Consider the following 54569-nt stretch of genomic DNA (forward strand, 5'->3'; position numbering starts at 1 on the left):
GGGTTCTCCTGCCCTGACAGATGCCCCCTCCCCGCAAGGGGGAGGGGGCATCTGTCAGGGCAGGAGAACCCGATGAGCACCATCGACGCGCTGATGCGCTCCGTTCCCGTCATCCCCGTGCTGGTGGTGGAGGATGCCGCCGACGCGGTGCCGATCGCCGAGGCGCTGGTCGGCGGCGGGCTCACCGCCCTCGAAGTCACCCTCCGCACCCCCGCGGCGCTCGACGTGATCCGGGCGATGTCGCGCGTCGAGGGCGCGGTGGTCGGCGCCGGCACGGTGCTGAATGCGCGCGACCTCGATGCCGCCATCGGCGCGGGCGCGAAGTTCATCGTCAGTCCCGGCCTGACCGCCCCACTGACGGAGGCGGCCATCGCTTCCGGCGTGCCCTACCTGCCGGGCGTGGCGACCTCCGCCGACATCATGCGCGGTCTCGACCACGGGCTCGACCGCTTCAAGTTCTTCCCGGCCGAGGCGGCGGGCGGGCTGAAGGCCCTGAAGGCGCTGGCCGCGCCCTTCGGGCAGGTGCGCTTCTGCCCCACCGGCGGCATCACCGAGGCGAGCGCGGGCGAGTGGCTCGCCCATCCGGCCGTGCTCTGCGTCGGCGGAAGCTGGGTGGTGCCCGCGGGCAAGCCCGACCCGGCGGCGATCCGCCGGCTCGCCGAGGCGGCCGCGACGCTGCGCCCGAACCGGTAGGGTTCTCGGCCCGGGCGACGGGATCAGACCGCCCGCAACGGCCCCTCCAGCACGCCGATGACGCGGGCGAGGTCGTTGCCGCGCTTCATCACGAGGCCGCTCGCCGCGATCACCGCGTAGGCGCCCTGGCGGCGGGCGAGCTTGGGATCCTTCTCGATCCGGTAGAGCGGCATCTCGGAGGTGCGGCGATAGATCGAGAACACCGCCTTGTCCCGGCGGAAATCGAGGGCGTAGTCGCGCCACTCGCCCTCGGCGACGCGCCGTCCGTACAGATTGAAGATGGTTCGCAACTCGTCCCGCTGGAAGGCGACTTGTGGGCTCGTCGAGGACGGAAACGGGATGACCTGATTCTCTCGATCGTTCGAGCGGTGGTCGACGCTCTGCCCCTCACTCATCGTCGCTCCCGTGTCGGTGCCGGCGTTGCTGCGGCGAGGGGGAGATGATGGGACTCGGCGGGAGCGCCCGCAAGGTGCTTCGCCGGCCATCGGTCACGGTACGATTCCGGCCCGGGCCGCGAGACCGATGTGCGTCGCCGCACGGTGAGGTGGCAAACATCACCGTCTTGCCGCGATCTCGCCTTGCCATCGCCACCGCGAAACGCTTTCACTGTGACCTGAAACCTCGTCGGTTTGTCCACCGCGGCGGCGCCTGAACCCGAGCTCCCCAGCCCTCGGGCAATGCCGCGGATCCCGGCAAGCCGACACCCGGAGGTTTCGAGACCCAAGGACTTCAGGCGGCCTCCTCGGAGCGCCGCCCTTTTTTCGTGTCGATCCCAAGCGTGGGGCGATGCCGCGGTCACGATGACCATCTTGGCAGCCGCGCCCGCCGGCGCGAGAAGCGGCGGCGATGTCCGAGAACTCTCCTCCCCCGTCGGCCGGCCCGCCCGTCTTCGACGATGCCTTCCGGACCCGCCTCGCGGATCTCTTCGCGTGGCGGCGGGACGTGCGGCGCTTCCGCACCGACCCGGTCGACGAGGCCGTGCTGCGGACCTGCCTGGATCTCGCGGCGCTCGCGCCCTCGGTCGGCAACAGCCAGCCCTGGCGGTTCGTGCGGGTCTCCGATGCCGGACGGCGCGAAGCGGTCGCCGCGAGCTTCGAGCGCTGCAACGCCGCCGCCCGCGCGACCTATCCCGACGAACGGGGCGCGCTCTACGCCCGCCTGAAGCTCGCGGGCCTGCGCGAGGCCCCGGTCCACCTCGCGGTGTTCTGCGATTCCGCGACGGAGGCCGGCCACGGGCTCGGCCGGGCGACCATGCCGGAGATGCTGCGCTATTCCGTGGCGGCCTGCATCCACGCCTTCTGGCTCGCCGCCCGCGCCCACGGCCTCGGCGTCGGCTGGGTGTCGATCGTCGAGCCCGCCGCCGTCACGGACGCCCTCGACGTGCCGGAGGCGTGGGATCTGATCGCCTATCTCTGCGTCGGCCACCCGGTCGAGGAGCATGCCGACCCCGAACTCGTCCGCCACGGCTGGCAGGAGCGGTGCCCGGAGGCGGTCCGCCTGCATGAGCGCTGAGGGCGCTGGAGCATCGTCCCGAAAGGTGGTTGCCGGCTTCCGGAAAAAGACGATGCAAGATCAAGGAGCGAGAGCGTCGGCGCCGTTGCTTAAAATTGATCGGACTTCCTGAGCCGGGGATTCGCCCTCCCGACAACGGGCTGTGCAAGAGGGCGGGCATGAGACCCGCATTTCGCCGCGCGTAAAGCAGAACGGCAAGCTGGAACGGTGGATCGTCTTCGCCAGTTACGCTCCAGCTTGGAAAGGCGATCTTCGATGTTCGGAACAGGCCAGTACAGGGTGCGTCTCGCGGGCGCGCTCGCGGCAGTGCTGTGCGCGGCGGGTGCCGCGCAGGCCCGGGAGGTCGTCCCCTTCGCCGAGGGGATCGGCGCGGGCACGATCGTCGTGCGCACCACCGAGCGCCGGCTCTACCTCGTCAACGGCGACGGCACGGCGATCCGCTACCCCGTCGCGGTCGGCAAGCCGGGCAAGCAGTGGAGCGGCGCGACCCAGATCGACGGCAAGTACTACCAGCCCGACTGGTCGCCCCCGGCCGAGGTGAAGCGCGACAACCCGCGGCTGCCCAACCTCATCCGCGGCGGCTCGCCGAGCAACCCGATGGGCGTGGCGGCGATGACCCTGCGCGGCGGTGAATACGCCATCCACGGCACGAACCGCCCGCGGTCGATCGGCACCTTCGCGTCCTACGGTTGCATCCGCATGTACAATCAGGATATCGCCGACCTGTTCGAGCGTGTCTCCGTCGGCACGCAGGTGTATGTGATGCGCTGAGCGCGCGGCGGATCGCGCCGCAGCCATCCGCCGCGCCGATTACGGGGCCCGCCGGTGACCGCATCGCCCACCATCCTGATCGCCGATCCGGACGAGGAGACCCGGCTGGCCCTCGCGGAAGCGGTGGCACGGCTCGATCCCGGAGCGCGGATCGTCGAGGCGGCCGACGGGGGCGCGCTGAACCGCGCACTCGCCGGCTCCCGCATCGACGTGCTCTTCATCGACGTGCTGCTGCCGCAGACCAACGGCGCCGACATCCGGCGGTGGCGCGAGACCGGCAACCCGCGGGGCCTCGTCGTCCTCGTCACCGACATGCTCGCGCCCCGCTGGCCCGCCACGGCCCGCCGGGTGGGGGCCTACGACGTGATCCTCAAGCCGCTGGGCGATCTCCATATCGGCCGCCTGCTCGCGGCCAACCAAGTCCTGTCGCGCTCCCTCGATTGCCTCGTCGTCGATCCCGGCCAGGCGACGCGTACGCTCGTGCGCAAGCTCCTCGGGCAGAGCCATTTCGCGTTCCGCATCCGCGAGGCCGCGGGCGGTCGGGACGCGGTGCGGCTCGCCGAAGCGGGGCCGGTCGATCTCGCCATCATCGAATTGAGCCTGCCCGATTATCCCGCTCTCGAAGTCGCCTGCCGCATCAACGACCGCCATCCCGCCGCCCGCATCCTGATGACGGGGCCGCGGATCGAGGAGGGCGTCCAGCGCCAGCTCGCCACCTTCGGCGCTTCGGGCTTCCTGCCCAAGCCGTTCCAGTTCTTCGACATCGACAAGGCCGTGCACGAGAGCTTCGGCCTGTGGCATCCCTACCTCATCAACGCGCTGCGGCGCGAAAGCCTGCTCGACGCCGGGCCGACCGTAGGGCAGGTTGTCTAGCGCATCGCCGCGGAAGGCCGTCGCCGACCTGTCGAGAACGCGATACGAGACGAACAGCCTCGCGCCTTCCCGCGCCGGCGCCTGCCCGCTCCGGAGCGCCGACCCGCAGCCATGGACATCGCTTCCCGGCCGAGACCGATGCAGGACCAGACGCCGGGAAACCGGTCCGCGACGCCGCATCCCTACACGCGGGCGCGCCTCAACGACCTCGTCCGGCGCATCGAGGCGGCCCTGCGCAGCGGCGACCGGGCGCTCCAATCCCAGCTCGTGCTGCAATCGGCGGAACTGCTGACCAAGCGCTGGTCCCGCCTTCCGCCCCCGGACAAGCCCGCCTTCGACGGTCTGCTCGTCACCCTGTGCGACCAGATCGACAGGGCGGCGCGCCGGACCTTCGCCGAGCGGCTCGCCCCGTTGCGGCTCGGGCCGCCGCGCACCTCGCAGGCGCTCGCGCGGGATGCCTCGATCGACGTCGCGGCACCGCTCCTGACGGGCTGCTCCAGCCTCGGCGACGACCTCCTGGCAGAGCTCGCGGCCTCGGGCAGCGACGGCCATCGCCGCGCCATCGCCGTGCGCCCGACCGTGACGCCGGCCGTGACGGAGGTGCTTCTGCGCCACGGCGACGGCCGCATCGCCGCCCGGCTGCTCGACAATCCCGGCGCCCGCTTCTCGGAGGCGGGCTTCTCCGACCTGGCGGCGCATTCCGAGCGAACGGAGGCGGTGACGCTGCGCCTCGCCCTCCGGCCGGACCTGCCGCCCCCGGACCGGCCGGCGCTTCTCGATCGGACGCGCCGACGGGCCGCCGAGGCCCTGGTGAGCGATCTCGGCGGCGATCGCGCCGGGGCGGACCGCCTGCTGGCCCAGGCGGAGGAGACGCTGGGCCGCCCGGTCGCGGAGGAGCGCCTCGCGCGGTTTCGCGCCTCGCTCGATGTCATCGGCGGCCGGTTCAGCGGCGCGCGCCGCGGTCCCGGCGCGTCCCAGCTCGAACGCTGGGTGACCCTGAACCGCATCGAGGATGGGCTCGCCGCCATCGCCCATGCCGCCGGCCTGCCGCTCGCCGCGACGGTGGCCGCCTTCGACGCACCCTCGCCGGCGCCTCTCGCGGCGATCCTGCGCGGGCTCGATCATCCGTGGCCCGTCACGAAGGCGCTGATGACGCAGCGCTTCGGCGGCACGGTGCCCGTCGGGGCGGCAGAGGAGGCCTGGGACCTGCATCGGCGCTTGCAACCCGGCACAGCCCGCCGCCTGATCCGCTTCGCGGCGATGCCCCTGCTCTGCGCGGCCTTCCTCCCCGAGGCCGACACGGCCGAGCCGGAGGATCGTCCGTAATACAAATCGACGATGATGATGACTCATCGTCGATTGCCCGCGCGACGGCGCGGCGGCGGGCGTCCGCCGGACGCATGGCACCCGACCAACGGTCGGGTGCCATGCAGCTTGGTATAAGGCGGCGCTGGGCTGCACCGCCGAGAAAGCGCGCGCGGCGGCGTGCCGGATCGCCTATGGACCGGGGATGGGCAACGGATCGGCACTGGATCGCTGCGGCCCGCCGCTCCGGCGACGGGGCTTGAACGCGTGAGCCGCCCCGACTCCGCGCGGGACGCGATGCCCGCACCCGCTCGAGAGGCGCCCGGCTGGGCGGCGCAGCTCGCGCCGTTCTTCTGCCTCTACATCACCTTCGGCACCACACTCGGCTTCCTGATCAGCGGTGCGCCGCTGATCCTGCGGGCCCGGGGCGTCGATCTCGCCGAGGTCGGCTTTCTCCAGCTCATCAACCTGCCGGTCGGGCTCACCTTCCTCTGGGCCGTGCTCGTCGACCGTATCCGCCTGCCGCACCTGCCGCACCGGCTCGGCTGGATCGTGCTGATGCAGGGGGCGGCCATCGCCCTGCTTTTCGTGTTGAGCCGGGGCGAGGCGTGGCCGCTGCCGGTCCTGTTCGGGCTCGCGCTCGCCACCTGCTTCTGCGTCGCCACCATGGACATCGCCCTCGAAGCCCTCGTCGTCGAGACGGTCGGCCCGGAGCGGCGGCCCTACGTCGCCTCCGCCAAGCTCTGCGGCGCCTCGCTCGGCGGCATCGTCGGCGCCGGGTTGCTGATCGCCGAGTACGACCGGCTCGGCTGGCACGGCGCCGTGCTCGCGGTGGCGGTCCTGAACGGGCTCTGCCTCATGCCGATGCTGCGCTATCCCGAGCGGGCCCTGCGACGGGTCTCGGCGGAGGCGCAGCGGAGTGCGCTCGCGCTCGGGCGCCTCCGCTTGCTCGGCGGGCGCGTGCTGGTGCTCGGCCTCTACTTCGCGGCGATGTTCGCGCTCACCGGCTCGAACAACCTCGCCCTGCTCGATCTCGGCGTGCCGCTTTCCGAGGTCGGCCTCGTCACCGGCGGGCTCTCCTCGGGCATCAACCTCGTCATGGCCCTGGTCTCCGGCTATCTCGTGCGGCGCGTCGGCACGCTGCCGCTCGTCACCGTCTCCGCCCTCGGCGTCGCGGCCTCCGGGCTGCTCATGCTCTGGGCGAGCGCGACCGCCGCGCCCGCTCTCGGCCTCGCCGCGGCGATCCTCGGCATCCTGTGCGGCGGCGGGCTCGGGGTGCCGGTCTTCAACATGATCTACCGCTGGGCCCAGGGGCCGCAGCCCGCCACCGACTACGCGCTCCTGTTCGGCGCCGCCTTCTTCGCCGCAATGCCGCTGCGGGTCGGGGCGCCGGCGCTCGCCGGCGCGGTCGGCTGGCCCGCCTACTTCGCCCTCGCGGTGCCGCTCTACGGGCTCGCCGTGCTACTCCTGCGCGGCGCCATCGCCCGGACGCTCATCGCCGACCGCGCGGCCGACCGCGCGGCGTCTTGAGGGCCGCCCCGCGCCGCGGGTGCTGGCGCTTGCCCGCGCCCTCGCCTATGCGCCAGGGAGCCGCCCTCTTCCGGGCCGAAACATCCGTCACAGCCGCGCCATGCTGAAGGCCTTCCTCGCCTATTACCGGCCGCACCGGACGCTGTTCCTAGTGGATTTCGGCTGCGCCGTGCTCTCGGGCCTGCTCGAACTCGGCTTCCCGCTCGCGGTCAAAGCCTTCGTCGACAGGCTGCTGCCGCAGCAGGATTGGGGCCTGATTTGGCTCGCCGCCGCGGGCCTGTTGCTCCTCTACGTCGCCAATGCCGGGCTGATGGTGGTCGTCACCTATTGGGGCCACGTCCTCGGCATCAACATCGAGACGGAGATGCGGGCCCGCGCCTTCGATCACCTGCAGAAACTCTCCTTCCGCTTCTTCGACGGGCAGAAGACCGGCCATCTGGTCGCCCGCGTCACCAAGGATCTGGAGGAGATCGGCGAGGTCGCCCATCACGGCCCCGAGGATCTGTTCATCGCCGTGATGACGCTGTTCGGCGCCTTCGCCCTGATGTTCCTCGTCCACCCGCCGCTGGCGCTGATGACGCTGGCGATCCTGCCGGTGATCGCCTTCGTCACCATCCGCTACGGCGGGCGCATGACCCGCAACTGGCAGGCGCAGTACGGGCGGGTCGGCGCCTTCAACGCCCGCATCGAGGAGAATGTCGGCGGCATCCGCGTGGTGAAGGCCTTCGCCAACGAGGCACACGAACGGGCGCTGTTCGCCTCCGACAACCTGAAATACCGCACGACCAAGCTCGAAGCCTACCGGCTCATGGCCGGCGCCCTCTCGATCAACTATCTGGGCCTGCGCCTCGTGCAGATCGTGGTGCTCTTGGGCGGCGCCGCCTTCGTCGTGCGCGGCGACCTGACGGCCGGCGGCTTCGTCGGCTTCCTGCTCCTCGTCGGCGTGTTCTACCGGCCGCTCGAGAAGATCGGCGCGGTGTTCGAGACCTACCCGAAGGGCATCGCCGGCTTTCGCCGCTACCAGGCGCTGCTCGCCACCGAGCCGGACATCGCCGACCGGCCGGGCGCGATCCCCGCCCCGCCGCTCAAGGGCGAGATCCGCTTCGAGAATGTGCGCTTCGGCTACAGCCCGGACCGGCCGGTGCTCGCTGGCGTCGATCTGACGATCCACGTGGGGGAGACGGTGGCCTTCGTCGGCCCCTCGGGTGCGGGCAAGACCACGCTGCTCTCGCTGATCCCGCGTTTCTACGAAGCGGAAGCCGGGCGCATCACCATCGACGGCCGCGACATCCGCGACCTGACGCTGAGCTCGCTCCGCGGCCAGATCGGCATCGTGCAGCAGGACGTGTTCCTGTTCGCCGGCACGATCCGCGAGAACATCGCCTACGGCCGTCTCGGCGCGAGCGAGGCGGAGATCCTGGACGCCGCCGCCCGCGCCCGACTCGACGGCCTGGTCGCGTCGCTGCCCGAGGGGCTCGACACGGTGATCGGCGAGCGCGGGGTGAAACTCTCGGGCGGCCAGAAGCAGCGGCTCGCCATCGCCCGCGCCTTCCTCAAAAACCCGCCGATCCTGATCCTCGACGAGGCGACCTCGGCGCTGGACACGCAGACCGAGCGAGAGATCCAGGCCTCGCTGTTCGAGCTGGCGGAGGGGCGCACGACGCTGGTGATCGCCCATCGCTTGGCGACGATCCGCCACGCCGACCGCATCGTGGTGGTGGCCGAGAGCGGCATCGCCGAGCAGGGGCGCCACGACGCGCTGCTGGCCGGCGACGGCTACTACCGCCGCCTCCACGCGGCGCAGGTGGAGGAGCCGTTTTCGGATCGGCCGCGCACGGCGGCGGAGTGATACTGTTTCCGGTTGATTGGTTCGGTTCGGACCTACCCCCGTCATCCCGGGGCCGCGCAGCGGAACCCGGGATCCACCCGTGATGCGCGGCTGAAACAGAGCGTCCAGGCCAGTCGTGGATTGCACGCCTCCGGCGCGCCCCTTCGGGTCCGGGTTCGCCTTCGGCGCCCCGGAATGACGGGAAGCAGCACCGAAGGAAGCAACCGGAAACCGTATGAGGCGTGGGACTCCGCTCCCCCTTGCGGGGAGGAGAGATCGGTTCAGCCTCGCTCGGCCTCGGCCAGCAGCCCGTCGACGAAGCCCGGCAGGCCGGTGCGGCGGGTGCGCTTGAGGCGCTCGGCGGTCAGGATCGCCTGGAGTGCGCGAAACGACTCGTCGAGGTCGTCGTTGACGATGACGTAGTCGTACTCGCTCCAGCGCTGCATCTCGTTGCGGGCGTTGGCCAGCCGCCGCTCGATGGTCTCCGGCGCGTCCTCCGCCCGGCGCTCCAGCCGGTTGCGCAGCTCCGAAAAGCTCGGCGGCAGGATGAACACCGTCACCACGTCGTCCTGCAGCCGCTGCCGGACCTGGCGGGTGCCCTGGTAGTCGATGTCGAAGATCATGTCCCGGCCCTGGCCCAGCGTCTTCTCCACCGGGCGGCGGGGCGTGCCGTAGAAATTGCCGTGGACCTCGGCCCATTCGAGCAGGTCGTCGCGGGCGCGCAGATCCTCGAACGCCTCGCGGTCGATGAAGCGGTAGTGGCGCCCGTCGATCTCCGAGGGGCGGCGCGCCCGCGTCGTCACCGAGATCGACAGGTCGAGGCCCCAGCCGCCGTCCTGGGCGATGGCGCGGGTCAGCGTCGTCTTGCCCGCCCCCGAGGGCGAGGACAGGATCAGGATCAGCCCGCGCCGGGCGATGTCCGGCCTGCCTTGCGTGGCGTCCTGCGTCATCGGCCGTTCACTCCGCTGCCCACGTTCGGCGTCCTCACTCGACGTTCTGCACCTGCTCGCGGAATTGCTCCACCACGGCCTTCAAGTCGAGTCCGATCCGCGACAGGGTGATGTCGCCGGCCTTGGCGCAGAGCGTGTTGGCCTCGCGGCCGAGTTCCTGGGCCAGGAAATCGAGCCGCCGGCCGATCGCGCCGCCTTCCGCCAGCAGCTCGCCCGCGGCGGCGAGGTGGGCGCGCAGGCGGTCGAGTTCCTCGCGCACATCCGCCTTGGCGGCGAGCAGCACCGCCTCCTGATGCAGGCGGTCGGGATCGAGCCCCCCGGCGCCGACGAGCGCGGCCACCGAATCCGCGAGCCGGGCCCGCACCGCCTCGGGCCGGCGGGCGGGGCAATCCTCGGCGGCCTCCGTCAGGCGGGCGATGTCGGCGATCTGGCCGGTCACGATCGCGTGCAGCCGCGCGCCCTCCGCCTGCCGGGCGGCGACGAGGTCGGCGACGAGGCCGTCGATCCCGGCGGCGAGGTCGCGCTCGAGCGCCTCCGGGTCGGCGCCGGCCTCGCTCTCCGTCTCCACGACGCCGCGGACGGACAGCAGCCCGTCCAGCGTCGCCGGGCCGACCCCGGCGGGGCGCGGCACGCGGGCGGCGGCAGCGGCGAGGCTCGCCAACAGGCTCTCGTCGATGCGCACCCGCGCCGCCGCCTCGGGCCGCGTCAGCGTCAGGGTGAGCTGGCACTGGCCGCGGGAGAGCGCCTTGGACAGGGCGGCGCGGGCCGCCTCCCCCGCCGCGTCGAAGCCGTTCGGCACCCGCACGCGGATGTCGAGCCCGCGCCCGTTCACGGTGCGGATCTCCCACAGCCACTGCACGGCGCCGGTCGTGCCGGCGGCGCGGGCGAAGCCCGTCATGCTCGCCATGATCTTGCTCGCAAGAGTCTTGGCCAAGGCGCGCCGCTCCCCGCTGATCCGTCCGTGCTCGGCCGCTCCTCGCCGGAACGATGGGAGAGAAGGCCGGTTTGTCGGATACGCGCATTCCGCGAGAGAGCGCAATGCGAGGGCAGCGAAAGCCTCGGGTCCCTCGCCGGCTCGGACCGCCGCGTGCAGTGCAGCAGAAACCGACGCGCTCTATTCTGCACAAAAAGTATGCACGCCATATAACGATGCAATAGCTCAGTGCCGAAGCAGGCACGAATACTGTGCATCAGCTTGACGCTTACTGGTCGTCTTCCTAATTTCAGGATCGATCACAAGGGCACCGAACATTCGAGCGGGGACCCCTCCATGACGAACCCCTTCGACATCAAGAACCGTTTCCGTGCGCGCCTGCGTGCGGCCGACGCGCAGAAGCATCGCGTCCGCGCCAAGCTTCTCGCCGACGGCACGCGGGCGCTGGCTCCGATCACCGAGGCCCTGACGCTGATGGCCGAAGTGCTGGAGGAGGACGACATCGCGCATGGCCGGATCGTCTGCCCCGCGCCGGAGGTGGACCGGGACGATTTCGTCGGCTTCACCGCCACGCTGCAGAACGGCGCCGATCAGGAGCACCGGATCACCGTGAAGTACGGCCCCGTGCTGGGCGGCCGCAACTTCATCGCGGTGACGGGCCTCGGGGCGGAGTACAACGAGCGGCTCCTCACCCTGGCCAGCAACGCGGCACCGAGCCTCGGCCGCTCGGTCGGCAACGACGTGCATGTCGAGGCGGATCGCGGCGGCGATCTCGCGGAGATCCTGCGGGAGATGGTCGAGGATTTCTTCGCCGGCCACAGCGAGGCGCCGATCCGAACCGGAGCCGCCGAGGCGCGCGGTCGTCTGGCGCTGGTGCAGTAGGGTCTCGCGGGACGCCTCGCCAAACCGGCGATGGGTCGGGCCCTTGCCGGCAGCCAGAGGTTGCGCGATGATCGTTCAGATCGCCGACGACAAGGCGTTGATTCGAGCACGGCGGGGAGCGATGCCCTCCATCGACAGCGGGGCGTGCGACGAGGACTGGGATCAGGACCTCGCCGACGATCTGATCGGTTCGAGCCTCCTCGTCGGCCTGACCTATGTCGATTCCGAGGGTGTCCTACTCAGTCGGGAACAAGTCTTCGGAATCGTCGAGACGGTCGATGCCCAGGCGGGCATCGTCATCCGGACCCGCGACGAGGGCGAGCCTTTCACGGTCGCCCCCCTGCTCGAAGCAATCGAGGTCGGCGAGCCGGGTCTCTACCAGTTGGCGGATCAGGACCGGATCGTCGAGAACCCGGACTTCACCGCCCTCTTCACCGTCACCAAGCCACGCCGGAACTGATGCCGTTTCCGATTGAATGGATCGGTTCAGCCCCCGTCATCCCGGGGCCGCGCAGCGGAACCCGGGATCCACCCGAGATGCGAGGGTAGCGGCCGGTCGTGGATTGCACGCCTCCGGCGCGCCCCTTCGGCTCCGGGTTCGCCTTCGGCGCCGCGGAATGACGGGAAGCAGCAACGAAGGAATCAACCGGAAGCCGTATGACGCCCCTCCTCACGGATCGAGGCGGCGCGCGCGGGCGGCCCGCGCCATGGCGATGAGTTCGTTGGCGGTGAAGCTGTGCGGCGGCAGGCGCGTCTCGGGCGCGACCGGGTGCAGCTCGACCGGGTGCCGGTCCAGCGGGGACGGGACGGCGGAAGGCACTCCCGGATTCCAGCTCGGCCAGAGACTGCGAATGCGAGAACTCTTCCTGGTCACCGATACCGCCATGCCGCCTCCGAAGCCGATCGCTTAAGAGGATGATAACCAAGCCGAGCGGCAAGAAACATTCTTGACGCGCATCGATGTGGTGCTTCGCGGAATGTTTTGTCGGCGGCGCGTCGCGGCGGCGAGGTCCCGCGATGCAGAACGCTTCACGCCCATGAAAAAGGGCGGGCGCGATCCTGCAGGATCGCACCCGCCCCCTCTCTCTCCAGGCCGATCCCGGCCCGGACTACTCCGCGGCGTCGAGGCGCGGGCGCTCGATCTCGGCGCGCTCGCGCTTCACCAGTTCGGCGGTAAGGAACGCCACCTCCAGCGCCTGCTCCGCGTTGAGGCGCGGGTCGCAATAGGTGTGGTAGCGGTCCTGCAGGTCGTCGGCCGTCAGCGCGCGGGCGCCGCCGGTGCACTCGGTGACGTCCTTGCCGGTCATCTCCAGATGGATGCCGCCGGCGATCGTCCCCTCGGCGCGGTGCACGCCGAAGAAGCCCTCGATCTCCTGCATCACTCGCTCGAACGGCCGCGTCTTGTAGCGGCCGGCGGCGATGGTGTTGCCGTGCATCGGATCGCAGACCCACACCACGTTGCGGCCCTCGCGCTGCACCGTGCGGATCAGCCCTGGCAGGTGGTCGCCGACCTTGTCCGCGCCGAAGCGGCAGATCAGGCTGAGGCGGCCGGCCTCGTTCTCCGGGTTGAGGAGGTCGATCAGCCGGATCAGTCCCTCGGCCGTGGTCGAGGGACCGCATTTCAGGCCGATCGGGTTCTTGATGCCGCGGGCATACTCCACGTGGGCGTGGTCCGGCTGGCGGGTGCGGTCGCCAATCCAGAGCATGTGGCCGGAGGTGGCGTACCAGTCGCCGCTCGTCGAATCGACGCGGGTCAGCGACTCCTCGTAGCCGAGCAGCAGCGCCTCGTGGCTGGTGTAGAAATCCGTGGTGCGGACCTCCTGGTGCGTCTCCGGGTTGATGCCGATGGCGCGCATGAAGTCGAGCGCGTCCGACATCCGTTCGGCGACGTCCCGGTAGCGCGAGGATTGCGGTGAATCCTTCACGAAGCCGAGCATCCAGCGATGCGCGTTCTCGAGGTTGGCGTAGCCGCCGGTGGCGAAGGCGCGCAACAGGTTCAGCGTCGCCGCCGACTGCCGGTAGGCCTCGAGCTGACGCTTCGGATCGGGCACGCGGGCCTCTTCCGTGAAGGTCAGCCCATTGATGATGTCGCCGCGGTAGCTCGGCAGCGACACGCCCTCCAGCGTCTCCGTCGGCGAGGAGCGCGGCTTGGCGAACTGCCCGGCGATGCGCCCGACCTTCACCACGGGCGAGCCGCCCGCGAAGGTGAGCACCATCGCCATCTGCAGGAAGACGCGGAAGAAGTCGCGGATGTTGTCGGCGGAGTGCTCGTCGAAGCTCTCGGCGCAGTCGCCGCCCTGGAGCAGGAAGGCCTCGCCCGTCGAGACGCGCGCCAGCGCGCTCTTCAGCTTGCGCGCCTCACCGGCAAAAACCAGCGGCGGAAAGCTCGCGAGCTGCGCCTCGACGGCCTGGAGAGCGCCCGCGTCCGGATAGGACGGGACCTGCTGGATCGGCAGGTTGCGCCAGGTTTTCGGGGTCCACCGCTCGGCCATGATACTCTCTCCGCTCACCCCACCGGGTGATGCGCGCGGGCCCTCCCGCCTCGCGCGAAGCCGGGCTTATAGAGCGGTTTTTTCGAAGTTGCGAGTTTGCCGACGCGATGGCTGCGTCTCGGTCCGCGCATCGGCCGTCAGCCGCGCAATCCCCGCCCGGCGAGCAGGCCGACGAGTTCGGCTTGGCGCGAGACGCCGGTCTTCTGGAAGATACGCTTCAGCACCGAGCGGGCGGTGTTGGGGGTGATCCCGAGCTTGGCCGCGGCCGGCGCCGGCGCGTCGCCCGCCGCGATCAGGGCCGCGAGACGGGCCTCCGCCGGGGTCAGGTCGAACAGGCCCTGGACGACGTCGGCACCCGGCACCTCCTGGGCCACGACGGGCGTGGCGATCAGCACGAAGCGGGCGCGGACGAACACGTCGTGGGCCGCGCCGCGGATCGGCACGAGATGGAGAATGACCGGGGGCCGCTCGTCGGCGGCGGCGATCGGGATCGAGTGCACCGCCGCCTCCGTCCCGGGGCCGGACCGCGCGAGCGCCTCGCGCAGCAGCCGGTCGGCGGCCGGATCCACCGCGGCGAGCCGCGAGGGCTGGTCGCTGAGGGTGTGGGGCATCATCGCCACCAGGGACGGGTTGGCGCCGATGACCCGCCCGCCCTGCCCGAGCACGGCGGCGGGCAGGCCGAGGGCTTCGAGCGTTTGCGTCGTGGTGGCGACCCGTTCCATCTCCAGGCGCGCGGAGAGCAGCGCGGCCCGCGCGAGATGCGGGCGCAGCCCGTTGAGCGCGGCCAGGGTCTGCGGACCGAAATCGCCCTCCGCGCGGGCGCGCTCGCAATGGACGATGACGCTGTCGCCGCTCGGCACCATCACCGTCGTCGCGGTGCCGGCGCCGTAGCCGCGCGGGATCAGGAAATCCCGGTAGAGCGGCAGCGTCGCGATCTCCTCCTCCGTCACGACGTCGAGGTCGTTGCAGAAGCCGGGATGGCGCAGCTCCAGCAGGCGCTCCGTGCGGACGTTGCCGGGAAAGCTCAAATGTTCGGTCACCAGCGCGTCGAACTCCGGCGATGTGGTGACGAAGCCGCGGTAGTGCGTCCCGGTCGAGACGATCAGCACCGCTTCGGGCGCACCGGCGAAGCGGGCGAGTTCGATCAGCACCTCGCGCCACAGCTCGGGCACCGCCGCCGCCTCGTAGATCCGGTCGATCAGCGCCGCGCCCTCCGCCGAGAGGACGGCGGCCGGTTCGATCGAAGCCGAGCGGATGACGGAGGGAAGGGAGCGAGAATGAAGCGTCATGAATCCGGGGAGAACAATGAGACGTCCGCGGCGAGGAGCCGGGACGTCGGCGCCTTCGAAAGCCGCCGGATACCGTATCCGGCCGGTGAGGACAGGATTTTCTTCGCATTCCTCCCCCGCAAGTCAGGATCGCATTTGTCCACATCCAGACTCCGGCAGCCTTTTCGCGAAGCGAGACCCCGGAAGCGTGTCGCAATGTCCCCCTTTTACCGCTGCGTCTCAAGTGAAGTGGGATTCAGCTTTCGGAAGAGCGGCCTTGCCGATTGCGGAATCGCGTGAGGCGGCACCGTCGCGCGTCCCGATGGTCATCCGGAGAAAATGCCGGGCCCGGACGATTGCCGCGGTCGCCCGGCGACCGAGATCTCCCCATGCCGGAGCATGTTCGAGCGGGGCGGCCACCGGCTCGCGCGAAGACAATTCGGAAAATCAGACACTTAGAGCGTTTTCCGTGATCCGGGGATCGTGGAAAAGGCACGCGACACAGGAGAGGTTCATGCGGCTCCAGGTTCTCGGTTGCGGAGACGCGTTCGGCTCGGGCGGGCGCTTCCACACCTGCTTCCACATCGATACCTCGGTCGATAACCCGGTCGATGCGTTCGGCGGTGCCTTCCTCATCGATTGCGGCGCCTCCGCGCTGATCGCGATCCGGCGCTTCGGCGTCGATCCGAACCGCATCCGCACGGTGTTCCTCACCCATCTCCACGGCGACCATTTCGGCGGCCTGCCCTGGCTGATCCTCGACGGGCAGCTCGTCAGCGGGCGCACCGATCCGCTCACGGTGGTCGGGCCGCCGGGCACGGCCGATCGCCTCCCGGCGGCGATGGAGGTGCTGTTTCCCGGCTCCAGCACGGTCGAGCGGCGCTTCCGGGTCGAGGTCGTGGAGATGGAGGCCGGATGTCCGGTCGAGACCGACGGCGTGCGCGCGACGGCCTTCACCATGCGCCATCCCTCCGGCGCGCCCGCGCACGCCCTGCGGATCGAGGCGGGGGGCAAGGTCGTCAGCTATACCGGCGACACCGAGTGGGTGGAGGACATCGTCGCGGCGGGGCGCGGGGCGGATCTGATGATCGCCGAGGGCTACACCGTGGAGCGTCCGGTGAAGTTCCACCTCGACTGGGCGACGCTGAGGCGGCGCCTGCCCGAGATCGCCCCGAAACGGCTGATGCTCACGCATATGAGCCCGGAGATGCTCGCCCATCCGCCGGACGGCTACATCGCGGCGGAGGACGGGCTCGTCCTCACGCTTTGACATCGCGGCCCATCTGCCGCCTCTTCCGCGCGCAACGGCAAGGAAGGACGAATCATGCGGATGGTCGTGCTCTATGGACTCCTTGGTCTCGGTCTGATCACGGCGCCGGCTCTGGCGCAGGCGCCCGCAAAACCCGCGGTGCCGCAGGTGAGCGCCGACCCGGAGCGCCTGGCCGCCGCCCGCGAGGTCGTCGCCGCCGCGCAGGGCGACCGGGCCGCGGTGCTCGCGGCGATGAAGGCGCCGATGGCGGGCGTCATGCAGCAGATGGGGCTGACGGACCCGAAAAAGGCCCAGGTCATGGTGGACGAGGTCGTCCTGCCCACCCTCTCCGAGCGTTACGACGACCTGCTCGCGATCCAGGCCCTCAGCTTCGCCGCCGTCCTCTCGAAGGAGGACCTGAAGGCGGTCGCGGCCTTCTACGCCACGCCGGCGGGCCGGAACCTCGTCAAGGCGCAGCCGCAGCTGAGCCAGGCCATGCTGACGGGGATGCAGCAGTGGATGGGCACGCTGATGCCGCAGCTCAAGGAGAAGATCGAGAAGGCCGCCGCCACCCATGGCTGGTCGAACGAGATCAAGCGGCGCTAGAGCCTCGTCCCGAAAGGCGCTTGCCGGCTCGTCTGAAGAGACGATGCGGCACAGGGGGCTGGAGCCCCCTCACCGCTTCGGTTCGAACAGGGCCGCGGCCTCCGGCCCCTGCGGAAACGTCAGGGGCATCCGGATCACGCCGCGGTGGTAGGGGAAGCGGGCGCGCTGGAGCGGGTCCGGCCCGGTGAAGATCAGGCGCGGGCGGAACGAGACCGGGCTGACGCAGATGAGGTAGTTGCGCAGGTTGCGCTCGTCGGGCACGAACATCGCCGTGTCGAGGTAGCGCGCCTCGTGGCGCACCCAGGACGGGATGGACGGCAGCCGCCAGCGCCGGGCCAGATGCTCGCCGACCCCGCCGAGGAAGGCATCGGGCCGGGCGCGACCCAGGAATCCGGGATCCTCGGCGATCATCGCGCCCTGCGCGGCAGTGTCGCCGTCGAGGGCGTAGAAGGCGTCGAGGAAGTTTTGCAGGTGGTGGTCCCAATCGCCGTCCACCCGCGCCCGCTCGACCACCTCGCGCAGGGAAGCCGGTCTCATCGCGGGGCGCCCGGTTGGTTCGGAACCGGGCGCGCCCGCGGCATGTCGCCTACTCCGCGGCCGCCGCGAACACCGTCCCGGCCCGCGGCAGGTCCAGCGTGTCCCAGGTCTCGACCAGGGCCGCGGTCAGCGCGCCAATCCGCTCGTCGTCGTGGAAGGGCGAGGGCGTGATCCGCAGGCGCTCGGTGCCGCGCGGGACGGTGGGGTAGTTGATCGGCTGGATGTAGATGTCGTGGTGCTCCAGCAGATGGTCGGCCGCCGCCTTGCACAGCTCGGCGTCGCCCACCATCAGCGGCACGATGTGGGTCTCGGTGTGCAGCACCGGCAGGCCGGCGGCCTCCAGCGCCGCCTTGGTGCGGGCGGCCTGGCGCTGATGCGCCTCGCGCTCGGTCTTCGAGCGCTTGAGGTAGCGCACCGAGGCGCGCGCCGCCGCGGCGACGGCCGGCGGCAGGGCGGTGGTGAAGATGAAGCCGGCCGCGTGGCTGCGCACCGCGTCGCACAGCGTCGCCGATCCGGTGATGTAGCCGCCGACGCAGCCGAAGCCCTTGGCCAGCGTGCCCTCGATCACGTCGACCCGGTGCATCACGCCGTCGCGCTCGGCGATGCCGGCGCCGCGCTCGCCGTAGAGGCCGACGGCGTGGACCTCGTCCAGATAGGTCATGGCGCCGTAGGCGTCGGCGAGGTCGCAGATCGCCGCGATCGGCGCCACGTCGCCGTCCATCGAGTAGACCGACTCGAAGGCGATCAGCTTGGGCCGGTCGCCGGCCTCGGCGAGCAGCTGCTCGAGATGTTCGAGGTCGTTGTGGCGGAAGACGCGCTTCTCGCAGCCGGAATGGCGCACGCCCTCGATCATCGAATTGTGGTTGAAGGCGTCCGACAGGATCAGGCAGTTCGGGATCAGCTTGGCGATCGTTGAGATGCCGGCCTGGTTCGAGACGTAGCCCGAGGTGAAGACGAGGCCGGCCTCCTTGCCGTGCAGATCGGCGAGCTCGCGCTCCAGATCGACCAGCGGCGAGTTGTTGCCGGCGATGTTGCGGGTGCCGCCGGCGCCGACGCCGCAGCGGGCGGCGGTCTGGGTCAGGGCGCCGACCACCTCCGGGTGCTGGCCCATGCCGAGATAATCGTTGGAGCACCACACGGTGATCTCGCGGCTGCCGCCCTCCGGGCGCCGCCACGACGCCTGCGGGAACCGGCCCGAGATGCGCTCGATATCGGCGAAGACGCGGTAGCGGCGCTCGCTGTGCAGCCGGTCGAGGGCCGCCCGGAAATGTCCGTCGTAATCCGTGCGCGGCCCGGTCGGTCGGGCCGGCGGACGCTCGAACCTGGCCCGGCCATTGCTTGCGCCATGGCTTACGCCGGCATCGTCCACGCCGCCATCACCGCCCACGATCGATTCATCGGACACGGTGCTGTCGGCAGCGTTCACAGGCATCAGGTTCACGGGCATCCGTCCTCGACGCTTTCGGCTGGCCGGGCGTTCTTCTTGGGACGCCTCGGGTAAAGAATTCAGGCGCGCGCGCCGCCCCGAAGAGCGTCGCCGAACCGTTCGCAGCCGGGCGGTGATCTCCCAAGGTTCAGCCCCCGGGGAGCGGCGCGACCTTCCGCGCGTCATCGTCCAACCGGCGGCGCCCGCTTGCTTCCGGGACGAGTCCCTCGCCGGCGCCGCTGTGACCGCAAGATAGGAGGTATTTTCGAACTGGTTCAAGGTGAGTTCGAGACATTCCTGCTTTGCGCCGGCTTTGCGCCGGCTTGAACAGCCTCAGGGATCTTATCCGTATTCGGGTCCGAGCCTGGGACGTCTCTCCTGCGCAGCACCGCCGAGGACGTCGTCCGGCATCGGTTCGGGCTCGAGCGGGCGGGTCTCGTTCATCCCGTTCGTCCTCGAAACGCTGCGCCGGTGACGATGGGTCGCGGCATGATTCGCGCGGCGGGCCGGCCGTCCGGCGCGGTCGTCGGGCGGCGGCCGGAGCGCTGGCGAAGGGCGCGAAACCGCGATACGGCCTTCCCGAGACGGCCGCGCCCGCCTCGGCGGGTCCGGCGGGCAGGATCGTGTCGGAACACGGGCGATGGCGACCAAGGACGACGAGCGGGCGGCACGGCTGAAGGCGGCCCTGCGCGACAACCTCCGCCGCCGCAAGGCGCAGGCGCGGGGCCGGGCCGACGACGCGCCCGATGCCCCATCCGAGCCCGAGCCGGAGGCTCAGCCGCCCCGGAAACGCTAGGCTCGGCGCCCGCCGACCCTCTCGCCCCGCCTCCCCGGGAGCGATGCGCGGGGCGCGGGGTGGAACCGAACGGCCACGCTTCTTCTTTTTGCCGGATACCGCCTATACCTCCAATCGAATGAGGGGCGCCCCCGCGCCCGGCACGCAAGGCGACCTCCGCGACCGGTACGGAGGCGCTTCGAGGACCCCGATGGACCGCATCCACATCACCGGCGGCACGCCGCTCAACGGCACGATCCCGATCTCGGGCGCCAAGAACGCGGCTTTGCCGCTGATGATCGCGAGCCTTCTGACCGGGGAGACGCTGGAGCTCATCAACGTGCCGCGGCTCGCCGACATCGCGGCGCTGACGCGCATCCTCGGCAATCACGGCGTCGATCACATGGTCGTCGGCAAGCGGCCGGGCCAGACCGCCGAGACCGGCCAGACCATCCGGCTGACCGCCTCGAACGTCATCGACACCACCGCGCCCTACGAACTCGTCTCGACCATGCGGGCGAGCTTCTGGGTCATCGCGCCCCTGCTGGCCCGCTTCGGCGAGGCCAAGGTGTCGCTGCCCGGCGGCTGCGCCATCGGCACGCGGCCAGTCAACCTGCTGATCATGGCCATGGAAAAGCTCGGCGCCGAGATCGAGATCGACGGCGGCTACGTCGTCGCGAAGACGAGGAACGGCCTGCGCGGCGCCGAGATCACCTTCCCCAGCGTCACGGTCGGCGGCACCCACGTCGCCCTGATGGCGGCGGCGCTCGCCTACGGCACCAGCGTGATCGACAACGCCGCCCGCGAGCCGGAGGTGGTCGATCTCGCCGAGTGCCTGATCAAGATGGGCGCCCGGATCGAGGGCGCCGGCACCTCCCGCATCGTCGTGGAGGGCGTCGCGCGCCTCGGCGGCGCACGGCACGAGGTGCTGCCCGACCGGATCGAGACCGGCACCTACGCCATGGCGGTGGCGATGACCGGGGGCGACGTCTCCCTCGTCAACACCCGGGCCGACCTGCTCTCGTCGGCGCTCGACACGCTGGCCTCGACCGGCGCCGAGGTCACGGCCCTGCCCGACGGCATCCGGGTGCGCCGCAACGGCGGCGGGATCAGCCCGGCGGACGTGACCACCGACCCGTTCCCCGGCTTCCCGACCGACCTCCAGGCGCAGTTCATGGCGCTGATGACGCTGGCCAAGGGCCAGTCGCGCATCCGCGAGACGATCTTCGAGAACCGCTTCATGCACGTGCAGGAGCTGGCGCGCCTGGGCGCCAGGATCCGCCTCGACGGCGACCTCGCCGTGGTCGAGGGCGTGGAGCGGCTGAAGGGCGCGCCGGTGATGGCCACCGACCTGCGCGCCTCGGTCTCGCTGGTGATCGGCGCGCTCGCCGCGGAGGGCGAGACGCAGATCAACCGCGTCTACCACCTCGACCGCGGCTTCGAGGCGCTGGAGGCCAAGCTCGGTCGCTGCGGCGCGCAGATCGAGCGCGTGCGCGCCTGAGGCGCCGCCAATCCAAAAGAAAGCGGCCTGCACCGGATCGTGCAGGCCGCGCGCCTCTCACAGCCTTGCCTGGGTTCAGCGCCCGACGGCGCCGCGCTTGACGCCGAAGCCGGGAATGTCGCAGGCGCAGGGCGAGTTCACCGGCGCGAAGCCCGTCGGGCAGTTGCCGCGGGCGGTCACGCAGATGCTGCCGCCGCCGCGGCCGTAGCGCGGGGGCGGGGGACCGCGGAAGCGCGGACCGTCATCCTCTTCGTAGCGGCGGCGCCGGCCGTAATCGTCGTCGTCGCGGTAGCGGCGGCCGTAGCCGTCGTCGTAGCGGCGCGGGCTGTCGTAGCCGTCGCGGTAATACTGGGCGCTCGCCGGGCTCGCCACGAACCCGAGGGCCAGGGCGACCCCCAGGGTGCGCCCGATGGCCAGAACTCCACTCTTCATCGTCCTCGTCCCCTCCCGCTGGCTCACGATGGTCATGCTTGGCCTTAGCCCCGCGCTCATGAACGCACGATGAGCCCGAAAGAGCCGCGGCCTCGCGCAGTCGTGCCCGGCCAGGGTAAATCCGGGCGCGTTGCGCGGGCGACGCGCCCGGAAGAGCCCTCCCCGCGGCCCGGCTGCCGGTTGCCGCCGGCGGGTCGCCTCGCTACCTACGCCTCGAAATCCGCTCTCCGCGCGTTCGGTCGGGGAGCCTGGAGCGTAAGCATGGAGCTTCTCAAGCTCGCCGCCCTCGACGCCGAGGATCTCGCCGTCATCTCCGCCCACCTGCAGGACGCGATCCTGCGGGCGGAGGATCTCGCGTGGCTGCCGGGGGAGCACCGCTTCGCCCTCGCGGCGCGCCGCTTCGACTGGTCCGTGCCCCCGGGCGAGCCGCCCCGGCGCCGGCTCGCGGGCCTGCATTTCGAGCGGGTGCTGTCGGTGAAGGCGAAGGGCATCACGCCGGGGGCGAGTTCGGGCGAACCCTTGAGCCTCCTGGCGATCACCTTCGAGGAGACCGAGGCCCCCTCCGGCATCGCCACCCTGGTCTTCTCCGGCGGCGCCGCGATCCGCCTCGAACTCGAATGCATCGAGGTCCGCCTGAAGGATCTCGGTCCCGTCTGGCAGGCCGACGGCCGCCCCGACCACGAGGCGGCGCGCAGCCTCGTCGAGAGCCGCCCGTGACCCCCCTCCCCCGAACCGCCGATAACGCCCGATGATCCGCCTCGACAGCCGCTCCCCGGAATTCGAGGAGGCCTTCAAGCGCCTGCTCGGCCTCAAGCGCGAGATCGCGGAGGACGTGGACGAGACCGTGCGCGGCATCATCGCGGGCGTCGTCTCCGGCGGCGACGCGGCGCTGGTGGACTACACCCGCCGCTTCGACCGGCTCGGCCAGGATTTCGCGCCGGCCGCCCTGCGCATCACCGCCGAGGAGGTGGAGGCGGCGGTCGCCGCCTGCCCGCCCGAGGCCCGCGCCGCCCTGGCGCTCGCCGCCGAGCGGATCGAGGCGTTTCACCGCCGCCAGATCCCCGAGGACCACCTCTCCACCGACGACCTCGGCGTCACCGCCGGCTGGCGCTGGACCGCGCTCGAATCGGTCGGGCTCTACGTGCCCGGCGGCACCGCGAGCTATCCTTCCTCGGTGCTGATGAACGCGGTGCCGGCCCGCGTGGCGGGCGTGCCGCGCATCGTCATGGTGGTGCCGACCCCGGAAGGGCAGCTCAACCCGCTGGTGCTCGCGGCCGCACACCTCTCCGGCGTCACCGAGATCTACCGGGTCGGCGGAGCGCAGGCGGTGGCCGCGCTGGCCTACGGCACGGAGAGCATCTCGCCGGTGGCCAAGATCGTCGGTCCCGGCAATGCCTGGGTGGCGGCGGCCAAGCGCCGGGTGTTCGGCCAGGTCGGCATCGACATGATCGCCGGCCCCTCCGAGGTGCTGATCCTGGCCGACGGCCACGCCAACCCCGACTGGATCGCCGCCGACCTCCTGGCCCAGGCCGAGCACGACGAGGCGGCCCAATCCGTCCTCATCACCGATTCGGACGAACTCGCCGAGGCGACGGAGGCGGCGGTGGAACGCGCCCTCACGACCCTGCCGCGCGAAAAGATCGCCCGCGCCAGCTGGCGCGATTACGGCGCGATCATCCGCGTCCGGGATTTCGACGAGGCGGTGCCGCTCGTCGACGCCATCGCGCCCGAGCACCTCGAAATCGAGACCGAGGATGCCGAGGCGCTGTCGCGAAAGATCCGGAACGCGGGGGCGATCTTCCTCGGCTCGCACACGCCCGAGGCGATCGGCGACTATGTCGGCGGCCCGAACCACGTCCTGCCGACCGCCCGCTCGGCGCGGTTCTCCTCGGGGCTCGGCGTGCTCGACTTCATGAAGCGCACCTCGATCCTGCGCTGCGATCCGGCCGCCCTGCGGGCGCTCGGCCCCGCCGCGATCGCGCTCGGCGAATCGGAGGGGCTCGACGGGCACGCGCGCTCCGTGGCGATCCGGCTCAACCTCTGACGCCGGCCCCGTTCAGGGACGGACGATCACTTTTCGAGCCGCCGCCTCGGGAATGCTTGCCTGCGGGGCGGGCTTGCGGCTCATGTGACGGCAAGAGGGCGCCCGGATTCGGGCGCCGACGCGAGAAGGCGGCGGCGATGAAGGCCGAACCGAAGCAGGGGGCAGACGGGGCGCCGGAGAAGCCGAGGAACCGGCTCGCGGCGGTGCGCTTCGACGAGGCCTCGATCGGCCGGGGCAACCCCGACCAGGAGCACGAGCGCGCCATCGCGATCTACGACATCCTGGAGGAGAACGTCTTCAGCCTGCCCGACCGCGACGACGGGCCCTACGGCCTGGTCCTCGGTCTCGTCGAGAACAAGCTGTCCTTCGCCATCTCGACGGAAGCCGGCGAGCCGGTGATGACCCACCTGCTCTCGCTCACCCCCTTCCGCCGGGTCATCCGCGACTACGAGATGATCTGCGAGAGCTACTACAGCGCGATCCGCACCGCCTCGCCGACGCAGATCGAGGCGATCGACATGGGCCGGCGCGGCCTGCACAACGAGGCGTCCGAACTCCTGCGGCAGCGCCTCGAAGGCAAGGTCGATCTCGACCACGACACGGCGCGGCGCCTGTTCACCCTGATCTTCGCCCTCCACTGGAAGGGCTGAGACCGCGCCGACCGCGCAGCATCCTGCCCGTCGGGTGATCGGATCGGCAAAACGATGCGCTTTCGGGAAATCCGGGGCGGTCTTATATCAGCGTGTGCACGAGCACCTCACGAAACGCCCGATCCGTGATGCATCGGCGCAAGGCGGCGGGGGCGTTTCGCGAGAGGTCACGGTGTCTGCATCGACTTTTCCGACCGGCCGGCGCCTTCCTCTCGGGACGATGCTCCGGCTCCTCGTCGCGCATCGTCCCTTCCGACAAGCCGGATGGCCACCTTTCGGGACGATGCTCCGGCCCTTTGCCTCGCATCGTCTTTTTCCGAAAGCCGGATGGCCACCTTTCGGGACGATGCTCTCGGGCAGGGCATGACGGACGACGCGATCCCGGGGACCGGGCCGAAGAAGGGGCGGGTCCAGTCCGTCCTGTTCATGTGCAATTTCAACGCGGTGCGCTCGCTGGCGGCGGAGGCGATCGCGCGCCACTATTTCGGCAAGTCCACCTACGTCCAGTCGGCCGGCGTGCGCTCGGGTGAGCCGAGCGACCCCTTCATGATCGCGGCTCTGGACGAGATCGGCATCGACGCCTCCCGCCACAAGCCGCGCACCATCGAGCAGCTCGAGGATTGGGAGGGGCTGAACTTCGACCTGATCATCACCCTCTCGCCGGAGGCCCACCACCGGGCGCTCGAACTGACCCACACCCTGGCGGCGGATGTCGAGTACTGGCCGACGCCGGACCCGACCCTGGTGCAGGACGGCACCCGCGACCAGCGCCTCGACGGCTACCGCGACGTGCGTGACGGGCTGACCTACCGGATCAAGTCCCGGCTGAAGGGGTGAGGGATCGAGCGCGTCGGCCACCGCCCCTTCTCCTCCCCCTTGTGGGGAGGGGACAGGCACGGCGTTCGTCGCGGTCGGCGCGCCCGACGAGGGGCGCCGACCGCCTGCGATCAGGAGGCCGCCGAGACCGGCCGGCCCTCGCGGGCGTCCTTCGCGTCCTTGCCGCTTCCCTTGCGCAGGAGGCTGACCAGGGCCGCCGCCACGGCCACGGCCAGGATCACGAGCTGGGTGCCGAGCGCCTCCCAGCTGCCGTTGCTCAGGCCCCAGTCGGAGACGAAGGCGGGCATGCCCTCGGTGGTGAAGGGGATCAGCGCCTGCTCCTGAAGCTCCTGGAAGGCCTCACCGACCATCCGCAGGCCCATGAAGAACAGGAAGGCCGAGGTCACGATGAACATCGGGCGCAGCGGCAGGCGCAGCGCCAGCCACTGCATCGCCACGAACATCGCCACGAGCGCCAGCGCCGCCGCGGCGAGGCCGCTCAGGAGCGAGGCGTCGAAGCCGTTGGCGGTCTTGGCCAGGGCGTGGACGAACAGGATCGTCTCGGCGCCCTCGCGGAACACCGCGAGGAAGGCGATGCCGGCCAGCGACAGCACCGTACCCGCCCCGAGGGCCCGCTCGGCGAGCCGGTTGAGGTCGGCCTGCCACGCCTTCGGATCCTGGCGGACGAACATCCAGCCGCTCATGTAGAACAGCAGCACCGCGGCTGCGAGCATCACCGCGGCCTCGAACAGGTCGCTGTGGTTGCCGTCGTAGTAGGTCGCGAACACCCACGCCATGACCACGCTGGCGGCGACGGCGGCGAGCGCACCCGCATAGACCGGCGCGATCCGCTCCGCCGCATTCGCGCGGCGAAGGAAGGCGGCGAGCGCCGCGATCACCAGCAGTGCTTCCAGTCCCTCGCGGAACAGGATGATGAAAGCCTGCACGAACGTCGATCCGTCCGTCATCCGATTGCTCCCGTTTCGATCCGCGGAACGCGCGTCCCGGCGGATTGTCTTCCTCGACGGCGGTGCGGCCCCTTGCAGCACCGCGAATACTTGTCACGAAACAATAATATTCTGATGCAACTCGTAGATTAGAAACGTTCCTAACAAGAACAGCGGTCCAGTTCCGGGCGACGAAGCGCCGATGTTTCGCTGGTCGTGGCAGTACTACTCTTTGCACCGTCTTCGCAAGCATCACGGCGGGTAGGCGAGAACGCGCCGTAGCGCCGCAGGCCGCCACGCCGATGGCCGACAAATTTTCGCCGTTTTCCGGACGGCGGCGCGAAACCGAACGGCCACGTTGGGGATTGTTGATGCACGATGCGGCGGCGCCTGCGAGGCGGGCCACCGGCCGCCCCAGCTGAACCGTTGAAGCGCGCCCGCTGCGGCGCGCGGGCAGGAAACCATGATCGCGCACCCCACCGCCGCGGCCGCCTTCGCCGGCCTCGTCCTGATCGGCTTGTCCGCGGCGCCGAGCCTCGCCGCTCCGGGCACCGGCCGCAGCACGACCCAGGTCGCGGAGGCTACGCAAGTCTCCCAGCAGGTCTCCCAGACCGGCACGGTCTCCGACAGCGAGGAGGACAGCGCCAACTGCAACAAGCAGCGCCGCCGCCTGTGGATCGAGGGAGAGGGCTGGATCGTCCGTCGCGTCACGATCTGCCGCTGAGCGCGCTCGGGCACCGAGACGGCACCCGTCTCAGCATTCTGCATCGGCTGGCGGGAGGGGGCCGGGTGGAACGAGCATGGCGGGTGCCGAATTCGTTTCAGGACTCGCGCACGCCTCGGACTGCGCCACCGGAGAAGCCTCGATCCATGCGCCCTGTTCTCGCCCGCGCCGCCGGCCTCGCCGCCCTGCTGGTTCTCGGCGCCTCCGGTGCCGCCGCCGACCCTTACGGCTACGGATACGGATACGGCTATGGGGAGGCCGGCTATCGCTTCGCCGGCCCGGCGGTCGAGGGCGCCTATCTCGGCGCGCCCTTCACGCGGCTTCCCAGCACGAGCCGGATCGTGCCGCCGGCCTGGGGCTACGGCACCTACGGCGTTCCCACCGTCGCCGGCATCCGCGACGCACCCGCCGCGCGCCCGACGCTCACCGTGATCGAGCGGCCGGGCTCCGTCGGCGGCCGCCCCGCGGTCCGGCGAACGGGAGCGCGCGTCCTCTCGAAGGACTCCAAGGGCAACTGGACCGATCCGAGCCCGCGCTCCGAGAGCGAAGGCGGGGGCGCCCAGGTCGTCTCGGTCCGAGTGCCGGCCCGCGCCCGATAGGCTCGATCCGGCCGACGCGCCGGAGCGTGATGCGGAAACGCTGGGATCCGGCTTTTTCGAAAACATCATGCGACAACAAGGAACAAGTGCATGCTGCGGGTTTCGTGAAACGCCGAAAAGGCTCCAGCTCCTTGTTTTTCCAACGCCTTTTCATACAAGCCGGCGACCGCTTCCCGGGATGACGCTCTAGACGAGCCCTTAACTTGTCTTGCGCACAATCTCCCTCGTTCAGCGGGGGCTAGAGCCGTGCACATCGTCATCGTGGATTCGAGCCGTGTCGTCCTACGGATCGTGGCCGGCATGCTCGAACCGCGGGGACACGTGGTGACGCAGTTCACCGACTCGGCCGAGGCCCTGGCCTACGTCACCGACACCCCGAAGGTCCGCGCCCTCATCACCAGCCTGGAAGTCCGCCCCCTGAGCGGGCTCGAGCTGTGCTGGTCGGCCCGCCTGCTGGCCGAGTCGAGCCGTCCGCTGTCGATCATCGCCATGTCCTCGGCCCGCAATGCCCGCAACCTCGCCGAGGCGCTGGACAGCGGCGCCGACGACTTCATCGACAAGCCGCCGGGCGCCGAGGAGCTGCAGGCGCGCCTGCGGGCCGCCGAGCGCCTCACCACGCTTCAGGGCGACCTGATCCGGCTCGCCGAGACCGATCCGCTCACCGGCCTGCTCAACCGCCGCGCCTTCCTCAACCGCACGCGGGACGCCGCCCAGAAGACCGGCTCGTTCGGGCATCTCTGTGCCGTCCTCCTCGACATCGACCATTTCAAGCGCATCAACGACGAGCATGGGCACGATGTCGGCGACGCGGCGATCAAGGCGGTGGCCGGGTTGATCGAGGCGGAGGGAATCGCCGGACGGCTCGGCGGCGAGGAATTCGCGGTGGTGCTCGCCGGGCACCGGCTCGCCGAGGCCGAGGCCCTGGCCTCCCGCCTGCGCCTCAAGGCCTCCGACCTGCGCATCCGCTCGCCCAAGGGCCCGGTGCGCCTCACCTGCAGCTTCGGCGTCAGCGAGTGGTCCGAGGGTGAAACCATCGACGGCCTGCTGAAGCGGGCGGACATCGCCCTGTACGAGGCCAAGACGACGGGGCGCAATCGCGTGGTCTCGGCGATGACCGACCTCGTCCTCGCCCGGACGGCCTGACCGGCGCCAGCCGCGCCGCAACGGGACACGGCCCGTTTCCGGCCGCCTTCCCCCGCCTCCGGCCGTCCCGAAGCGGGACGGCCCCGGTCCGGCGGCGCCGCGCGGGGACGTTTCGGCGCCGGAATCGCCCCTAAGCCGCTGGAACGACTCTTGTTCTTCTCCCTCCGCACAGGCCGCACCGTTCTGCGGCGGGACGAGAGGGGAGCGGCATGAGTCAAGCCGTCAGTCACACCGCCGGCCACCTTGCGAGCCGGGCGATCGAGCTGTTGATCGTCGACGAGGCGGCCGGGCTCGATGCCCGGATGCGGGCCGAGCTGGAACACGCGCCGGCCCTGCGCACCATCGGCGAGGACGACCTCGTCCGGGGCGGTCCGGTGCCGGCGGTGGCGCTGGTCCCGGTGGACGGCGCGCGCACCGAGGCCGGCTGCGCCCGGATTGCCGGCTTGCGCGAGGGGCGGCCCTGGCTGCGGGTGCTGGCCGTGTTCCGGAGCCTCGACGCGCCGGCGATGAACCGGCTGATCGCGGCCGGCGCCGACGCCTTCGTCGGCGCGGGCACTCCGGCGGAGGAGGTCTGCGCCAGCGTGCTCGCCCTCGCCAAGGGCGTGTCGCCCGCCACCCCCTGTTCCGCGACCGAGGATCTGGCCATCGGCCTCACGCCCCGCGAGGCGGAGGTTCTGCGCTTCCTCAGCGCCGGCTTCAGCAACAAGGAGGTCGCCCGCCGGCTCTCGCTCAGCGTGCGCACGGTCGAGACCCACCGGCTGAACCTGCGCCGCAAGACGCAGACCGGCCGCCTCAAGGATCTCGTCACGCTCGCCCGCCAGCTCGGCCTCGCCCCCGTGATCGACACCGAGACGCCGCGCAGCCCGGCCCGCCACGCGCCCCTCGCCGCCCGGGCCTGAGAGAGATCGGCCGGCACCGGTCGATTCACGCGGGCGCGGCCGTCCGCGCCGCGTCAGATGGACCGCGGCTCCAGCCGCTCGTCGACCGCCGAGAGCGGCCGCTTGGGCTTGCGGCCGACATCCTCGCCCGGCACCGCGGGCTCGAACGGCTCCGGACCTTTGCGCAGGAGCTTGGCCAGGTAGTAGCTGCCGAAGCCGAAGATGATCGCGTAGGCGACGATGAAGGCGATGAGCGAGGTCGTCACCGCCTGGGCGGTCAGGGGCGAGTGCGCGTCGGCGGTCTTGAGCAGGCCGTAGACGATGTAGGGCTGGCGCCCGATCTCGGCGGTGAACCAGCCGAAGATCACCGCGCCGAAGCCCGAGGGCGTCATCAGCATGGCGCAGGTGAGGAAGGTGCGGTTCGTGAACAGCGTCCCCGTCCGCCGCAGCCACAGGCTCCACAGGCTGAGGCCCAGCATGGCCATGCCGATCGCGACCATGATGCGGAACGAATAGAAGACCGGCCAGACCGGCGGGCGCTTGTCGGGCGTGACGTCCTTGAGGCCCGGCACCACGCCGGAAAAGTCGTGGGTGAGGATGAAGGAGCCGAGCTTCGGGATGCCGATCTCGAAGTCGTTGCGCTCGGCCTCCATGTTCGGGATCGCGAACAGCAGCAGCGGCATGTTGGCCTGACGGTCCCAGTTCGCCTCGATCGCGGCGAGCTTGGTCGGCTGAAGCTTCAGCACGGCGAGGCCGTGGGCGTCGCCGACGAAGATCTGGATCGGCGTGAAGATCACCGCGAACCACATCGCCATGGAGAGCGAGACCCGGGCGCCGGCGACCTTCTCCGGCGGCTCCTTGCGGGCGCGCAGGATCATCCAGGCCGCCATGCCCGCCACCGCGAAGGCGGTGGTGAGGAAGCAGCCCAGCACCATGTGCGCGTAGCGGATCGGGAAGCTCGGATTGAAGATCACCTGCCACCAGTCGGTGGCGACCGCCCGCCCGTTCTCGATGACGAAGCCCGCGGGCGTCTGCATCCAGGAATTGGCCGAGAGGATCCAGAAGGCGGAGATCAGGGTGCCGAGGGAGACCATGCAGGTCGAGACGAAGTGCAGCCGGTCGCCGACCCGGTCCCAGCCGAACAGCATGATCCCGAGGAAGCCCGCCTCCAGGAAGAAGGCGGTGATGACCTCGTACTGGATCAGCGGCCCGAGCACGTTGCCGGTGAAGTCGGAATAGACGGACCAGTTCGTGCCGAGCTGGTAGCTCATCACGATGCCGGAGACGACGCCGAGGCCGAAGGAGACCGCGAAGGCCTTCACCCAGAAGCGGTAGAGCACCCGGTACATCGGGTTGCGCGTCCACAGCCACTGCGCCTCCAGCCGCACGAGGAACGCGGCGAGGCCGATGGTGAAGGCCGGGAAGATGATGTGGAAGGCCATCGTGAAGCCGAACTGGATGCGCGAGAGCATCAGGGCATCGAGTTCCATGGCTTCACCTTCCTGACCGTGGGGCCTGGCTGCGGGACGACGGTTCGAGCGCAGCGGAGGGCCGCGCGCGGCATGGCGGGCGGCAGCGGATGCTCCGTCAACCGGATTACCGTGCCGCGGTTCTCCACGCTCTGCAATTGCATCGGTTGATCTTGCCGGAAGGAACGGCTGACGATCGCGGCCTCCGCCGCCGGCGCCTGCGAAACGGGAGAAGATCGGAGCCGGTCGCGAGACCGGCATCGGCGGCGAAACCCGCGCCCCGACCGTCCGCGTCGGCGATGTCAGGCATCGGAGGCGCAAAACGTCGCATTTTATTTCAATGTTAATCTCGCCGCGGGAACTTTGACCCACACGCAGACCGGGTCATCGCCATGGCGGCACAAGCAACGGCTCCTTCCCTGTTCCATCGCGAGGCCCCGCAGCAGCCGGAGGGCGGGCCGGCGACGATCGCCGACCTGACCCGCGAAGTCGGCCGCATCGCCCAGGACCGGGTCGGGCGCATCCGGCAGATCACCGCCCAGGCGAAGATGCTGGCCCTCAACGCCCTGATCGAGGCCGCCCGCGCCGGCGAGCACGGGCGCGGCTTCTCGGTGGTGGCGCAGGAGGTGCGCGGCATCGGCGCCGCGATCGAGGCCCTGGCGCAGGAGCTGGAGACGGGGCTGACGACGCGGATCGCCGAGCTGCAGCAGGGCGTCGATGCGATGACCGAGAGGGCGCAGGACGAGCGCTTGGTCGATCTCTCCCTCAACGCCATCGAGCTGATCGACCGCAACCTCTACGAGCGGACCTGCGACGTGCGCTGGTGGGCCACCGACGCCGCCGTGGTCGCCTGCGCCGCCCGGCCGGACGGAGACGGCGCGGCCGGTGCGGCCGACCACGCGTCGCAGCGGCTCGGCGTGATCCTCTCGGCCTACACCGTCTACCTCGATCTCTGGCTGTGCGGCCGCGACGGGACCGTCCTCGCCAACGGCCGGCCGGACCGCTACCCGAACCTGCGCGGGCGCAGCGTCGCGGGCGAGCCCTGGTTCCGGGACGCGATCCGCCTGCGCAGCGGCGACGACTACGTGCCCGGCGAGGTCCGGCGCGAGGCGCAGCTCGGCGGCGCGCAGGTCGCGACCTACGCCGCCGGGATCTACGAGCGGGCCGGCGCCTCGGCCTGCGGCGTCCTCGCCATCCACTTCGACTGGGAATCCCAGGCCAAGGCCATCGTCGAGGGCGTGCGGATCGCGCAGGACGACCGGGCGCGCACCCGCGTGGTCCTCGTCGACGCGCAGCGCCGCATCCTCGCCGCCTCCGACGGCAAGGGCATCCTCTCCGAGATCCTCGCCGCGGACCTGAACGGACGGGAGAGCGGGATCGTCCGCGACTCCCGGAGCGGCACCGTCACGGCCTTTCACCGGACGCCGGGCTACGAGACCTATCGCGGGCTGGGCTGGTACGGCGCCATCGTCCAGGGTGGGGTCTGACCGGGTCCGGGACGCGGCTCACGCCGCCCGGCGGCCACCGGAGCTGCGCTTCGGGCCGGATCCCTTCGCCTTGCGGCCTCCGGTCTGCCGCGGCGGCTCGATCGTCGCCGTGCCCTCGGGATCGGCCCCGGCGGCCTTCGCCGCCCGCTCCAGCCGGCCCCGCAGCAGGCTCAGCACCGCCGCCTCCTCCGGGCGCAGCGTGTCGAGGCCGTTCTTCAACTCGCCCTCGACCGCCTCCTTCACCTGCAGCAGCATCCCGCCCTCGAGGTAGCAGTCGAGGATCTGCGGGTGGATGTAGCACTTGCGGCAGATGGTCGGCGTGTTGCCGAGCCGCCCGGCGACCGATTCGATCGCCGCGCGCAGGTTCTTCTTGGCCCTGGCGGCGCTGTCGAACGTCTCGAACTCCCGCAGCGCCAGGGCCGCCAGCACGGTGCCGGCCCAGGTGCGGAAATCCTTCGCCGTGAAATCCTCGCCGGTGATCTCGCGGAGGTAGGCGTTCACGTCCGAGGAGGTGACGTCGCGCCGCTCGCCCTCCTCGTCGAGGTACTGGAACAGCTCCTGGCCGGGCAGGTCCTGGCAGGCCTTGACGATCTTGGCGACCCGCCGGTCGCGCATCGAGACCGACCATTCCTTGCCGCTCTTGCCCTTGAAGCGGAAGCGCATCTCGGAGCCGGCGATCTTCACGTGCGGGTCGCGCAGGGTGGTGAGGCCGTAGCTCTTGTTGGAGCGGGCGTAATCGTCGTTGCCGACGCGGATCAGCGTGGTCTCCAGGAGGTGGACCACGGTGGCGAGCACCTTTTCCCGCGGCAGGCCACGCTTGCCCATGTCGGCGTCGATCCGCTGGCGGATGCCCGGCAGCGCCTCGGCGAAGGCCATGATGCGGTGGAACTTCGAAGCCTCCCGCGCCTCGCGGAAGCGGGGATGGTAGCGGTACTGCTTGCGCCCCTTCTCGTCGCGCCCGGTCGCCTGGATATGGCCGTTCGGGTGCGGGCAGATCCACACATCCGTGTAGGCCGGCGGGATCGCGAGGCTTTTCAGCCGGGCGATCTCCTCCGGATCGCGGACCGCCGCGCCCTTCGGATCGATGTAGCGGAAGCCCTTGCCGTTGCGCTTGCGCCGCAGGCCGGGCTTGGAATCGTCCACGTAGCGCAGGCCCGCATCCCGCGCGGCCTCGCGGGGATCGACCACGCCGGCTCCGACCTCGTCCGACAGCATGCCTGACTCCCTTTTCCGTGGGCGACAACCGGAAGGAAGCCGGCGCTGTTCCGGAACCGGGGCCGTGCTATGGCGATGCCGATGAGCGCCTCCGCCGCCCCGCCCGCGAAAAAGACCCTCGTCTTCGTCGTCACCGAGGACTGGTTCTTCGCCTCGCACTTCCTGCCGATGGCCCGCGCCGCCCTCGCGATGGGACTCTCGGTCGCGGTGGTGACGCGGGTGCGCGCGCACCGCGCCGCGATCGAGGCGGCCGGCATCCGCGTCGTGCCCCTGGAAGCGGAACGCTCCAGCCTGAACCCGATGGCGGCGGGCTACGCGGCAGGCCAGCTCTCCGGAATCCTGAAGGCGCTGAACGCCGACATCGTCCACTGCATCGCCCTGCGCGGCATCCTCGTCGGCGGCACCGCGGCGGCGATGGCCGGCATCCCGCGCCGCGTCTTCGCCCTGACCGGCCTCGGCCTGCTCGGCGCCCGCGCGGACGCGACCGGGCGGCTGTCGCGCCTCGCTCTGAAGGGGCTGATCCGCGGTCCGCTGGCGAGCGGGCAGACCCGCTTCCTGTTCGAGAACCCGGACGACGCCCGCGCGCTCGGCCTCGACCCGTCCGACACCGCCGTGACCCTGGTCGGCGGCGCGGGCGTCGATCCCGACGCCTTCGCGCCCCGTCCCCTGCCGTCGCCCGCGCCGCTCAAGGTCGCCATCGTCGCGCGGATGCTGTGGTCGAAGGGCATCGACGTCGCGGTCGAGGCGGTGCGGCAGGCCCGCGCCGGCGGGGCCGCGGTGGAGCTCTCGCTCTACGGCGCGCCCGACTCCTCGAACCGCCGGGCGATCCCCGAGGCGACCCTGCGGGACTGGTCGCGCGACAGCGTCGCGTGGCACGGCCCGACCCAGGATGTCGCCGGCGCGTTCGCCGCCCACCATGTCGGCGCCCTGCCCTCCCGCGGCGGCGAGGGCTTGCCGCGCACGCTGCTGGAGGCGGCGGCGTGCGGCCGGGCGATCCTCACCAGCGACGTGCCGGGCTGCCGCGACCTCGTGCGCGACGGGATCGAGGGCCTGCTCGTGCCGCCGGGCGACGCCGCCGCGCTCGCCGCCGCGCTGACGCGGCTCGCCGCCGACCCGGCGCTCGTCGCCCGGATGGGCGCGGCGGCGCGGACGCGCATCCTCGACGGCGGCTACACGGAAGCCGCCGTCGCCGGGACGGTGGCCGGGCTCTACGCGGAGTTGCTGCGATAAGCATCGTCCCGAAAGCGAATAGGATCGACCGGGACAGGGAGCTTTCGCGATGACCGAGCCCGCCGGCCCCCGCAGCATCGATCAACTCGTCGTCCGAGACGATCCGGCCTGGCCGCTCGTCCTCTCCTGGGCCTCCGACCCCGAGGCCAATCCGAGCCGCATCCTGCCGCCCGATCCGCAGCATCGCGACCCGGTTCTGCTGCGGCTTCAGGTCACCACGCGCTCGCCGCTCGGCGCGATCGTCTATGAGAGCGGCGGGATCGCGCTGCATGGCGGCTGGCTGCGCCTGCTCGGCTCGGGCCGGCCTACGGAGACCGGGGACGGCGCCCGCTCCCTCGTGCGCTGGAACGAGGGCGCCGGCGCCTTCGCGGACCCCGAAACACAGCCCGCCTTCCTCCTCGTGGCCGACGACATCCTCGGCGGCTTCTTCGCCCTCAACGGAGGGCGGTTCGGACCGGACGGGCTCGGGCAGGTCTTCTACCTGGCACCGGACGGGCTCGCATGGGAGCCGCTCGAACTGAGCCATACCGACTTCGTGCACTGGTGCTTCTTCGGCGACACCCGCGCCTTCTACGCCGACCTGTCCGGGCTCTGCGGCTGGGACGAGCGTCCCTGCCCCGGCTTCGATCAGGCGTTTTCCTTCTATCCCTTCCCCTGGTCCGCGGAGGCCGGCGGCGGGGTCAGCCGCCGGGCGGTCCCGATCGACGAGCTCTGGCGCCTCAAATCCGAGCTTGCGGGCTGATCCGGATCATGGCCCCCATGCTCCTCCTCACCCGGCCGAACCCGTGATCCCCGCCCGCGACCCCGCCCGCTTCATCCGAGAGCACACGGCCCTGCGCCCGGTGCCGCACACGCCCGAGATCGTGCTGCAGGTCGCCGACGAGGCGACCGCCCTGTGGCAGAAGACCGAGGAGGAGCTGGAGGCGATCGGCCTGCCGCCGCCGTTCTGGGCCTTCGCCTGGGCCGGGGGACAGGCGCTCGCCCGCTACATCCTCGATCATCCCGAGACGGTGGCGGGGCGGCGGGTGGTCGATTTCGCCTCGGGCTCGGGGCTGGTCGCCATCGCCGCGGCCAAAGCCGGCGCGGCCCACGTCACCGCGAGCGACCTCGATCCCTTCGCGCTGGACGCGATCCCGCTCAACGCCGCGGCCAACGGCGTGGCCGAGCGCATCACCGCCGACGGCACCGACCTGATCGGCACCGATGCGCCTTGCGTGCTCGCCGCCGACATCTTCTACGAGCGCGACCTCGCCGCCGCGGTCGGCGGCTGGCTCGGCGACCTGCACAGGCGCGGGCGCACGGTGCTGATCGGCGACCCCGGCCGCTCCTACCTGCCCCGCGAGCGGCTGGTTCCGGTCGCGACCTACGAAGTGCCCGTCACGCGGGCGCTGGAGGATGCCGAGATCAAGCGATCCTCGGTCTGGCGCTTCGCCTGAGGGGGCACCGCGGCCGGCCGCCCTTGCCGCCCTGGCCCGGATCGCGCATCCGCCCGTGAGCCCTGCCCTCCTTGCCCGGTCCGAAAAGAATGCTCGACAGGTTGCTCCATGCCGGCGCGAGCCTCGCCCTGCTGCTCACTGTCGCGTGGCTGTTCTCGGTGAACCGGCGGGCGATCCGGCCGCGGGTGGTGCTGGCCGCCCTGGCGCTGCAGGTCGGGATCGGCGCGCTGATGCTGTTCGTGCCCGCCGGGCAGAAGGCCCTCGGGGCGGTGGCGGATGTCGTCACCGCCGTGCTCTCCTTCGGCGACCGGGGCACCGCCTTCCTCTTCGGCGGCCTCGTCGAGCCGCGGATGTTCGAGCTGTTCGGCGGCTCGGGCTTCATCCTGGCCCTGCGGGTCCTGCCGCAGATCCTCTACGTCTCGGCGCTGATCGGCGTGCTCTACCATCTCGGCGCGATGCAGGCGCTGGCGCGGTTCCTCGGCGCCGGCCTGCGAAAGCTGCTCGGCACCTCGTCGATCGAGTCGTTCTCGGCGGTCATCACCATCTTCATCGGGCAGAGCGAGATCGCCGTGGCGCTCCGCCCCTTCCTCGCGATACTCACCGGCGCCGAGCTGTTCGCGGTGATGACGAGCGGGGCGGCCTCCACCGCCGGCTCGATCCTGGCCGGCTACGCCGCCCTCGGCGTGCCGATGCCCTATCTGCTGGCCGCCTCGTTCATGGCGATCCCCGGCGGCCTGCTCTACGCCAAGATCCTCGTCCCCTCGACCGAGCCGACGCGCATCGTCACGACGCGGGTCGAGTTCGGCGAGGCGCGCGCGGCCAACCTGATCGAGGCCGCCGCCGACGGCACGCAGAAGGGCCTCGGCGTCGCGGTCGCGGTCGGCGCGATGCTGATCGCCTTCGTCGGGCTGATCGCCCTAGTGAACGCGGCGATCGGCTGGGCCGGCGGCCTGTTCGGGTTTTCCGGTCTCTCGATCGAGGGCATCCTCGGCGTCGCGCTGGCGCCGCTCACCTGGCTGCTCGGCGTGCCGTGGGAGCAGGCGACCCTGGTCGGCGGGGCCATCGGCCAGAAGATCGCCTTCAACGAGTTCCTCGCCTATGCCAGCCTCTCGCCGACCCTGAAGGCCGGCACCCTCGACCCGCGCACGGGCGCGATCCTGTGCTTCGCCCTGTGCGGCTTCGCCAACCTCACCTCGGTGGCGATCCAGCTCGCGAGCTTCACCAGCCTCGCCCCCGAGCGCCGGCCCGAGATCGCCCGGTTCGGCCTGCGGGCGATCCTGGCGGGCACGCTCTCGAACCTCACCAGCGCGGCCATCGCCGGCCTGTTCATCGCCGGGTGAACCGCCGGCCGCGAACCTTTCGGCCCGCTTCGTCATTCTGAGGGGATGGAGAACACGCGCCCCATGGAACACGCCCGAGCCACGCAAGGTCCGACGCAAGGTCCGACACAGGTCACGGCCCGCGACTGGGACGAGCGCGTCGACCGCGCCAGTCAGAAGCTCCCCGATTGGGCGCAGCGCATGGTGACGTGGCTGCGCGAGCCGGCGCGCTTTCCCGTGCGGCTCCTCGCCTCGATCCTGCTGATTCTCGGCGGCATCTTCTCGATCCTGCCGGTGCTCGGCCTGTGGATGCTGCCGCTCGGCCTCGCGCTGCTGGCCCAGGACGTGCCCGGCCTCAAGGTGCCGATGGAGAAATCGGCCCGCTGGATCGAGCGGCAATGGCACCGCTGGCGCGGCCGATCCTCTCGGTGATCCCCGCGGTGATCGCCGCCCCTGCCTCGGCGTTCTGCCGCGCTTGACAGGATATCCGCGGCGGACGACCCATCGCGGCGGAGCCTCAGCCGAGACGGGCTCTTCGGAGACACCCTGTGATGCCGTTGCGTCTGTTCTCCCGCGGGCTCGCGACCGCCCTCCTCACGGCGGCCGTGCTGGCGGGGGCCGTGTCCGTTCCGCTGTCATCGCCGGCACGCGCCGAGGACGCGGTCTTCCCGCCGAGCTCCCGCTTCGGCTTCAAGCCCCCCTCGGACATGACGATCTCGAAGCGCTTCACCGGCTTCGAGCGGATCGGCGGCGGCGCGATGCTCTCCGTGGTCGAACTGCCGGCCGGCGCCTATCCGGAGCTCAAGCAAAGCTTCACCGACGAGAACCTCCGGACGCAGGGCCTCGTCGTCCAGACCCGCGAGCCGGTGACCCTCGACGGCGGGGCCGAGGGCGTGCTCTTCACCGGCGAGCAGACGCCCCCCGACGGACAGGGCACCCCCGCGGCGCGCAAGTGGCTCCTGATCGTCGGCGGCCAGGAGGTGACCGGCATCATCATCGCCCAGGCTGCCGTCGGCGCCGAGACCGACGAGACCATGCGCGGCCTGCTCACGGGCGTGCGCATCCGCGGGGCGCTGAGCCTCGACGACCAGGTCGCCGCCCTGCCCTTCCGCCTCGGCGACCTCGCGGGCTTCCGTCCGGTGCGGGCGCTGGCCGGCAATTCCGTGCTGCTGACCCTCGGCCCGCGCGATCAGGTCTCCAACCTGGAACAGCCGATCCTGGTGATCGCCCAGGCGGTGCAGCAGCCGACGCCCCAGGAGCAGCGCGACGGCTTCGCCCGCGCCTCGCTCTACGCGAACCAGACGATGAAGGACTTCGCCATCGAGCGCTCGCAGAGCTACCGCCAGAACGGCGTCGACTGGCACGAGATCGTGGCGCGCGCCACCGACATCCCCTCGGGCCAGCCGGTGGTGGTCTCGCAGACGATCCGCTTCAATCCGGACGGCTATATCCGCGCCGTCGGCGTCACCCGCGCCGACCAGCGCGAGCAGATACTGCCCCTGTTCCGCCAGGTGGTGGACAGCCTGCAGCTGCGCTGACATCCCCTCCTCCCCCGAGAGGGAGGAGAGGGGCGGTGACGGGACGCAACACCGAAGGAATCAGCCGGGCGCGGTCTCACTCGCAGACGCGCACGCGCCGGACGTAGATGTCGCCGTAGGGGTCGATGGTCTCGCGGCGCTCGAAGTGGCAGATCGGACCCTCGACATAGACCGGCGGCGGGGGCGCCCGGTAGACCGGCTTGCCCGGATAGTAGGGGTCGTTGGCCGCCGCGATCGCGCCGCCGACGGCGAGCCCGCCGAGCAGGCCGAGGGCCGCCGCGCCGCCCGGACCGATGCCGTCCCGTGCCTGGGCGGCGGGCGCCGCGCCGAGCGTCAGGGCGCCGGCCATCACACTGGCCATCACGCCGCCGAGAAGGGTGCCCCTCATCGTCGAAACTCCCGAAGAATCGCGCCAGCGGCGCCGTGGCATCATCGCCGGCACCCCCGCCGAGCCCGCGGCTCAAGCGTGGCGGTGCCGTGATCGAAGAAGAGCGCCCGGTTTGAGGCCAATCTTCGGCAGGCCGTCTCCGCCGCGCCGCCTCGCGCGTGCGCAGGAACACCGACCGGACACCGACCGGACACCGACGCCGCCGCACCCGTCCCGCCCCGTTTCCTTGCGCACCGGCCCCAAATCGTTGCAGAAGTGCGCGCCGTTCCGGATGTGTCCCCGTGCCCCACCGCTGCCCAAGCGGTCTTCGAGCGGCGGCGGCCGTCGGGCGGTCATCCGGAACAGGTCCGGTGCCAACGTCCATCACGGTGCGAACTCCCATGACGCAGACCCTTCGCCTCGGCATCGCGGGGCTCGGCACGGTCGGTGCCTCCGTCCTGCGCATGGTCGCCCGCCGCGCCGAGGCGCTCGAAGCCGCGACCGGCCGCACGATCGCCGTCACCGCCGTCTCCGCCCGCGACCGCAGCCGCGACCGCGGCGTGGATCTGTCGGGCCTGCACTGGTTCGACGATCCGGTGGAACTGGCCCGCTCGAGTGAGATCGACGTGTTCGTCGAGCTCGTCGGCGGCTCGGACGGCGCGGCCAAGCAGGCGGTCGAGGCGGCGCTCGGGGCCGGCAAGCATGTCGTCACCGCCAACAAGGCGCTGCTCGCCCATCACGGCGCGGCGCTCGCCCGCACGGCCGAGGAGCACGGCGTCGCGCTCGCCTACGAGGCGTCGGTGGCCGGCGGCATCCCGGTGATCAAGGCGATCCGCGAGGGGCTCTCCGGCAACGCGATCAGCCGCGTCTACGGAATCCTCAACGGCACCTGCAACTACATCCTCAGCCGGATGGAGGCGGAGGGGCTGACCTTCGAGGCCTGCCTCAAGGACGCGCAGGCGCTGGGCTACGCTGAGGCCGACCCGACCTTCGACGTCGAGGGCTTCGACACCGCGCACAAGCTCGCCATCCTCACGAGCCTCGCCTTCGGCGTGGAGATCGACGCCGAGGGCGTCTCGGTCGAGGGCATCTCGGCGATCCAGCCCCTCGACCTCACCATGGCCGACGAACTCGGCTACCGCATCAAGCTCCTCGGCGTCGCCCAGCAGACGGCGGCCGGCATCGAGCAGCGGGTGCACCCCACCATGGTGCCGAAAGCCTCGGCCATCGCCCAGGTGATGGGCGTCACCAACGCCGTCACCGTCGATGCCGACGCCGTCGGCGAGCTGACCCTGATCGGCCCCGGCGCCGGCGGGGCGGCCACCGCCTCGGCGGTGGTGGCCGACATCGCCGACGTCGCGCTGGGGCTCGCGCGCCCGACCTTCGGCCAGCCGGTCCCGCGCCTCGCGAGCCCGCGCCGGGTCGAGATGCAGCGCCACGAGGGCGGCTACTACATCCGCCTCACCGTGCACGACCGCACCGGCGTCGCGGCCGGCGTCGCCACCCGGATGGCCGAGGCCAACATCTCGATCGAGAGCATCGTCCAGCGCCGCTCCGCCAAGGCCGCCTCCAGCGATCCGCAGGGGCTGTCCGGCCAGCCGGTGCCGCTGGTGCTGATCACCTACGCCGCCACCGAGGGGAACGTCCGCGAGGCGCTGGCCGCCATCGACCGCGACGGCCTGCTCGCCGAGGCGCCGCAGCTGATCCGCATCGAGCGCGAATAGGCGAGACGCCCACCCGCATTTCCGGCAAGATCCTGCCGGAAACCGCATCCTGTCCGACACCAGGGTATCAGGTCTCGCGTCTCGTCCCGCGCGTTCCCGGAATCGGCCGGAACGCTGGACGGCAATCGGCACCGGTCGGAACAGGCCGGGCCCGGGGATAAGGAACGGAGCGCGATGTCGGTGGCCAATACCGGGATCTTCAGCGATCCCACGGCGCGGGGCCTGACCCTCGAACTCGTGCGGGTGACGGAGGCCGCCGCCATCGCCGCGGCCCGCCTGCGGGGGCACGGCCGCGAGAAGGAGGCCGACCAGGCCGCCGTCGACGCCATGCGCGCCGAACTGATGGTGCTGCCGATCGAGGGCCGCGTGGTGATCGGCGAGGGCGAGCGCGACGAGGCACCGATGCTGTTCATCGGCGAGGCCGTCGGCACCGGCCACGGGCCGTCCGTGGACATCGCGGTCGATCCGCTGGAGGGCACGACGCTCTGCGCCAAGGACATGCCGGGCGCCATCGCGGTGATGGCGCTGGCCGAACGCGGCTCGCTGCTCGCCGCCCCCGACGTCTACATGCAGAAGATCGCCATCGGCCCCGGCTACCCGCCCGGCACGGTCGATCTCGACTGGAGCCCGGCCCAGAACATCGCCTCGCTCGCCCGCGCCAAGGGGGTCGAGCCCGCGGGGATCACCGCGATCATCCTCGACCGGCCCCGCCACATGGACCTGATCGCCGCCGTGCGCAGCACCGGCGCCGGCATCCGCCTGATCTCGGACGGCGACATCGCCGCGATCATCCACTGCACCAAGCCCGAGGAGACCGGCGTCGACATCTACATGGGGACGGGCGCCGCGCCGGAGGGCGTGATCGCCGCGAGCGCGCTGCGCTGCATCGGCGGCCAGATGCAGGGGCGGCTGATCCTCGATTCGGCCGACAAGCGGGCGCGGGCGGCCAAGATGGGCATCACCGACCCGAACCGGAAATACGACATGCACGACATGGCCCGCGGCGACGTCATCGTCGCGGCCACCGGCGTGACCACGGGGGCGTTGCTCGCGGGCGTGAAATTCAGCCCCGGCCTGATCGAGACGGAGACGGTGGTCTACCGCTCGAACACCGGCACGGTCCGCCGCATCGCCTGCGAGCACCGCCGTCTGGAAAGCGCGCCGGGCTGACCGCGCCCGGACACGCGCCGCTCAGTGGGCGATGGGCTGGCCGAACAACGCCTCGGCCAGACGCGCCGGCTCGATCGGCTTCTCGCAATGGATCGCGTCCCGCAGGCGCTTCGGGACGGCGCTTTCCTCGTAGCCGGTGGCGAAGACGAACGGCACGCCGCGCGCCCTGAGCGCGTCGGCGACCGGAAAGACCATGACCTCGCGCAGGTTGATGTCGAGCACCGCCCCGTCGATGCGCGGGCATTCCTCGATCATCGCCAGGGCGTCGTCGACGCTCCCGACGGGCCCGATCACCTGCGCCCCGCGCTCCTCGAACACGCGCCGCAGGTCGTCGGCGATGAAATATTCGTCCTCGACGACGAGGACACGTCTTCCGTTGAGCAGTTCGGATCCATCCGCCATCGGCCTAACCCTCCCCTCGCCCTCGATCCGCCGAGGATCGCGTCGTGACAGGAGTATAGAACGGGAATTGCCGTCCGCAGAGCCTCGCCCACAGATTTCGCGCGACCCGGAATCAGACGTCAGGTCCGAGCTCGAGCGTTCCGCATCCGCTTGTTGTCACCGGAATCGAGGACAAGCGCCGGCCATCGAAGAGAAAGCCTCGCGGCCTCTTTCCGCTACCTCAGAGCCTGTTTGATTTTTCCCTTCGACACCGAGCCGGGTCGATGCGACGATTGTTCCAGTCCTCACCCTCATCCTGAGGTGCGCAGCGAAGCGGAGCCTCGAAGGAGGGCTCCAGGATCGCGCGACCTCTGGAGCCCTCCTTCGAGGCTGCTTCGCAGCACCTCAGGATGAGGGGTTTTGGTCGGATGAGCCGGCTCGACGACTTCAGGTCGCCGGCTCGGCAGCCTCGCTGCCGGTGAACCGGCCCCCGCGGCGTCGGAAAGCGCCCTAGAACAGACCGCCCTGCATGCGGCCGACGCCCTGCTTGGCGACGGCGTTGTTGGGGTCGAGGCGGGCTGCCTGCTGGTAGCTCTCGCTCGCCTCCTTGCGGCGGTTCGTCTTCTCGTAGGCGAGGCCGCGATAGGCCCAGGATCCGGCGTCCTTCGAATTGACGTTGAGCGCCGCGTTGAAGTCCTCGATCGCCTTGTCGTACTGGTTGAGGGAGATCAGGCTCTGGCCCCGGGCGGCGTAGGGGGCGGCGACGAAGGGGTTGCGGTCGATGGCGGCCGCGAAGTCGCCGATCGCCTCCGGGTTCTGGCCCTGCTTCTGCCGCACGAGGCCGCGGGCGTGATAGGCCTCGGCCGATTCGGGGGCGAGACGGATCGCGACGTTGAGATCGTTGAGCGCGCCGTTGAGGTCGCCCTGGGCGCGCTCCAGATTCGCCCGGCCGATATAGGCGGCGGAGAAATTCGGATCGGTGGCGATGGCCTTCGAGAAGTCCTGCATCGCCGCGTCGTTGCGGCCGGTCTGGCGGTAGGCCAGCGCGCGGTTGTTGTAGGCCGAGGCCGAGTTCGGATCGAGCTGGATCGCCTTCGAGAAGTCGGCGATCGCGTCGCCGAACTGGCCGGAGCGGGCATAGGCCGCGCCGCGGGTGACGTAGGCGCCGGCATCCGACGGGTTGCGCGAGATCACGTCGCTGAGCGAGGCGATGTTGACGTTGGTGGCGCCCGTCGTGTCGGTCTCCAGCACCGCGAACTGCCGCGGGGCGGTCGCGCTGCCGTAGGTCTCGCAGCCGGCCAGCGCCGCGGCCGTCAGCGCGAGGGCACCGACCAGCCTCGCCTTGCGTCCGTCCAGCGTCATCCCGATCATCTTCACGTTCTCCCCCGCGCCCGCTTGCCCGGACTTCCGCGGCGGCCCCTCAAGGGCCCGGATCATCCCGTCGCGCACGCTGCCGCAACACGGTGAATGGGCGCTTAAACGATCCCGCAAAACTTCCGCCTCGCCGACGCGGACCGCGCCTCGAAGCGGAGATTCCTCGGACACGTCTCCGGGAAGAGCGGGCGGGCTCATCCGGCTCCAGGCCGGAGAACGCGCACGGCGCTTCCACGGACGCCCCGTCCCCTCCGCTGAAACCTCGGGATGTGGCGAAGGTGTGGCCCCTCTCCTCACGCCTTCGCCGGGGGCCTCGAACGGTGCGCGACGGCGGCGCGCTGTTGCGGAGAGGCGACAGGTCGAAGGGTCAGGCCCTGGCTCTCAGCCGGGTGACGTGTCCCATCTTGCGGCCCGGCCGGGCCTCGGCCTTGCCGTAGAGGTGGAGGTGGGCACCCGGCTCCGCGAGGAGGTCGGCCCAGGCATCGGCCTCGGCGCCGATGAGGTTTTCCATCTCCACCATCATGTCGCCGGTGCGGGCGGTGTCGCCCAGCGGCCAGCCGCAGACGGCGCGCACGCCTTGCGCGAATTGCGAGGTCAGCGCGCCCTCGATCGTCCAGTGCCCGGAATTGTGGACGCGGGGCGCGATCTCGTTGACGACGAGGCGGCCGGCACCCTCGGGGCCGGCGATCTCGAACATCTCGACCGCGAGCACGCCGACATAGTCCAGAGCCTCGGCGATCGCGCGGGCGATGGCGACCGCCGCGTCGCCGGTCGCGCGCGTCAGACCCGGGGCGGGCACGCGGGTGAAGGCCAGGATGTGGTTGCGGTGCTCGTTGGCGCAGGGATCGTAGGCCGCGAACGCGCCGTCGGGGCTGCGCGCCGCGACCACCGAGATCTCGCGCTCGAACGGCACGAACCCTTCGAGGATGCAGGGCACGCCCTTGAACTCGGCCAGCAGAGCGGCCGGGTCGTCGCCCTCGCGGATCATGCGCTGGCCCTTGCCGTCGTAGCCGAAGCGCCGCGTCTTCAGCACGGCGGGACGGCCCAGCGCCTCCAGGGCGCGGGCGAGATCCTCGGCCGAATCGACCGCCCGGTAGGGCGCGGTCGGGATGCCGAGCCCGGTCACGAAGTCCTTCTCGGAGAGCCGGTCCTGGGTGGTGAGCAGCGCCGTGGCGCTCGGATGCAGTGTCGCGTGCTCGGCCAGCACCGCGGCGGTGGCGTGGGGGATGTTCTCGAACTCGTAGGTGACCACGTCGCAGGCGTCGGCGAAGGCGGCGAGCGCCGCCGCGTCGTCGTAGGGCGCGAGCGTGTGGGCGTGGGCCACGTCGAAGGCGGGGCTGTCGGCGTCGGGGGCGTAGATGTGGACCTTGAGGCCGTAATTGGCCGCCGCGAGCGCGATCATGCGGCCGAGCTGGCCGCCGCCGACGATGCCGAGGGTGCCGCCGGGCCGGACCGGCGGCGTGGACGTGGAAGAGGCCATAGCGATTCGTGTCGTTGTCAGGCTTGAGAGGGGTCCGGGCGCTCGGCGACGGACTCGGTCTGGCGGGCGCGCCACGCATCGAGCCGCCCGGCGAGGCCGGCATCGGTGAGCGCCAGCACGGCGGCGGCAAGCAGGGCGGCGTTGACCGCCCCGGCCCGGCCGATCGCCAGGGTGCCGACGGGGATGCCGGCGGGCATCTGCACGATCGAGAGCAGGCTGTCCTGCCCCGAGAGCGCCTTCGACTCGACCGGCACGCCGAAGACCGGCAGCGGCGTCATCGCCGCCGCCATGCCGGGCAGGTGCGCCGCGCCGCCCGCGCCCGCGATCACCACCTTGAATCCGGCGTCCCGCGCGCCCTTGGCGAAGGCGACGAGCCGGTCCGGGGTGCGGTGGGCCGAGACGATGCGGGCATCGTAGGCGACGCCGAGCGCGTCCAGCGTCTCGGCGGCATTGCGCATGGTCGCCCAGTCCGACTGGCTTCCCATGATGATCGCGACCGGGGGCGATCCCGTCATCGTCGTCTGGCCCATTGCGAGGGAGCGGGCCCGTCGGCCCGCGAGAGGGCCGAATAACAGGGGGTGCCGCACCCCGGCAAGGCGGGGGGCAAAGCCAAGTGTCCGGACGAGGCCGAGACAACAGCAGCCGGCCGGCCGGAGCCCCCAAAAAATCCGTTCGATTCTCGCCCGCTCGCCCGGAGCCGAAATCGACGAACCGCGTTGTGAGGGAAACGGCCGTCGGCGGCCGGACCCCTCACCTCAGCGAGCCTTGAAATGTCCTCCGTGGACCAGACCACGCGCGCCCGCAACGCAACCCATATCGACATCCACGACAGCACCACCCGCAAGCACTGGGCCGACCTGCTCCAGGTCTCCGACGAGCGCCTGCGCAAGGCGGTCCGGATGGTCGGGACCCGCGTCTCCAGCGTCTCGGCCTATCTCGCCAAGTAATTTTCCCCGCGACGTCACTCGCCGGCGAGCGGTCGTCGGCACGGGGCCGGGCGGGGTCATACGGATTTCGGTTGATCCCCTCTGGGCCGTGCCTCACCTCGTCATCGCGAGGCGGAGCCGAAGCGATCCAGGGCGCGACCTTTTCGGAGATGTCGCGCCCTGGATTGCTTTCGCTGAGCCTCGCAATGACGAAGGAGAGACCGAATCGATCGAGCGGACGGCGTCTCATGCCTCTCCCGGCCGCGTCCTACGCGATGATGTCCGGCGTGATCTGATCTTCGAGATGGGTGATCCGGTCGCGCAGGACCAGCTTGCGCTTCTTGAGCCGCTGCAACTGGAGCTGATCGACGGCGACGCTGAGCTTCAGCGCCTCGATGGCCTCGTCGAGATCCCGGTGCTCTTCCCGCAACCGACTGAGCTCCCCGGCCGGATCCGCGACCGCGTCGTTGGCAACCTCGTCCGCCATCATTGCTCGAAACACATCACCGGCCTTGACCGGGGCGACCATGCGCCAAGCCTGACCTTGGGGCAAGGCGCGGGACCCGGTTCTCCCGTCCCGCCGGAGCTGGCAACGGCCAAGTCGAGCCCGCACCGGCACTCCTGAAGATTTGAAATCACCTTGTTACGGATGCATCCATTTTGCCGCCGAATGGCTTCGACACGTCCGCCATCCTGTGCCAGTCTACTCGCGTCCGAAACAGTGACAGGAGCGACACCTCATGTCCTTGCAGACGCATTTGAGCCAGCTCGCCGCCAAGCACGAAGCCCTGGAACGCGAGCTTCACGACGCGATGCAATCCCTCGCCAGCGACGATCTCCGCATCGCCGAACTCAAGCGTAAGAAACTGCACCTCAAGGACGAAATCGAGCGCCTGCGCGGGGATACCTTCCACTAGCGGCGCCCCGGCCGGCCCGGCCCCGGGAGACGCCGCCGGCCCCTCTTCCTCTCCCGACTCGGACCAAGACATCGCCGCCGCCTGGGACACCAGCGCGGCGGTTCTGCTGTCGGAGCGGCGCACGGCGAACGAAACCGCGCTATCATCGCCTCGAACAGGCCGGACCAACCGGCCGCACGAGGAAACGCCGATGTCCGCCGCCACTCCGTCCCAGGGCACCTACGCCGCCCTCCACGCCGCCTCGCTCGCGGACCGGGAAGGCTTCTGGCTGAAGGCCGCGGCGGCGATCGACTGGGACGTGGCCCCGACCCGCGCCTTCGATCCGGAGCAGGGCGTCTACGGCCGCTGGTTCCCGGAGGCCCGGCTCAATGTCTGCCGCAACGCCGTCGACCGGCACGCGGAGGGAGGACGCGCCGACCAGGCCGCGATCATTTACGATTCGCCCGTCACCGGCACCAAGCGCACGATCACCTACGGCGCCCTGCGCGACGAGGTGGCGGTGCTCGCCGGCATCCTCGCCGATCTCGGCGTGGGCAAGGGCGATCGCGTCGTGGTCTACATGCCGATGGTGCCCGAAGCCCTGTTCGGGATGCTGGCCTGCGCCCGGATCGGCGCGATCCACTCGGTGGTGTTCGGCGGGTTCGCCGCCAACGAACTCGCCGCGCGCATCGAGGACGCCGCGCCCAAGGTGATCCTGGCCGCCTCCTGCGGCATCGAGCCGGCCCGCACCGTCGCCTACAAGCCGCTGCTCGATGCGGCGATCACCCGCTCCAGCCATAAGCCGGAGGCCTGCCTGATCCTGCAGCGGCCGCAGGCGGAGGCGCAGCTGGTCGAGGGCCGCGACCGGGATTGGGCGGAGAGCGTCGCGCGGGCGCGTCGGGACGGGCGCGAGGCCGAACCGGTGCCGGTGGCGGCGACCGATCCGCTCTACATCCTCTACACCTCGGGCACGACCGGGCGCCCCAAGGGCGTGGTGCGCGACAGCGGCGGCACCTGCGTCGCGCTGGCATGGTCGATGGCCAACCTCTACGGCGTCGCGCCCGGCGAGGTCTATTTCTGCGCCTCCGACATCGGCTGGGTGGTGGGCCACTCCTACATCGTCTACGCGCCGCTGCTGCACGGCTGCACCACGGTGCTCTACGAGGGCAAGCCGGTCGGCACGCCCGATGCCGGCGCCTTCTGGCGGGTCGCCGCCGAGCACGGCGTCTGCACCCTGTTCACCGCGCCGACGGCCCTGCGCGCGATCAAGAAGGAGGATCCGCGGGCCGAACGGATCGGGAGTTACGATCTCTCGCGGTTCCGCGCCCTGTTCCTGGCCGGCGAGCGGGCCGATCCGGACTCGGTCGCCTGGGCCGAGCGGGCGCTGGAGCGACCGGTGATCGACCATTGGTGGCAGACCGAGACCGGCTGGGCGATCGCCGGCAACCCGATCGGCATCGAGCGCCTGCCGGTGAAGTACGGATCCACCGCCAAGCCGATGCCGGGCTACGACCTCCACGTGCTCGACGAAACCGGCAAGCCGGTTCCCCCCGGCACGATGGGCACCATCGCCCTGAAGCTCCCCCTGCCGCCCGGCTGCCTGCCGACCCTGTGGGGGTCGGACGAGCGCTTCCGCCAGAGCTACCTCTCCACCTTCCCCGGCCACTACGACACCTCGGATGCGGGCGTGGTGGACGAGGACGGCTACGTCACGGTGCTGGGCCGGACCGACGACATCATCAACGTCGCCGGCCACCGCCTCTCTACCGGCGGCATGGAGGCGGTGCTCGCCTCGCATCCGGACGTCGCCGAATGCGCGGTGATCGGCATCCGTGATTCGCTCAAGGGCGAGGCGCCCTGCGGCTTCGTGGTGCTGAAGGCCGGCGTCGCCAAGGACGCGGAGACGATCGAGCGCGAATTGGTCGCCCGGGTGCGCGAGGAGATCGGACCCGTGGCCGCCTTCAAGCTGGCGCTGACCGTCGGGCGCCTGCCGAAGACGCGCTCCGGCAAGATCCTGCGCGGCACGATGAAGCGCATCGCCGACGGCGAGGACTTTTCCATGCCGCCGACCATCGAGGATCCGGCGGCGCTGGAGGAGATCGGCGAGAGCCTGAAGGCCCGCGGAATCGGCGGCTGAGACGGTTTCCGGTCGATCGCTTCGGCCGCCGCGTCTCTCTCCTCCCCCTTGTGGGGAGGAGGCGGGAGGTGGGGGTTGGTTCAGAACGAGGCGGTGCGGTGCCTTCTGCACCACCCCCACCCCGAACCCCTCCCCACAAGGGGGGGGACAGGCTAGGCTCTGACCGAAGCGATCAACCGGAAACCGTATGAAACCAGGGTTTCGAAAGGGATGAGCCCGTGGAAACCCCGGAATCTCAGACCCTGAACCGCGTCGCCGCGATCAGCAGTCGGTAGAGCACGACCGCGTTGAGCCCGTGCCAGAGGAAATGCGTGCCGAGCGGCAGGCGCGCGCAGACGCCGACATCGACCGTGCGGAAGGTCAGCGAGACGAGGAAGATCCCGGCGGTCGCGAGCACCGACCGGGCCGTGCCGGGCGCCCGCCTCAGGAGGGCGAGGCCGACGCCGAGGAGCGCCAGGATCGCCGGCACGTAATCGATCGACCCGTTGGTGAGGCCCGAGACCGAGCGCCCGGACAGCGCGTCGAGGGCGGGCGTCAGGCCGAAGCTCAGGCCGGCGAAGGCCAGCGTGAGGGCCGTCGCCGCCGCTGGCCGGAGGCCGAAGAACCGGGCCATGGCCAGCGCGAAGTAGCCGTAGATGAAGACGGCGATCGGGATCACGTCGGCGAGCATCGACCAGCGGTTCGCCAGGGTGTGGAACAGGAACGAGCCGATCCCGACCACGAACACGATTCCGGCCAGCGCCAGCACCGGCCCGTCGCCGCGGGCGCGCCGGGCGGCGAGCGCGGCCGCGATCAGGAAGGCGGCATTGGACAGCGCGTTGACAGGCTCGGCCCAGAACGCCGCGTCGGTGCGCTCGCAATAGGCCCGGACCGGCTCGAACCACGACGCATCCATCGCTTCTTTCCTCGGCCTCGAACGGCAGCGGCCGCCTTGCCAGGGCCGCGCGAAGGCCCGATGACGAGAGCCCCTTCGGCCGAGCCCAGCGCCCCATGCGGATCACCACCTGGAACGTCAATTCGATCAAGCAGCGGGTCGGCCACCTGCTGGGCTTCCTCGACGAGGCCAAGCCCGACGTGGTCTGCCTGCAGGAGCTGAAGTGCCAGGACGCAGCCTTCCCCCGCGCGGAGATCGAGGCGGCGGGCTACGCGGTCGAGGCGCTGGGGCAGAAGGCCTATAACGGCGTCGCCCTGCTGGTGCGTGCCCCGCTCCGATACACCCAACTGCTGCGCGGGCTGCCGGGCGACGCCGAGGACGAGCAGGCGCGCTACATCGAGGCGCTGGTGCACGGCGAGGACGCGGCGCCCGTGCGGATCGCCTCGATCTACCTGCCGAACGGCAACCCGGCGCCGGGGCCGAAATATGCCTACAAGCTCGCCTTCATGGCCCGCCTGCGGACCCATGCCCGCGCCCTGATGGCGACCGAGGAGGCGCTGGTGCTGGCGGGCGACTTCAACGTCATCCCCGAGCCCGAGGACGCCGCCGACCCGGCCGCCTGGACCGAGGACGCGCTGTTCCTGCCCGAGACCCGCCGCGCCTTCCGCGCGCTGCTGGCCGAAGGGTTCACCGACGGCCTGCGGGCCTGCGAGCCGAGCGCCGGGCTCTACACCTTCTGGGATTATCAGGCCGGCTGCTGGCCGCGGAACCAGGGCATCCGCATCGACCACCTGCTGCTCTCGCCCCAGGCTGCCGACCGCCTTGTCTCGGCCTCGGTGCAGCGGCACCTGCGCGGGCTGGAGAAGCCGTCCGACCACGTGCCGGTGACGGTGGAGTTGAGCGACGGGTGAGCTGCCGCGAGCCCTCTCCCCTCCGCGGGAGAGGGTGGCCCCCGAAGGGGGTCGGGTGAGGGGAGCGCCGCTTCCGGAAAGACCTGAGCCAGCCCCTCTCCCGCCTGCTCCGAAGGCACCCTCCCCCACCCAAGTCGGGCCTGCCCGACTTGGGCAGACGCTTGCAGATCTCGGGCAAGCCCGAGATCTGTCGGGGGGAGGGTTTATGACGGCTACCGCCGCCGCCGCGTCGAGCCCGTCGGCAGCGACTGCGCTTGCGCCATCGCATCCGCCCGGTCGGCCTCGCTCGCCGAGGCCCAGGCCTTGTCGTAGAGGTTGACGATCCAGGTATCCGCCGCGCCCTGCGCCCCCGTGCGGGCGATGGCGAGCCAGGTCAGGCCCTTGACCGTCTGGCGCTGCACGCCGGTCCCGTTGACGAGCATGTCGCCGAGCAGCGCCTGGGCCGGACGATGCCCCTTCTCGGCGGCGAGGTTGAACCAGCGCGCGGCCTTGCGCGGATCCTGCTCGACGCCGGTGCCGTCGAGATAGAGCCGGGCGAGATTGTACTGCGCGTTGGGGTCGCCGAAATACGACGCCGCGTAGTTGAACATGTCGTAGGCGCGCTCGGCGTTCGGGCGCACGTAGGTGCCCTTGATCCCCTCCAGGAAGTAGGTGCCGAGCGCGTTGAACGCGCTCGCCACCACGCCGGAATTTGGGGTGTCGGGCGAGTCGTCGGTGTTGTCGTCGGCGATCCGCGAGAAATACTCGAACGCCTTCAGGTCGTCGTGGGGCACGCCGTCGCCGTCCGCGTACATGCGGCCGAGCTTCCACAGCGCCAGGGTCTGGCCCTGGTCGGCGGCGTATTCGAGCGCCCGCACGGCGCCCTGCTTGTCGCCCGCGTTGTAGTCGCGCACGCCCGAGCGCAGGGCATCACGCCCCGAGCGAAAACCCTTCTCGGGGACCGGGGTGCGGGCGGTCGCGTCGAGCGCCGTGCCGGGATCGACGGCGGCGATCGCCAGGCAAAAGCCCAGGAACCCGGCCAGCAGACCCGTGCGGAGCCGACCCAGATCGACCCCGGCCGGCCGCGCGGGCCGGAGAGGGACGGTCCTAGATGTCGGCATAGCTCTGCGTCTCCTTGGCGCCGCCCGGATGGGTCACGGCGCCGTTCACCGCAGGCCCCACGGTCTGCGCATATTTCCAGAGGTAGCCGGAGGTGGCGGCATTGCCCCGCGGCGTCCATTCGCTGCGGCGCTGGGCCAGTTCCTCGTCGGAGAGCGCCACATCGAGCGTCCCCTTGATCGCGTCGAGGGTGATCATGTCGCCGTCGCGCAGGAGGCCGATCGGCCCGCCGATGGCGGCCTCGGGACCGACATGGCCGACGCAGAAGCCGCGGGTCGCGCCGGAGAAGCGCCCGTCGGTGATCAGCGCCACCTTGTCGCCCATGCCCTGGCCGTAGAGGGCCGCCGTGGTCGAGAGCATCTCGCGCATGCCGGGGCCTCCCTTCGGGCCCTCGTAGCGGATGACCAGAACCTCGCCCGGCTTGTAGGTGCGGTTCTGCACCGCCTCGAAGCAGGCCTCCTCGCCGTCGAAGACGCGGGCGGGTCCGGTGAAGACCTGGGCCTCGGCCGGCATGCCGGCGACCTTCACGATCGCGCCCTCGGGGGCGAGGTTGCCCCTGAGGCCGACCACGCCACCGGTGACGGTGATCGGCTGGTCGGCCGGGCGCACCACGTCCTGATCCGGGTTCCAGGCGACCTTGGCGAGGTTTTCCGCGATCGTGCGGCCGGTCACGGTCAGGCAATCACCGTGCAGAAAACCGTGGTCGAGCAGGGTCTTCATCAGGAGCGGGATGCCGCCGACCTCGAACATGTCCTTGGCGACATACCGGCCACCCGGCTTCAGGTCGGCGATGTAGGGGGTCTTCCGAAAAATCTCGGCGACGTCGAACAGGGTGAACTCGATGCCGCATTCATGCGCGATCGCCGGCAGGTGGAGCGCCGCGTTGGTCGAGCCGCCCGAGGCCGCCACCGTCGCGGCGGCGTTCTCGAGCGCCTTGCGGGTGACGATGTCGCGCGGGCGGATGTTCTTGGCGATGAGCTCCATGACCTTCTCGCCCGCCGCCGCGCAGAATTGGTCGCGGATCTCGTAAGGCGCGGGCGCGCCGGCCGAGTAGGGCAGCGCGAGGCCGATCGCCTCGGAGACGGTGGCCATGGTGTTGGCGGTGAACTGCGCGCCGCAGGCGCCGGCCGAGGGGCAGGCGACCCGCTCCAGCTCGTCGAGGTCGTCGAGGCTCATGTCGCCGACGGCGACCTTGCCGACCGCCTCGAACAGGTCCTGCACGGTGACCGGCCGGCCGCGGAACGAGCCGGGTAGGATCGAGCCGCCGTAGATGAAGATCGACGGCACGTTGAGGCGCACCATGGCCATCATCATGCCGGGCAGGGACTTGTCGCAGCCGGCGAGCCCCACGAGGGCGTCGTAGGAATGGCCGCGGATCGTCAGCTCGACCGAATCGGCGATGACCTCGCGGGACGGCAGCGAGGCGCGCATGCCGCCGTGGCCCATGGCGATGCCGTCGGTGACGGTGATGGTGCAGAACTCGCGCGGTGTGCCCTTGGCGGCCGCCACGCCCTTCTTCACGGCCTGGGCCTGGCGCATCAGCGAGATGTTGCAGGGCGCGGCCTCGTTCCAGCACGAGGCGACGCCGACCAGCGGCTGGTGGATCTGCTCGGTGGTCAGGCCCATGGCGTAGAGGTACGAGCGGTGAGGCGCGCGGGCGGGCCCTTCCGTCACGTGCCGGCTCGGCAGCTTCGACTTGTCGGTCTGACGCGCGTCCATCGCTGATCTCGTGCCCCGGTCCCGTTACGCCCCCGAGGTCCGCCCGGCCCGTTACGGTCCAGCGCGGAAAAACGTCCTTCGACGTCCTCGAAACTCTGCGGTAAGGCGTTGGAGCGACAGCATTTACCGCGACCCCGGAAGTCGTCCCGGTTTATGGTGGGATTGCGGCGCTCAAAGGCACAGCTCAAGGCAAAGTCGGGTTGCTTTCGCGGTGTGTCGGGGCCGCAACAGCCGAGCTTGCGCCAGCGCCCGAAAGACGTCGCACGGTCAACGTGCATCCCCCGGCCCGCGGTCCCGCAGGAGGGGGGTTTTCAGTCGTACCGAATTCGGTCGATCCCCCGAGGTTTTGCGCAACGCCGTCATCGCGAGGCGGAGCCGAAGCGATCGACCGGATCGGACGTCCGAAGGCCCTCGCGCGATAGGCCGAGCTTCGCCGAGGAGTCGGATTAGCGG

General features: G+C 70.9%; 56 protein-coding genes (1 of these 56 running past the window's edge). 34 read left to right on the forward strand and 22 right to left on the reverse strand.

The features are described 5' to 3' along the window. Positions 1–72 precede the first annotated feature (72 nt). Positions 73–693, forward strand: a complete 621-nt coding sequence (eda, locus tag ABS772_RS25830) for a bifunctional 4-hydroxy-2-oxoglutarate aldolase/2-dehydro-3-deoxy-phosphogluconate aldolase (protein ID WP_238255988.1) — start codon at positions 73–75, stop codon at positions 691–693. A 23-nt stretch (positions 694–716) separates the two neighbouring features. On the opposite strand, the gene ABS772_RS25835 is transcribed toward eda, so the two are convergent. After that, positions 717–1088, reverse strand: a complete 372-nt coding sequence (locus tag ABS772_RS25835) for a DUF2794 domain-containing protein (protein WP_183436347.1) — start codon at positions 1086–1088, stop codon at positions 717–719. 451 nt (positions 1089–1539) lie between these two features. Here ABS772_RS25835 and bluB point away from each other — a divergent pair, with 451 nt between their 5' ends. From bluB to ABS772_RS25865, 6 genes are all read left to right on the forward strand, one after another. Further along, positions 1540–2205 (forward strand): 5,6-dimethylbenzimidazole synthase, encoded by a 666-nt coding sequence (gene bluB, locus ABS772_RS25840; protein WP_350397555.1) that lies wholly within the window; start codon positions 1540–1542, stop codon positions 2203–2205. A 255-nt stretch (positions 2206–2460) separates the two neighbouring features. Then, on the forward strand, positions 2461–2976 hold the full coding sequence (locus ABS772_RS25845; RefSeq protein WP_238255986.1) for a L,D-transpeptidase: 516 nt from the start codon (positions 2461–2463) through the stop codon (positions 2974–2976). Between the two features lie 54 nt (positions 2977–3030). Continuing rightward, entirely contained in the window at positions 3031–3849 is an 819-nt protein-coding gene (locus tag ABS772_RS25850) for a response regulator (RefSeq protein ID WP_238255985.1), read from the forward strand. A 111-nt stretch (positions 3850–3960) separates the two neighbouring features. Next, positions 3961–5175 carry a DUF2336 domain-containing protein gene (locus tag ABS772_RS25855; RefSeq protein WP_350397556.1) on the forward strand — a complete coding sequence of 405 codons (1215 nt, stop codon included), beginning with the start codon at positions 3961–3963 and terminating at the stop codon, positions 5173–5175. A gap of 276 nt (positions 5176–5451) precedes the next feature. Then, positions 5452–6684: an MFS transporter gene (locus tag ABS772_RS25860; RefSeq protein ID WP_350397607.1), complete on the forward strand. Its 1233-nt coding sequence runs from the start codon at positions 5452–5454 to the stop codon at positions 6682–6684. Positions 6685–6784: 100 nt separating this feature from the next. Continuing rightward, entirely contained in the window at positions 6785–8533 is a 1749-nt protein-coding gene (locus tag ABS772_RS25865) for an ABC transporter ATP-binding protein (protein WP_350397557.1), read from the forward strand. A gap of 260 nt (positions 8534–8793) precedes the next feature. Here ABS772_RS25865 and gmk read toward each other — a convergent pair whose 3' ends face one another. Beyond that, positions 8794–9462, reverse strand: coding sequence for a guanylate kinase (gene gmk / locus ABS772_RS25870; protein WP_238255981.1), 669 nt, complete (start codon positions 9460–9462; stop codon positions 8794–8796). Positions 9463–9496: 34 nt separating this feature from the next. Then, positions 9497–10369 carry a YicC/YloC family endoribonuclease gene (locus ABS772_RS25875; protein ID WP_350397608.1) on the reverse strand — a complete coding sequence of 291 codons (873 nt, stop codon included), beginning with the start codon at positions 10367–10369 and terminating at the stop codon, positions 9497–9499. Between the two features lie 363 nt (positions 10370–10732). Between ABS772_RS25875 and ABS772_RS25880 the strand changes: the two genes are divergently transcribed. Both ABS772_RS25880 and ABS772_RS25885 read left to right on the forward strand, forming a co-directional pair. Further along, entirely contained in the window at positions 10733–11278 is a 546-nt protein-coding gene (locus tag ABS772_RS25880; RefSeq protein WP_238255980.1) for a hypothetical protein, read from the forward strand. A gap of 67 nt (positions 11279–11345) precedes the next feature. Further along, on the forward strand, positions 11346–11738 hold the full coding sequence (locus ABS772_RS25885; RefSeq protein WP_350397558.1) for a hypothetical protein: 393 nt from the start codon (positions 11346–11348) through the stop codon (positions 11736–11738). 210 nt (positions 11739–11948) lie between these two features. Here ABS772_RS25885 and ABS772_RS25890 read toward each other — a convergent pair whose 3' ends face one another. From ABS772_RS25890 to ABS772_RS25900, 3 genes are all read right to left on the reverse strand, one after another. Continuing rightward, on the reverse strand, positions 11949–12098 hold the full coding sequence (locus ABS772_RS25890) for a hypothetical protein (protein WP_350397560.1): 150 nt from the start codon (positions 12096–12098) through the stop codon (positions 11949–11951). Positions 12099–12387: 289 nt separating this feature from the next. Beyond that, complete coding sequence (locus ABS772_RS25895) at positions 12388–13770, reverse strand: class II 3-deoxy-7-phosphoheptulonate synthase (RefSeq protein ID WP_238255977.1); 1383 nt, start codon at positions 13768–13770, stop codon at positions 12388–12390. A gap of 137 nt (positions 13771–13907) precedes the next feature. After that, entirely contained in the window at positions 13908–15059 is a 1152-nt protein-coding gene (locus tag ABS772_RS25900) for a helix-turn-helix transcriptional regulator (protein ID WP_350397562.1), read from the reverse strand. Positions 15060–15552: 493 nt separating this feature from the next. Here ABS772_RS25900 and ABS772_RS25905 point away from each other — a divergent pair, with 493 nt between their 5' ends. Both ABS772_RS25905 and ABS772_RS25910 read left to right on the forward strand, forming a co-directional pair. After that, entirely contained in the window at positions 15553–16308 is a 756-nt protein-coding gene (locus ABS772_RS25905; RefSeq protein ID WP_350397563.1) for an MBL fold metallo-hydrolase, read from the forward strand. A gap of 54 nt (positions 16309–16362) precedes the next feature. Next, positions 16363–16893 carry a DUF2059 domain-containing protein gene (locus tag ABS772_RS25910; protein WP_238257814.1) on the forward strand — a complete coding sequence of 177 codons (531 nt, stop codon included), beginning with the start codon at positions 16363–16365 and terminating at the stop codon, positions 16891–16893. 69 nt (positions 16894–16962) lie between these two features. On the opposite strand, the gene ABS772_RS25915 is transcribed toward ABS772_RS25910, so the two are convergent. Together ABS772_RS25915 and hemA are read right to left on the reverse strand one after the other, a co-directional pair. After that, positions 16963–17430, reverse strand: coding sequence for a hypothetical protein (locus ABS772_RS25915; RefSeq protein ID WP_350397565.1), 468 nt, complete (start codon positions 17428–17430; stop codon positions 16963–16965). A gap of 49 nt (positions 17431–17479) precedes the next feature. Next, a complete protein-coding gene (gene hemA / locus ABS772_RS25920; protein ID WP_238257809.1) occupies positions 17480–18877 on the reverse strand; it encodes a 5-aminolevulinate synthase in 1398 nt (465 codons plus the stop codon). Positions 18878–19496: 619 nt separating this feature from the next. Between hemA and ABS772_RS25925 the strand changes: the two genes are divergently transcribed. Further along, positions 19497–19652: a hypothetical protein gene (locus ABS772_RS25925; RefSeq protein ID WP_350397567.1), complete on the forward strand. Its 156-nt coding sequence runs from the start codon at positions 19497–19499 to the stop codon at positions 19650–19652. Positions 19653–19842: 190 nt separating this feature from the next. Next, positions 19843–21132 carry a UDP-N-acetylglucosamine 1-carboxyvinyltransferase gene (murA, locus tag ABS772_RS25930; RefSeq protein WP_350397569.1) on the forward strand — a complete coding sequence of 430 codons (1290 nt, stop codon included), beginning with the start codon at positions 19843–19845 and terminating at the stop codon, positions 21130–21132. 75 nt (positions 21133–21207) lie between these two features. Here murA and ABS772_RS25935 read toward each other — a convergent pair whose 3' ends face one another. After that, entirely contained in the window at positions 21208–21564 is a 357-nt protein-coding gene (locus tag ABS772_RS25935; protein WP_350397571.1) for a hypothetical protein, read from the reverse strand. 261 nt (positions 21565–21825) lie between these two features. Here ABS772_RS25935 and ABS772_RS25940 point away from each other — a divergent pair, with 261 nt between their 5' ends. The 4 genes from ABS772_RS25940 (at position 21826) to ABS772_RS25955 (ending at position 25095) form a co-directional block, all read left to right on the forward strand. Next, entirely contained in the window at positions 21826–22281 is a 456-nt protein-coding gene (locus ABS772_RS25940; RefSeq protein WP_350397572.1) for a DUF2948 family protein, read from the forward strand. A 31-nt stretch (positions 22282–22312) separates the two neighbouring features. Then, the gene (gene hisD, locus ABS772_RS25945) at positions 22313–23608 is read left to right on the forward strand and encodes a histidinol dehydrogenase (protein ID WP_350397573.1); all 1296 of its coding nucleotides are present in this window, start codon (positions 22313–22315) and stop codon (positions 23606–23608) included. Between the two features lie 137 nt (positions 23609–23745). After that, complete coding sequence (locus ABS772_RS25950; RefSeq protein WP_238257801.1) at positions 23746–24258, forward strand: UPF0262 family protein; 513 nt, start codon at positions 23746–23748, stop codon at positions 24256–24258. 363 nt (positions 24259–24621) lie between these two features. Continuing rightward, the gene (locus tag ABS772_RS25955) at positions 24622–25095 is read left to right on the forward strand and encodes an arsenate-mycothiol transferase ArsC (RefSeq protein ID WP_350397609.1); all 474 of its coding nucleotides are present in this window, start codon (positions 24622–24624) and stop codon (positions 25093–25095) included. A gap of 110 nt (positions 25096–25205) precedes the next feature. Here the strand turns inward: ABS772_RS25955 and ABS772_RS25960 are convergent, their stop codons facing one another. Beyond that, on the reverse strand, positions 25206–26042 hold the full coding sequence (locus ABS772_RS25960; protein WP_350397574.1) for an FTR1 family protein: 837 nt from the start codon (positions 26040–26042) through the stop codon (positions 25206–25208). A 442-nt stretch (positions 26043–26484) separates the two neighbouring features. Here ABS772_RS25960 and ABS772_RS25965 point away from each other — a divergent pair, with 442 nt between their 5' ends. The 4 genes from ABS772_RS25965 to ABS772_RS25980 all read left to right on the forward strand — a co-directional run bounded on the left by ABS772_RS25965 (position 26485) and on the right by ABS772_RS25980 (position 29386). Continuing rightward, positions 26485–26745: a hypothetical protein gene (locus ABS772_RS25965; RefSeq protein ID WP_350397575.1), complete on the forward strand. Its 261-nt coding sequence runs from the start codon at positions 26485–26487 to the stop codon at positions 26743–26745. A gap of 146 nt (positions 26746–26891) precedes the next feature. Next, positions 26892–27344, forward strand: a complete 453-nt coding sequence (locus ABS772_RS25970; protein ID WP_350397577.1) for a hypothetical protein — start codon at positions 26892–26894, stop codon at positions 27342–27344. A gap of 246 nt (positions 27345–27590) precedes the next feature. Beyond that, positions 27591–28487 carry a GGDEF domain-containing response regulator gene (locus ABS772_RS25975; protein WP_238254802.1) on the forward strand — a complete coding sequence of 299 codons (897 nt, stop codon included), beginning with the start codon at positions 27591–27593 and terminating at the stop codon, positions 28485–28487. Positions 28488–28696: 209 nt separating this feature from the next. Further along, positions 28697–29386, forward strand: coding sequence for a response regulator transcription factor (locus tag ABS772_RS25980; protein ID WP_350397579.1), 690 nt, complete (start codon positions 28697–28699; stop codon positions 29384–29386). 53 nt (positions 29387–29439) lie between these two features. On the opposite strand, the gene ABS772_RS25985 is transcribed toward ABS772_RS25980, so the two are convergent. Further along, positions 29440–30855 (reverse strand): cytochrome ubiquinol oxidase subunit I, encoded by a 1416-nt coding sequence (locus tag ABS772_RS25985; RefSeq protein WP_238254804.1) that lies wholly within the window; start codon positions 30853–30855, stop codon positions 29440–29442. Positions 30856–31226: 371 nt separating this feature from the next. Here ABS772_RS25985 and ABS772_RS25990 point away from each other — a divergent pair, with 371 nt between their 5' ends. Then, positions 31227–32321 carry a methyl-accepting chemotaxis protein gene (locus ABS772_RS25990; protein WP_350397581.1) on the forward strand — a complete coding sequence of 365 codons (1095 nt, stop codon included), beginning with the start codon at positions 31227–31229 and terminating at the stop codon, positions 32319–32321. An 18-nt stretch (positions 32322–32339) separates the two neighbouring features. Here the strand turns inward: ABS772_RS25990 and ABS772_RS25995 are convergent, their stop codons facing one another. Next, positions 32340–33536, reverse strand: a complete 1197-nt coding sequence (locus tag ABS772_RS25995; protein ID WP_350397582.1) for a DNA topoisomerase IB — start codon at positions 33534–33536, stop codon at positions 32340–32342. Positions 33537–33617: 81 nt separating this feature from the next. Here ABS772_RS25995 and ABS772_RS26000 point away from each other — a divergent pair, with 81 nt between their 5' ends. From ABS772_RS26000 to ABS772_RS26025, 6 genes are all read left to right on the forward strand, one after another. After that, positions 33618–34766, forward strand: coding sequence for a glycosyltransferase family 4 protein (locus ABS772_RS26000; RefSeq protein ID WP_350397583.1), 1149 nt, complete (start codon positions 33618–33620; stop codon positions 34764–34766). A 49-nt stretch (positions 34767–34815) separates the two neighbouring features. After that, the gene (locus tag ABS772_RS26005) at positions 34816–35508 is read left to right on the forward strand and encodes a DUF2625 family protein (RefSeq protein WP_350397584.1); all 693 of its coding nucleotides are present in this window, start codon (positions 34816–34818) and stop codon (positions 35506–35508) included. 43 nt (positions 35509–35551) lie between these two features. Then, the gene (locus tag ABS772_RS26010; RefSeq protein WP_350397585.1) at positions 35552–36202 is read left to right on the forward strand and encodes a class I SAM-dependent methyltransferase; all 651 of its coding nucleotides are present in this window, start codon (positions 35552–35554) and stop codon (positions 36200–36202) included. An 89-nt stretch (positions 36203–36291) separates the two neighbouring features. Next, entirely contained in the window at positions 36292–37542 is a 1251-nt protein-coding gene (locus tag ABS772_RS26015; RefSeq protein ID WP_350397587.1) for a NupC/NupG family nucleoside CNT transporter, read from the forward strand. A 63-nt stretch (positions 37543–37605) separates the two neighbouring features. Continuing rightward, positions 37606–37953 carry a hypothetical protein gene (locus ABS772_RS26020; protein WP_350397588.1) on the forward strand — a complete coding sequence of 116 codons (348 nt, stop codon included), beginning with the start codon at positions 37606–37608 and terminating at the stop codon, positions 37951–37953. 119 nt (positions 37954–38072) lie between these two features. Continuing rightward, entirely contained in the window at positions 38073–39059 is a 987-nt protein-coding gene (locus ABS772_RS26025; RefSeq protein WP_350397589.1) for a hypothetical protein, read from the forward strand. A 76-nt stretch (positions 39060–39135) separates the two neighbouring features. Here the strand turns inward: ABS772_RS26025 and ABS772_RS26030 are convergent, their stop codons facing one another. Beyond that, a complete protein-coding gene (locus tag ABS772_RS26030) occupies positions 39136–39447 on the reverse strand; it encodes a hypothetical protein (protein ID WP_238258547.1) in 312 nt (103 codons plus the stop codon). Between the two features lie 380 nt (positions 39448–39827). Between ABS772_RS26030 and ABS772_RS26035 the strand changes: the two genes are divergently transcribed. Continuing rightward, positions 39828–41150: a homoserine dehydrogenase gene (locus ABS772_RS26035; protein WP_350397590.1), complete on the forward strand. Its 1323-nt coding sequence runs from the start codon at positions 39828–39830 to the stop codon at positions 41148–41150. A 174-nt stretch (positions 41151–41324) separates the two neighbouring features. Continuing rightward, positions 41325–42320, forward strand: a complete 996-nt coding sequence (glpX, locus tag ABS772_RS26040) for a class II fructose-bisphosphatase (protein ID WP_238258551.1) — start codon at positions 41325–41327, stop codon at positions 42318–42320. Positions 42321–42341: 21 nt separating this feature from the next. Here glpX and ABS772_RS26045 read toward each other — a convergent pair whose 3' ends face one another. The 4 genes from ABS772_RS26045 to purE all read right to left on the reverse strand — a co-directional run bounded on the left by ABS772_RS26045 (position 42342) and on the right by purE (position 46070). Beyond that, a complete protein-coding gene (locus tag ABS772_RS26045) occupies positions 42342–42722 on the reverse strand; it encodes a response regulator (RefSeq protein ID WP_238258553.1) in 381 nt (126 codons plus the stop codon). 489 nt (positions 42723–43211) lie between these two features. Continuing rightward, positions 43212–44072, reverse strand: coding sequence for a tetratricopeptide repeat protein (locus tag ABS772_RS26050; protein ID WP_238258555.1), 861 nt, complete (start codon positions 44070–44072; stop codon positions 43212–43214). A gap of 370 nt (positions 44073–44442) precedes the next feature. Then, positions 44443–45555 carry a 5-(carboxyamino)imidazole ribonucleotide synthase gene (locus ABS772_RS26055; protein WP_350397591.1) on the reverse strand — a complete coding sequence of 371 codons (1113 nt, stop codon included), beginning with the start codon at positions 45553–45555 and terminating at the stop codon, positions 44443–44445. 17 nt (positions 45556–45572) lie between these two features. Next, the gene (purE, locus tag ABS772_RS26060; protein WP_238258558.1) at positions 45573–46070 is read right to left on the reverse strand and encodes a 5-(carboxyamino)imidazole ribonucleotide mutase; all 498 of its coding nucleotides are present in this window, start codon (positions 46068–46070) and stop codon (positions 45573–45575) included. A gap of 255 nt (positions 46071–46325) precedes the next feature. Here purE and ABS772_RS26065 point away from each other — a divergent pair, with 255 nt between their 5' ends. Further along, complete coding sequence (locus ABS772_RS26065; protein WP_350397593.1) at positions 46326–46502, forward strand: DUF3606 domain-containing protein; 177 nt, start codon at positions 46326–46328, stop codon at positions 46500–46502. 247 nt (positions 46503–46749) lie between these two features. Here the strand turns inward: ABS772_RS26065 and ABS772_RS26070 are convergent, their stop codons facing one another. Beyond that, on the reverse strand, positions 46750–46971 hold the full coding sequence (locus ABS772_RS26070; RefSeq protein ID WP_017485313.1) for a YdcH family protein: 222 nt from the start codon (positions 46969–46971) through the stop codon (positions 46750–46752). Between the two features lie 250 nt (positions 46972–47221). On the opposite strand from ABS772_RS26070, the gene ABS772_RS26075 reads away from it, so the two are divergent. After that, complete coding sequence (locus tag ABS772_RS26075) at positions 47222–47398, forward strand: YdcH family protein (RefSeq protein WP_350397594.1); 177 nt, start codon at positions 47222–47224, stop codon at positions 47396–47398. A gap of 190 nt (positions 47399–47588) precedes the next feature. Beyond that, the gene (locus tag ABS772_RS26080; protein WP_350397596.1) at positions 47589–49514 is read left to right on the forward strand and encodes a propionyl-CoA synthetase; all 1926 of its coding nucleotides are present in this window, start codon (positions 47589–47591) and stop codon (positions 49512–49514) included. Between the two features lie 235 nt (positions 49515–49749). On the opposite strand, the gene ABS772_RS26085 is transcribed toward ABS772_RS26080, so the two are convergent. After that, a complete protein-coding gene (locus ABS772_RS26085; protein WP_350397597.1) occupies positions 49750–50409 on the reverse strand; it encodes a ceramidase domain-containing protein in 660 nt (219 codons plus the stop codon). A 95-nt stretch (positions 50410–50504) separates the two neighbouring features. Here ABS772_RS26085 and xth point away from each other — a divergent pair, with 95 nt between their 5' ends. After that, positions 50505–51299 carry an exodeoxyribonuclease III gene (gene xth, locus ABS772_RS26090; protein ID WP_350397599.1) on the forward strand — a complete coding sequence of 265 codons (795 nt, stop codon included), beginning with the start codon at positions 50505–50507 and terminating at the stop codon, positions 51297–51299. A 212-nt stretch (positions 51300–51511) separates the two neighbouring features. On the opposite strand, the gene ABS772_RS26095 is transcribed toward xth, so the two are convergent. The 3 genes from ABS772_RS26095 to eutC form a co-directional block, all read right to left on the reverse strand. Further along, positions 51512–52399 (reverse strand): tetratricopeptide repeat protein, encoded by an 888-nt coding sequence (locus ABS772_RS26095; RefSeq protein ID WP_238258292.1) that lies wholly within the window; start codon positions 52397–52399, stop codon positions 51512–51514. Beyond that, the gene (ilvD, locus tag ABS772_RS26100) at positions 52386–54116 is read right to left on the reverse strand and encodes a dihydroxy-acid dehydratase (RefSeq protein ID WP_238258294.1); all 1731 of its coding nucleotides are present in this window, start codon (positions 54114–54116) and stop codon (positions 52386–52388) included. Before ilvD ends, ABS772_RS26095 begins: the two co-directional genes overlap by 14 nt. Positions 54117–54562: 446 nt before the next feature. After that, positions 54563–54569: the final stretch of an ethanolamine ammonia-lyase subunit EutC gene (gene eutC, locus ABS772_RS26105; RefSeq protein ID WP_350397602.1), read on the reverse strand. Its footprint extends 776 nt past the window's final position; 7 of the gene's 783 nt are visible here — the last part of the coding sequence; its start codon lies beyond the right edge, outside the window; the stop codon is at positions 54563–54565.

The organism is Methylorubrum podarium (assembly GCF_040270385.1).
Taxonomy (GTDB): domain Bacteria; phylum Pseudomonadota; class Alphaproteobacteria; order Rhizobiales; family Beijerinckiaceae; genus Methylobacterium; species Methylobacterium podarium.

Excerpts from the sequence above, each read along its gene's own strand:
- xth (WP_350397599.1), top strand. The coding sequence starts at position 50,505 with ATGCGGATCACCACCTGGAACGTCAATTCGATCAAGCAGCGGGTCGGC.
- ABS772_RS26005 (WP_350397584.1), top strand. The coding sequence starts at position 34,816 with ATGACCGAGCCCGCCGGCCCCCGCAGCATCGATCAACTCGTCGTCCGA.
- ABS772_RS26095 (WP_238258292.1), bottom strand. The coding sequence starts at position 52,399 with ATGCCGACATCTAGGACCGTCCCTCTCCGGCCCGCGCGGCCGGCCGGG.
- ABS772_RS25845 (WP_238255986.1), top strand. The coding sequence starts at position 2,461 with ATGTTCGGAACAGGCCAGTACAGGGTGCGTCTCGCGGGCGCGCTCGCG.
- murA (WP_350397569.1), top strand. The coding sequence starts at position 19,843 with ATGGACCGCATCCACATCACCGGCGGCACGCCGCTCAACGGCACGATC.
- ABS772_RS25970 (WP_350397577.1), top strand. The coding sequence starts at position 26,892 with ATGCGCCCTGTTCTCGCCCGCGCCGCCGGCCTCGCCGCCCTGCTGGTT.
- ABS772_RS26030 (WP_238258547.1), bottom strand. The coding sequence starts at position 39,447 with ATGAGGGGCACCCTTCTCGGCGGCGTGATGGCCAGTGTGATGGCCGGC.
- ABS772_RS25960 (WP_350397574.1), bottom strand. The coding sequence starts at position 26,042 with ATGACGGACGGATCGACGTTCGTGCAGGCTTTCATCATCCTGTTCCGC.
- ABS772_RS25985 (WP_238254804.1), bottom strand. The coding sequence starts at position 30,855 with ATGGAACTCGATGCCCTGATGCTCTCGCGCATCCAGTTCGGCTTCACG.
- ABS772_RS25835 (WP_183436347.1), bottom strand. The coding sequence starts at position 1,088 with ATGAGTGAGGGGCAGAGCGTCGACCACCGCTCGAACGATCGAGAGAAT.
- ABS772_RS25925 (WP_350397567.1), top strand. The coding sequence starts at position 19,497 with ATGGCGACCAAGGACGACGAGCGGGCGGCACGGCTGAAGGCGGCCCTG.
- ABS772_RS25895 (WP_238255977.1), bottom strand. The coding sequence starts at position 13,770 with ATGGCCGAGCGGTGGACCCCGAAAACCTGGCGCAACCTGCCGATCCAG.
- ABS772_RS25955 (WP_350397609.1), top strand. The coding sequence starts at position 24,622 with ATGACGGACGACGCGATCCCGGGGACCGGGCCGAAGAAGGGGCGGGTC.
- ABS772_RS26070 (WP_017485313.1), bottom strand. The coding sequence starts at position 46,971 with ATGATGGCGGACGAGGTTGCCAACGACGCGGTCGCGGATCCGGCCGGG.
- purE (WP_238258558.1), bottom strand. The coding sequence starts at position 46,070 with ATGACGGGATCGCCCCCGGTCGCGATCATCATGGGAAGCCAGTCGGAC.
- ABS772_RS25865 (WP_350397557.1), top strand. The coding sequence starts at position 6,785 with ATGCTGAAGGCCTTCCTCGCCTATTACCGGCCGCACCGGACGCTGTTC.
- ABS772_RS25910 (WP_238257814.1), top strand. The coding sequence starts at position 16,363 with ATGCGGATGGTCGTGCTCTATGGACTCCTTGGTCTCGGTCTGATCACG.
- ABS772_RS26085 (WP_350397597.1), bottom strand. The coding sequence starts at position 50,409 with ATGGATGCGTCGTGGTTCGAGCCGGTCCGGGCCTATTGCGAGCGCACC.
- ABS772_RS25875 (WP_350397608.1), bottom strand. The coding sequence starts at position 10,369 with ATGGCGAGCATGACGGGCTTCGCCCGCGCCGCCGGCACGACCGGCGCC.
- ilvD (WP_238258294.1), bottom strand. The coding sequence starts at position 54,116 with ATGGACGCGCGTCAGACCGACAAGTCGAAGCTGCCGAGCCGGCACGTG.
- ABS772_RS25965 (WP_350397575.1), top strand. The coding sequence starts at position 26,485 with ATGATCGCGCACCCCACCGCCGCGGCCGCCTTCGCCGGCCTCGTCCTG.
- hemA (WP_238257809.1), bottom strand. The coding sequence starts at position 18,877 with ATGCCCGTGAACCTGATGCCTGTGAACGCTGCCGACAGCACCGTGTCC.
- ABS772_RS25940 (WP_350397572.1), top strand. The coding sequence starts at position 21,826 with ATGGAGCTTCTCAAGCTCGCCGCCCTCGACGCCGAGGATCTCGCCGTC.
- ABS772_RS25880 (WP_238255980.1), top strand. The coding sequence starts at position 10,733 with ATGACGAACCCCTTCGACATCAAGAACCGTTTCCGTGCGCGCCTGCGT.
- ABS772_RS25905 (WP_350397563.1), top strand. The coding sequence starts at position 15,553 with ATGCGGCTCCAGGTTCTCGGTTGCGGAGACGCGTTCGGCTCGGGCGGG.
- ABS772_RS26025 (WP_350397589.1), top strand. The coding sequence starts at position 38,073 with ATGCCGTTGCGTCTGTTCTCCCGCGGGCTCGCGACCGCCCTCCTCACG.
- ABS772_RS25980 (WP_350397579.1), top strand. The coding sequence starts at position 28,697 with ATGAGTCAAGCCGTCAGTCACACCGCCGGCCACCTTGCGAGCCGGGCG.
- ABS772_RS25855 (WP_350397556.1), top strand. The coding sequence starts at position 3,961 with ATGGACATCGCTTCCCGGCCGAGACCGATGCAGGACCAGACGCCGGGA.
- ABS772_RS26015 (WP_350397587.1), top strand. The coding sequence starts at position 36,292 with ATGCTCGACAGGTTGCTCCATGCCGGCGCGAGCCTCGCCCTGCTGCTC.
- ABS772_RS25860 (WP_350397607.1), top strand. The coding sequence starts at position 5,452 with ATGCCCGCACCCGCTCGAGAGGCGCCCGGCTGGGCGGCGCAGCTCGCG.
- ABS772_RS25990 (WP_350397581.1), top strand. The coding sequence starts at position 31,227 with ATGGCGGCACAAGCAACGGCTCCTTCCCTGTTCCATCGCGAGGCCCCG.
- ABS772_RS26035 (WP_350397590.1), top strand. The coding sequence starts at position 39,828 with ATGACGCAGACCCTTCGCCTCGGCATCGCGGGGCTCGGCACGGTCGGT.
- bluB (WP_350397555.1), top strand. The coding sequence starts at position 1,540 with ATGTCCGAGAACTCTCCTCCCCCGTCGGCCGGCCCGCCCGTCTTCGAC.
- eda (WP_238255988.1), top strand. The coding sequence starts at position 73 with ATGAGCACCATCGACGCGCTGATGCGCTCCGTTCCCGTCATCCCCGTG.
- ABS772_RS25995 (WP_350397582.1), bottom strand. The coding sequence starts at position 33,536 with ATGCTGTCGGACGAGGTCGGAGCCGGCGTGGTCGATCCCCGCGAGGCC.
- ABS772_RS26080 (WP_350397596.1), top strand. The coding sequence starts at position 47,589 with ATGTCCGCCGCCACTCCGTCCCAGGGCACCTACGCCGCCCTCCACGCC.
- ABS772_RS26050 (WP_238258555.1), bottom strand. The coding sequence starts at position 44,072 with ATGATCGGGATGACGCTGGACGGACGCAAGGCGAGGCTGGTCGGTGCC.
- ABS772_RS26020 (WP_350397588.1), top strand. The coding sequence starts at position 37,606 with ATGGAACACGCCCGAGCCACGCAAGGTCCGACGCAAGGTCCGACACAG.
- ABS772_RS25885 (WP_350397558.1), top strand. The coding sequence starts at position 11,346 with ATGATCGTTCAGATCGCCGACGACAAGGCGTTGATTCGAGCACGGCGG.
- ABS772_RS26075 (WP_350397594.1), top strand. The coding sequence starts at position 47,222 with ATGTCCTTGCAGACGCATTTGAGCCAGCTCGCCGCCAAGCACGAAGCC.
- ABS772_RS26045 (WP_238258553.1), bottom strand. The coding sequence starts at position 42,722 with ATGGCGGATGGATCCGAACTGCTCAACGGAAGACGTGTCCTCGTCGTC.
- glpX (WP_238258551.1), top strand. The coding sequence starts at position 41,325 with ATGTCGGTGGCCAATACCGGGATCTTCAGCGATCCCACGGCGCGGGGC.
- ABS772_RS26065 (WP_350397593.1), top strand. The coding sequence starts at position 46,326 with ATGTCCTCCGTGGACCAGACCACGCGCGCCCGCAACGCAACCCATATC.
- hisD (WP_350397573.1), top strand. The coding sequence starts at position 22,313 with ATGATCCGCCTCGACAGCCGCTCCCCGGAATTCGAGGAGGCCTTCAAG.
- ABS772_RS25950 (WP_238257801.1), top strand. The coding sequence starts at position 23,746 with ATGAAGGCCGAACCGAAGCAGGGGGCAGACGGGGCGCCGGAGAAGCCG.
- ABS772_RS25900 (WP_350397562.1), bottom strand. The coding sequence starts at position 15,059 with ATGACGCTTCATTCTCGCTCCCTTCCCTCCGTCATCCGCTCGGCTTCG.
- gmk (WP_238255981.1), bottom strand. The coding sequence starts at position 9,462 with ATGACGCAGGACGCCACGCAAGGCAGGCCGGACATCGCCCGGCGCGGG.
- ABS772_RS26055 (WP_350397591.1), bottom strand. The coding sequence starts at position 45,555 with ATGGCCTCTTCCACGTCCACGCCGCCGGTCCGGCCCGGCGGCACCCTC.
- ABS772_RS25915 (WP_350397565.1), bottom strand. The coding sequence starts at position 17,430 with ATGAGACCGGCTTCCCTGCGCGAGGTGGTCGAGCGGGCGCGGGTGGAC.
- ABS772_RS25935 (WP_350397571.1), bottom strand. The coding sequence starts at position 21,564 with ATGAAGAGTGGAGTTCTGGCCATCGGGCGCACCCTGGGGGTCGCCCTG.
- ABS772_RS26000 (WP_350397583.1), top strand. The coding sequence starts at position 33,618 with ATGAGCGCCTCCGCCGCCCCGCCCGCGAAAAAGACCCTCGTCTTCGTC.